45 protein-coding genes and 1 tRNA gene are annotated in these 46013 nt (G+C 48.5%); 29 read left to right on the top strand and 17 right to left on the bottom strand.

Going from position 1 to position 46013, the window contains the following annotated elements:
* Positions 1-215: 215 nt before the first annotated feature.
* Together EYC62_09655 and EYC62_09650 are read left to right on the top strand one after the other, a co-directional pair.
* Positions 216-665, top strand: a complete 450-nt coding sequence (locus EYC62_09655; protein ID TAH32278.1) for a DUF305 domain-containing protein — start codon at positions 216-218, stop codon at positions 663-665.
* A gap of 360 nt (positions 666-1025) precedes the next feature.
* Positions 1026-1625 carry a hypothetical protein gene (locus EYC62_09650; GenBank protein ID TAH32277.1) on the top strand — a complete coding sequence of 200 codons (600 nt, stop codon included), beginning with the start codon at positions 1026-1028 and terminating at the stop codon, positions 1623-1625.
* A 98-nt stretch (positions 1626-1723) separates the two neighbouring features.
* Here the strand turns inward: EYC62_09650 and EYC62_09645 are convergent.
* Positions 1724-1799, bottom strand: a tRNA-Ala gene (locus tag EYC62_09645).
* A 162-nt stretch (positions 1800-1961) separates the two neighbouring features.
* Positions 1962-2570, bottom strand: a complete 609-nt coding sequence (locus EYC62_09640) for a TIGR02300 family protein (GenBank protein ID TAH32276.1) — start codon at positions 2568-2570, stop codon at positions 1962-1964.
* Positions 2571-2713: 143 nt separating this feature from the next.
* Between EYC62_09640 and EYC62_09635 the strand changes: the two genes are divergently transcribed.
* The 3 genes from EYC62_09635 to EYC62_09625 all read left to right on the top strand — a co-directional run bounded on the left by EYC62_09635 (position 2714) and on the right by EYC62_09625 (position 6299).
* Positions 2714-3370, top strand: a complete 657-nt coding sequence (locus tag EYC62_09635) for a (d)CMP kinase (GenBank protein TAH32275.1) — start codon at positions 2714-2716, stop codon at positions 3368-3370.
* 127 nt (positions 3371-3497) lie between these two features.
* On the top strand, positions 3498-5297 hold the full coding sequence (locus EYC62_09630) for a 30S ribosomal protein S1 (protein TAH32274.1): 1800 nt from the start codon (positions 3498-3500) through the stop codon (positions 5295-5297).
* Positions 5298-5372: 75 nt separating this feature from the next.
* Positions 5373-6299, top strand: a complete 927-nt coding sequence (locus EYC62_09625) for an SGNH/GDSL hydrolase family protein (protein TAH32273.1) — start codon at positions 5373-5375, stop codon at positions 6297-6299.
* On the opposite strand, the gene EYC62_09620 is transcribed toward EYC62_09625, so the two are convergent.
* Positions 6300-6767, bottom strand: coding sequence for an N-acetyltransferase (locus EYC62_09620; protein ID TAH32272.1), 468 nt, complete (start codon positions 6765-6767; stop codon positions 6300-6302).
* A gap of 268 nt (positions 6768-7035) precedes the next feature.
* Here EYC62_09620 and EYC62_09615 point away from each other — a divergent pair, with 268 nt between their 5' ends.
* From EYC62_09615 to EYC62_09590, 6 genes are all read left to right on the top strand, one after another.
* Positions 7036-7332, top strand: coding sequence for an integration host factor subunit beta (locus EYC62_09615; GenBank protein ID TAH32271.1), 297 nt, complete (start codon positions 7036-7038; stop codon positions 7330-7332).
* A 22-nt stretch (positions 7333-7354) separates the two neighbouring features.
* Complete coding sequence (locus EYC62_09610) at positions 7355-7639, top strand: LapA family protein (GenBank protein TAH32270.1); 285 nt, start codon at positions 7355-7357, stop codon at positions 7637-7639.
* A 33-nt stretch (positions 7640-7672) separates the two neighbouring features.
* Positions 7673-8395, top strand: a complete 723-nt coding sequence (locus EYC62_09605; GenBank protein TAH32279.1) for an orotidine-5'-phosphate decarboxylase — start codon at positions 7673-7675, stop codon at positions 8393-8395.
* Positions 8396-8419: 24 nt separating this feature from the next.
* Positions 8420-9301 carry an acetyl-CoA carboxylase carboxyltransferase subunit beta gene (locus tag EYC62_09600; protein TAH32269.1) on the top strand — a complete coding sequence of 294 codons (882 nt, stop codon included), beginning with the start codon at positions 8420-8422 and terminating at the stop codon, positions 9299-9301.
* 4 nt (positions 9302-9305) lie between these two features.
* Positions 9306-10619: a bifunctional folylpolyglutamate synthase/dihydrofolate synthase gene (locus EYC62_09595; GenBank protein TAH32268.1), complete on the top strand. Its 1314-nt coding sequence runs from the start codon at positions 9306-9308 to the stop codon at positions 10617-10619.
* Between the two features lie 97 nt (positions 10620-10716).
* Complete coding sequence (locus EYC62_09590; GenBank protein TAH32267.1) at positions 10717-11115, top strand: hypothetical protein; 399 nt, start codon at positions 10717-10719, stop codon at positions 11113-11115.
* Positions 11116-11127: 12 nt separating this feature from the next.
* Here EYC62_09590 and trxA read toward each other — a convergent pair whose 3' ends face one another.
* From trxA to tsaE, 6 genes are read right to left on the bottom strand one after another with little or no spacing between them, the layout of a single operon-like run.
* Complete coding sequence (gene trxA / locus EYC62_09585) at positions 11128-11463, bottom strand: thioredoxin (protein TAH32266.1); 336 nt, start codon at positions 11461-11463, stop codon at positions 11128-11130.
* A 48-nt stretch (positions 11464-11511) separates the two neighbouring features.
* Complete coding sequence (addA, locus tag EYC62_09580) at positions 11512-15048, bottom strand: double-strand break repair helicase AddA (GenBank protein TAH32265.1); 3537 nt, start codon at positions 15046-15048, stop codon at positions 11512-11514.
* The gene (locus EYC62_09575; protein TAH32264.1) at positions 15021-17900 is read right to left on the bottom strand and encodes a hypothetical protein; all 2880 of its coding nucleotides are present in this window, start codon (positions 17898-17900) and stop codon (positions 15021-15023) included. The genes addA and EYC62_09575 overlap by 28 nt, the downstream gene beginning before the upstream one ends.
* Positions 17897-18616 (bottom strand): nucleotidyltransferase family protein, encoded by a 720-nt coding sequence (locus tag EYC62_09570; protein ID TAH32263.1) that lies wholly within the window; start codon positions 18614-18616, stop codon positions 17897-17899. The genes EYC62_09575 and EYC62_09570 overlap by 4 nt, the downstream gene beginning before the upstream one ends.
* 40 nt (positions 18617-18656) lie before the next feature.
* Entirely contained in the window at positions 18657-19667 is a 1011-nt protein-coding gene (locus tag EYC62_09565) for a hypothetical protein (protein TAH32262.1), read from the bottom strand.
* Positions 19664-20125 carry a tRNA (adenosine(37)-N6)-threonylcarbamoyltransferase complex ATPase subunit type 1 TsaE gene (gene tsaE, locus EYC62_09560; protein ID TAH32261.1) on the bottom strand — a complete coding sequence of 154 codons (462 nt, stop codon included), beginning with the start codon at positions 20123-20125 and terminating at the stop codon, positions 19664-19666. Before tsaE ends, EYC62_09565 begins: the two co-directional genes overlap by 4 nt.
* Positions 20126-20162: 37 nt before the next feature.
* Here tsaE and EYC62_09555 point away from each other — a divergent pair, with 37 nt between their 5' ends.
* Positions 20163-21179, top strand: a complete 1017-nt coding sequence (locus EYC62_09555; protein TAH32260.1) for an NAD(P)/FAD-dependent oxidoreductase — start codon at positions 20163-20165, stop codon at positions 21177-21179.
* Here EYC62_09555 and EYC62_09550 read toward each other — a convergent pair.
* The 7 genes from EYC62_09550 to EYC62_09520 form a co-directional block, all read right to left on the bottom strand.
* On the bottom strand, positions 21176-21709 hold the full coding sequence (locus tag EYC62_09550; protein TAH32259.1) for a hypothetical protein: 534 nt from the start codon (positions 21707-21709) through the stop codon (positions 21176-21178). The two genes, EYC62_09555 and EYC62_09550, sit on opposite strands and share 4 nt — an antisense overlap.
* Positions 21710-21786: 77 nt before the next feature.
* A complete protein-coding gene (locus EYC62_09545; GenBank protein ID TAH32258.1) occupies positions 21787-24195 on the bottom strand; it encodes a PAS domain-containing sensor histidine kinase in 2409 nt (802 codons plus the stop codon).
* Between the two features lie 3 nt (positions 24196-24198).
* Positions 24199-25512 carry an adenosylhomocysteinase gene (locus tag EYC62_09540; protein ID TAH32257.1) on the bottom strand — a complete coding sequence of 438 codons (1314 nt, stop codon included), beginning with the start codon at positions 25510-25512 and terminating at the stop codon, positions 24199-24201.
* A gap of 91 nt (positions 25513-25603) precedes the next feature.
* On the bottom strand, positions 25604-25903 hold the full coding sequence (locus EYC62_09535; protein ID TAH32256.1) for an HPr family phosphocarrier protein: 300 nt from the start codon (positions 25901-25903) through the stop codon (positions 25604-25606).
* 3 nt (positions 25904-25906) lie between these two features.
* Positions 25907-26311, bottom strand: coding sequence for a PTS sugar transporter subunit IIA (locus tag EYC62_09530; protein ID TAH32255.1), 405 nt, complete (start codon positions 26309-26311; stop codon positions 25907-25909).
* 69 nt (positions 26312-26380) lie between these two features.
* Complete coding sequence (locus tag EYC62_09525; GenBank protein TAH32254.1) at positions 26381-28093, bottom strand: HAMP domain-containing protein; 1713 nt, start codon at positions 28091-28093, stop codon at positions 26381-26383.
* A gap of 2 nt (positions 28094-28095) precedes the next feature.
* Positions 28096-28815 (bottom strand): response regulator transcription factor, encoded by a 720-nt coding sequence (locus EYC62_09520; protein ID TAH32253.1) that lies wholly within the window; start codon positions 28813-28815, stop codon positions 28096-28098.
* 245 nt (positions 28816-29060) lie between these two features.
* Here EYC62_09520 and EYC62_09515 point away from each other — a divergent pair, with 245 nt between their 5' ends.
* The gene (locus EYC62_09515) at positions 29061-29627 is read left to right on the top strand and encodes a hypothetical protein (GenBank protein TAH32252.1); all 567 of its coding nucleotides are present in this window, start codon (positions 29061-29063) and stop codon (positions 29625-29627) included.
* A 73-nt stretch (positions 29628-29700) separates the two neighbouring features.
* On the opposite strand, the gene EYC62_09510 is transcribed toward EYC62_09515, so the two are convergent.
* Positions 29701-30045: a hypothetical protein gene (locus tag EYC62_09510; GenBank protein ID TAH32251.1), complete on the bottom strand. Its 345-nt coding sequence runs from the start codon at positions 30043-30045 to the stop codon at positions 29701-29703.
* A gap of 77 nt (positions 30046-30122) precedes the next feature.
* Here EYC62_09510 and EYC62_09505 point away from each other — a divergent pair, with 77 nt between their 5' ends.
* The 16 genes from EYC62_09505 (at position 30123) to EYC62_09430 (ending at position 45773) form a co-directional block, all read left to right on the top strand.
* On the top strand, positions 30123-30584 hold the full coding sequence (locus tag EYC62_09505) for a prepilin-type N-terminal cleavage/methylation domain-containing protein (GenBank protein TAH32250.1): 462 nt from the start codon (positions 30123-30125) through the stop codon (positions 30582-30584).
* Between the two features lie 9 nt (positions 30585-30593).
* Positions 30594-31043: a type II secretion system protein GspG gene (gene gspG / locus EYC62_09500; protein ID TAH32249.1), complete on the top strand. Its 450-nt coding sequence runs from the start codon at positions 30594-30596 to the stop codon at positions 31041-31043.
* Positions 31044-31051: 8 nt separating this feature from the next.
* A complete protein-coding gene (locus EYC62_09495; protein ID TAH32248.1) occupies positions 31052-32665 on the top strand; it encodes a type II/IV secretion system protein in 1614 nt (537 codons plus the stop codon).
* A complete protein-coding gene (locus EYC62_09490; GenBank protein TAH32247.1) occupies positions 32665-33846 on the top strand; it encodes a type II secretion system F family protein in 1182 nt (393 codons plus the stop codon). The genes EYC62_09495 and EYC62_09490 overlap by 1 nt, the downstream gene beginning before the upstream one ends.
* A gap of 148 nt (positions 33847-33994) precedes the next feature.
* Complete coding sequence (locus EYC62_09485) at positions 33995-34696, top strand: hypothetical protein (protein ID TAH32246.1); 702 nt, start codon at positions 33995-33997, stop codon at positions 34694-34696.
* An 8-nt stretch (positions 34697-34704) separates the two neighbouring features.
* The gene (locus EYC62_09480) at positions 34705-35181 is read left to right on the top strand and encodes a prepilin-type N-terminal cleavage/methylation domain-containing protein (GenBank protein ID TAH32245.1); all 477 of its coding nucleotides are present in this window, start codon (positions 34705-34707) and stop codon (positions 35179-35181) included.
* A complete protein-coding gene (locus tag EYC62_09475; GenBank protein ID TAH32244.1) occupies positions 35028-35798 on the top strand; it encodes a prepilin-type N-terminal cleavage/methylation domain-containing protein in 771 nt (256 codons plus the stop codon). Before EYC62_09480 ends, EYC62_09475 begins: the two co-directional genes overlap by 154 nt.
* Positions 35666-36844, top strand: coding sequence for a hypothetical protein (locus EYC62_09470; GenBank protein ID TAH32243.1), 1179 nt, complete (start codon positions 35666-35668; stop codon positions 36842-36844). Before EYC62_09475 ends, EYC62_09470 begins: the two co-directional genes overlap by 133 nt.
* A 126-nt stretch (positions 36845-36970) precedes the next feature.
* Entirely contained in the window at positions 36971-37582 is a 612-nt protein-coding gene (locus EYC62_09465; protein ID TAH32242.1) for a response regulator transcription factor, read from the top strand.
* Between the two features lie 17 nt (positions 37583-37599).
* Entirely contained in the window at positions 37600-39879 is a 2280-nt protein-coding gene (locus EYC62_09460; protein ID TAH32241.1) for a hypothetical protein, read from the top strand.
* Between the two features lie 97 nt (positions 39880-39976).
* A complete protein-coding gene (locus EYC62_09455; protein ID TAH32240.1) occupies positions 39977-40612 on the top strand; it encodes a hypothetical protein in 636 nt (211 codons plus the stop codon).
* Positions 40609-41091 (top strand): hypothetical protein, encoded by a 483-nt coding sequence (locus tag EYC62_09450; GenBank protein ID TAH32239.1) that lies wholly within the window; start codon positions 40609-40611, stop codon positions 41089-41091. The genes EYC62_09455 and EYC62_09450 overlap by 4 nt, the downstream gene beginning before the upstream one ends.
* A gap of 7 nt (positions 41092-41098) precedes the next feature.
* Positions 41099-43660: a hypothetical protein gene (locus EYC62_09445; protein ID TAH32238.1), complete on the top strand. Its 2562-nt coding sequence runs from the start codon at positions 41099-41101 to the stop codon at positions 43658-43660.
* 9 nt (positions 43661-43669) lie between these two features.
* On the top strand, positions 43670-44656 hold the full coding sequence (locus EYC62_09440) for a hypothetical protein (GenBank protein ID TAH32237.1): 987 nt from the start codon (positions 43670-43672) through the stop codon (positions 44654-44656).
* Positions 44657-44697: 41 nt separating this feature from the next.
* The gene (locus tag EYC62_09435) at positions 44698-45276 is read left to right on the top strand and encodes a hypothetical protein (GenBank protein ID TAH32236.1); all 579 of its coding nucleotides are present in this window, start codon (positions 44698-44700) and stop codon (positions 45274-45276) included.
* A gap of 47 nt (positions 45277-45323) precedes the next feature.
* Complete coding sequence (locus EYC62_09430) at positions 45324-45773, top strand: hypothetical protein (protein TAH32235.1); 450 nt, start codon at positions 45324-45326, stop codon at positions 45771-45773.
* Positions 45774-46013 lie beyond the last annotated feature (240 nt).

Genomic DNA, 46013 nt, shown 5'->3' with positions numbered 1-46013 from the left:
TTCGGCGCGGCAGCCTTCGCTTATGTTGGATTTTTACGGCGAAGGCTGGTGGACCGGACAGATAATATTTTTAAGCACGATTGTTAACCTTTATGTTTAGAATGTGCTGAATTTAAAGGATTATATGTAAAAGGCAATATTGCTTTTTAAGCTTGGTTTTTATATGGTTATTGCGCCTATTGATGTTGCCACCACATTTAACCGGAGAGATTTTCATGAAAACAAAATATACGATTCTGATATTGGCTGTTGCGGCATTTTTATCCGCGCCCGTTATGGCCGCCGAAGTTGCCGCAAAAGCGGAAAAAGCTCCGTTGCCAACGGCCCCGGCGGAGAAAATGCAGAAAACCGGCGATTCTCATTCCGGCCACGCTGTAAACTCAGCATCCCAATCCGCATCGACCCAGGCATTTGAAAAAGCCGCCGCTGAAATGCATTCCGAAATGATGATTGCATACACCGGCGACGCCGACGTCGATTTTGTGCGCGGCATGATCCCGCATCACCAAGGCGCGATCGATATGGCCAAAGTGGTTTTGCAATATGGCAAAGACGCCGAGATCAAAAAACTGGCGCAAGGTATTATCGCAGCCCAGGAAACAGAAATCGCGCAAATGAAAGCTTGGCTGAAATCGCACGATAAGAATCCGTCGAAGGCGAATTAATTCGGTCTTGTCATCCCTCACCCAAAGGTTCGGGATGACAGTTTAGAAATGAAAATCCCCCGAAAGGGGGATTTTTATTTGGCAAAACTCGTACTGTGGGTTCGTGGACGCCTATTTTTTGTCCTATATAGTGAACTGCAACCTAGCCGGATTCCGTTACAATATGTTCGGCAACAAAGGCGGCAACCATGAGTCACAAAAAGAAGCAGAAATATTTTTACAGCGAAAGAATTATTATCCTAATTACCGACGGCAAAGGCCGGGTATTTCTTGAATTGCCGGGTGATACGGTGCAGGATTCAAAAAGGGCTGGCAAATTGCTAAATATTTTAAACAGTTTGTAAATTTATTGGGTGATTGATGAGACCAAGTATTATTGAGAAATTAGACGTTGAGATTAAAAAAGGGATCATAAGTGAGATCCAAGTCGTTTATTTGATGGCACAGGTCAGAAAAATCTTAGAAATCGATGATAGCGATAAATATAAGCATTTAAAATTTTATTGCGATTGGGCCTTACACTCAAGGCTTACGAACTCAATTGCTCAGAAAATTCTTAAGCAATTTGATGAGGCTAATGTGATTTTAAAAAACCATATAGAAATAGGCTCATTGCCTACAGATCTAAGAAATCAGATTGAAAAAATATCTAGTATGAATCTTCTTAAAGAAGAGTTAAGTAGTTTTTTGGAACAAAATGGATTGCCTGGAATTAATGAATCTTTGGATGATTGGACTAGGTTTCTTAAATTATACGCACATATAATTGAAGATTGCCCGTTAGAGATGCAAGCTAGTAATACTAATGCGGGTATTCAGAAGGTAACGGTAAAAGTCCAGTTAGGTGATCGTGTGAGAGATCATCAATACTATAAAATATCTTGGGTGATTTTGAATAAAGATAAAAAAATAGGGGAAATATTCGTTATAAATTCTTTTTATGACGGCTATAAAACCTAATGGCTTGCCGAGCCGAAGCTTTTAACCGCAACAGCCCGTCTTCGCCTGCGGCTACGACGTGGCAGCCTTCACTTATGTTTATTTTTTACGGCGAAGGCTGGTGGACCCGATCGGGATCGAACCGACGACCTCTACAATGCCATTGTAGCGCTCTCCCAGCTGAGCTACGGGCCCCTTGTCCAATGGACAGAGAGTGGGATTTATACAAACTCCCCATGCAAAACACAATATATGTTTTTATGACGCCGCGCTGTTGTCGGAAACCTTTGAAATGACGGATTAAATGAACAATATTACGGATTAACCGTCCATCGTTCCCTGTCCACCGTCCACCGCTTAATCTTCCTCGATCACCGCGCTGATTTCGGCTTCTTCTTCGCCCAAATCGTCGGTGTCTTCGATGACTTCATCGCTGGCTTCCTCATCGATGTCGTCTTCGGCATCCTCGATATCCGGCAAATCGTCTATTTCAATATCTTCGTCATCGTCGCTGGCGGCGGCCAGTTTTTTCTTTTTCAGTTTTTCAGCTTCGGCCGCTGCTGCCTCTGCGGCGGCGGCACCGCGTCCCCGGCGGCTTTTGGTAATGGCTTCCGGATCGATTTCGGTTTCACATTTCGGGCAAATGATCGGATCTTTTTTCATATCGTAAAAACGCGCCGAACAGGACGGGCAAATGCGCTTTACGCCCCATTCCGGCTTGCTTCCCGCCGCCAGGCTTAAAATGCTGCTGGCCGGTTTTTTGATCGGCGCCGGCGCTTTGCCGCCCAGCGTTTTTTGGGGCAATTTTCCAACTGGCGCCTTGGCCACTTCTTTTACCGCTTTGGCCGGTTTCGCCGGCGCGGCTTTTGCCGGCTTTGCGGCTGGCTTTACCGGTTTTTTTACCGCTTTGGCTGGTTTATCGGTTTTTTTACTGGTCGATTTTGTTTTGGATTTGCTTTTCGCCATAGGTGCCTTTGATGGTGTAATAGGGATGAAGACCCCAATTCAGGAATGCGCGCCATTTGCCAAATTTGGGATAGAAAGTCAAGCAGACTATATTTATCCCGAAGCCTTGACATTTAATGGCGCGGTCAATAACAACAACCTCCATGACCATTATTATTGCAAGCGACGGCGACAGCGCATCCGGCAAGGGCACTTTGGCCCGTAAATTGGCGGAAAAACTGGGCTTTGCGTATCTCGATACGGGGCTGTTATATCGCCAAACAGCTTATATCACATTGAAAAATAATAAAAATATTGCAGTCGAGGACGATTGTGCCTGGGCGGCGCGCCAGGTGCGTATCGAAGATTTGCAAGCCGAATTGTTACGCAACGAAGAAGTCTCCCAAGCTGCGTCCAAGGTTGCGATTTACCCGTCCGTTCGCCAAATTCTTCTGCCTTTACAAAGGGATTTTGCGCAAAACCCGTCTGCTGGCCAGGCCGGGGTAGTACTGGATGGCCGCGATATTGGCACAGTAGTGTGCCCCAAAGCCCAGGTAAAACTTTATGTCACAGCCGATCCGGCCGTGCGCGCCGAACGAAGGCTAAAAGAGTTGCAAAATCAAGGGATAGAGGCTATACAGACCCAGGTTTTTGATGATTTAAAACAACGCGATGACCGCGACAGCAGCCGCAAAACGGCTCCGTTGAAAATGGCACCGGATGCGTATCACCTGGATACTACCAGTCTTACCGCCGATGATGTTTTGATCAAGGCGTTGGATTATATCAAACAAAAAACCCAAGGATTGCCAGTAAGTTAACCGTCGATTTATTCCGGTATGACCGAAATCAGGCAATCCAAAAAGTAGGGGCAGGACAAAGCATCTCCTTTTGCCGGGAGAGTTTGCCATGCCTCCGCTATTTTGTTGAAAGTTGAGGACTAATATAATGGCAAGGACTAGTGCAGTGGCAAAAAAAGAAACCACACCATCTACATCTACTACCGGCGGCGAAGATTTCGCCTCTCTGTTAAAAGATTTTTATGATACCCGCGTTGCAAGCGAAGGTAAGGTCGTAAAAGGCCTGATCGTTTCCATCGATGGCGATTACGCCACCGTGGACGTCGGATTGAAATCCGAAGGCCGCATCCCGCTTCGCGAATTCGCTTTGTCCGGCCAGGCGCCGGAAATCAAAGCGGGCGATTCGATCGATGTGTACATCGAACGTTATGAAGACCGCGACGGCATGGCCGTGTTATCGCGCGAACGCGCGAAACGCGAGGAATCCTGGACAGTTTTGGAAAAATCTCACCAAAGCCAGGAACGCGTTACCGGCGTTATTTTCGGCAAAGTCAAAGGCGGTTTCACCGTCGATTTGAACGGCGCCGTTGCTTTCTTGCCGGCTTCGCAAGTTGACATCCGCCCAGTGCGCGATGTTGGCCCGTTGATGAACACCCCGCAACCGTTCCAGATTTTGAAAATGGACCGCAAGCGCGGCAACATCGTTGTTTCCCGCCGCGCGATTTTAGAAGAATCGAGAGCGGAAGCGCGCAACGAACTCGTCAGCAATATTTCCGAAGGCCAGATTTTGACCGGCACCGTGAAAAACATCACCGATTACGGTGCGTTCATCGATTTGGGCGGCATCGACGGTTTGTTGCACGTCACCGACATTTCCTGGAAACGCGTCAACCATCCATCCGAAGTTTTATCGGTCGGCCAGCAAGTTAAAGTGCAGGTCATCCGCTTCAACCAGGAAAATGGCCGCATTTCCTTGGGCATGAAACAATTGGAACAAGATCCATGGGCAGCGGTTCAGGCGAAATATCCGCCGCAAACCAGATTGAAAGGCCGCGTGACCAACATCGCCGATTATGGCGCGTTTGTTGAAATCGAACCGGGCGTCGAAGGTTTGGTGCACGTGTCCGAAATGAGCTGGACCAAGAAAAACGTTCACCCAAGCAAAATCCTATCGACCAGCCAAGAAGTCGAAGTCATGGTTTTGGATATGGATTTGGCCAAACGCCGCATTTCGCTCGGCTTGAAACAATGCATGGCGAATCCATGGGATCAAATTAAAGAACAATTCCCATCCGGCGCCGAATTCGAAGGCGAAATTAAAAACGTCGCCGATTTCGGTTTGTTCATTGGCCTCATCGGCGATGTTGACGGTTTGGTGCACGCCAACGATATCGATTGGAACGCTTCTGGCGAAGAAGCCCTGAAAAATTACAAAAAGGGCGACAAAGTCAAAGTAAAAGTTCTAGATATCGATCCGGAAAAAGAACGTGTAGCGCTTGGTATCAAGCAATTGACCGGCGATCCGTTCGAAGGCGCTTTGTCGAAAATCAAGAAAGGCGATGTCGTTACCTGCACCATCACTTCGGTGGTTGATGCCGGTCTTGAAGTCACCGTCGTCGAAGGCGTTACCGGTTTCATCCGCAAGGGCGATTTATCCCGCGACCGCAGCGAACAACGCAGCGACCGTTTTGCGGTTGGCGAAAAAATCGACGCCAAAATCACGGGCATGGACAAAGCGACCCGCAAAGTCACTCTGTCGGTCAAAGCCCGTGAAATTGACGAGGAAAAACAAGCGATGGAAGAATATGGTTCGACCGATTCCGGCGCGCGTTTGGGCGACATCTTGGGCGCAGCTTTAGGACGCAAATCCGAAGCCGCCTCGGAAGAAAAACCGAAAGCCGCAAAGAAGAAAAAAGAAAAAGCTGAATCTTCGGATACAGCCGAGTAATTTTTTGATGTAAAATATAAAAGCGGTGAATTGGTTCAAACTGATTCACCGCTTTTTTTATAAGGGGGTATAAGCATGGCAAAACGCAGGCCACTTAAATCGTTATTTTTGGGCGATTCTTTTACCGTCGGCACCGGTCTTGGTAAGGGATTGGAACGTCAGGCATTTCCATTTCAATTGATGGAAAGATTAAGGGAAGTCGAATTGCGTTTGCGCAAACCAAAATTATATGCGGTGGATGGACATACGACGACTCATTTGCTTGGGGCGCTGGATACGGCGGAACCACAATCCAATCCGGAAGACCCGAATCATCGCAAGGGCGATTATGATTTGGTGGTGCTATCGATTGGTGTTAATGATTTTTTTCGCGGCATGTCGGTGGAACATTATAAACATCATTTCCGCGAATTATTGCGCCGCGCGATCCGTTTTGCCAAGGATGACCGTTCGCGGGTTGTGGTGCTGTCTATTCCGGCGTGGGATGCGTCGCCGTCCGTGCATGGCAAAGGCGGATTAAAATTCCGCCAGGGTAAATATGCTCTCGTCCGGCAACGCATGAGATCGATTGGCGTTGCTATCCGTAATCTGCGGATTTCTAGTCGGACAGTCACTGTTTCAAAAAATGCGCACACTGTACAGCGTCAAATTAAAGCGGCCAGGGCCTATAACCGTCAGACCGGTATCGCCGCTGGGATTGATTCATTCAACCGCGCTGCCAGGGGTGTGATACGGGAAATAAATAAAGAACCATCGAAAAGAAATCGCGAGGGTGTTCAGTATGTCGATCTTACTAAAATGACGCGGCAAGAAGCGACAGTGAATGGTGCGCCAGATCCAAATTTATTTGCCAAAGACGGCATTCATTATTCGGGATTGATGTATGAAGGATGGGCCGACGCTGTTTCTGGTGTGGCACAGAAAGCGTTAAGAAAAATATCGGCCAATAGTGCTGGACGAAAAATAGTGGCAGAATATGTTCGGCGCGGACGGGCACTATAATCAGGCGGCAGATTCTAACGCCGCTTCGTTCTGCGACGGGCGTTTTAAGTAATAGCGATGTATTTCATCTTCTTCGATGTTAAATCCCAGCGCGTAATATAATTTTTTGGCGGGATTTACTTTTAATACATGCAGGACCACCGGCAGATTTCTGATATCGGCTTCATCAATTACTTTTTGGATAATGCCCGATCCGATGCCTTTATTTTGATATTCCGGCAGAATATGAATATTGTCGATCGAAATTTTATTCTCGTTGATTAATACGGATACGCGGCCAATATCCTTGCCATCCAATTGAATAATTTTTGTGGTCGCAAGGTTGAATCTGTTTTTATAAAAATAGGCTTCAATGTCCGACGTCTCGGTCCAGGTTAGTTCCACATAAGATTGCATAACCAACCGTGTCAGGCGGTCGACAAACGACGCATCTTCCAGCACGGCGGGACGTAATGAAATCAAACTCATATTGTTATGGCCATTGATTCGTTTCGATTGGCGGCGAATATAATAGAGTATAAAGTCCTTGACAATTCTTACCTTGGATAACTTTATTGTTTATTATCAATAGCTTAGATAATTATTAAAGTAAATTCCTTAATATTCAATTACTTGACGGGGTTGGCGTATTCTGGCACTCTGGGGTTGATGATCTAAGTCATTGAATCTATTAGTCTCAAATCGGCTGGGTTCAAGATAAAGATTGTCTAATGATTTGACAGAGAGGTTTTATTCCATGACACGTTCGGAATTGATCCAACATTTATCCGGTACCCATCCGCATCTTTTGCAGCATGATATCGAACGTATTATCGATTGCATGTTTGAATCGATCACTATCGCGCTTGAAAAAGGTCACCGCGTTGAATTGCGCGGCTTTGGCACTTTTGGCACCAAAGCCCGTCGCGCACGCACGGGACGCAATCCACGCACTGGCGAAACCGTGCATGTTGCGGAGAAAAAAGTTCCTTTCTTCCGCACTGGCAAGGAATTGCGGGCGCGTCTCAATAAAAAGGATGGCGGATCCAACTAATCCGCTATCATCTTGAGTTTGTATGAATTTCATCGGATCCATATTCCGTTTTTTCATTCTGCCATTGCTGGTTCTGTGGCTGATTGCGTTCACCATTTACAACCCTGCGCTGGTGGCGATCAATTTATGGCCATTGCCATACGAAATCGCCGCGCCGCAAAGTGTGCTGGTGATTTTATTGCTGGCGGTCGGATTCATCGCCGGATGTTTACGGAATTGTGCCAAGCTATTGAATTTACGCGCGGAAAACGCGTCACAAAAAAGACAATTGGATAAATTAGAAAAAGAAATTATACCAAAGGTATAAATAGAAAAAGGTAGGATTGATTTGCCCCAACAAATAACCGCTAAAAACCGAGTAATATGCGCCATCGATACGGATGACATCGACTTTGCCAGTAAATTGGCCAAGGATTTAAAAGATCATGTCGGCGGATTTAAATTGGGTCTCGAGTTTTTTACATCGCATGGTCCGCAGGGCATTGCCAAAATTCAAGGCATCGGCATGCCAATTATGCTGGATCTGAAATTCCACGATATTCCGAATACGGTTTCTGGCGCGGTCAGGGCAGCCACCAAGCTGAATGTGGCTATGATGACGATTCATACGGGCGGCAGCAGCGATATGATGCGCCAGGCGGCCGATGCAGCGATGGAAACCGCCGCAAAAATGAAAATTGAACCGCCAAAATTGCTGGGCGTTACGGTATTGACCAGCTTGGATGACGAAGACCTGACCGAGCTTGGATATAAGCAAAAAGCCACGGACCGTGTCCGCCGTTTGGCGGAAATGGCGCAATTATGCGGCTTGAACGGCGTTGTCGCTTCCGCCCGCGAATTGAACTTATTGCAAGACCAGCGCAGCAAGGATTTCCTGTTGGTAACCCCAGGTATTCGTCCCAGCTGGTCGGCCGATGCGCATGATCAGAAACGCACGCTGGAACCGGCCGATGCGATCAAAGCCGGATCCGATTATCTGGTTGTTGGCCGCCCGATCACTCGCGCAAAAGACCCTGTCGATGCCGCTAAACGCATTGTGCAGGAAATCGGCGCGGTATTGTAATTATCAAAATTTGGAAAATTCCCCTTGAATTGGCTTACCAACCTTGTCCGCCCAAAAATCCGCGCTTTAGTCGGCGCGAAAGAAGTGCCGGATAATCTTTGGTTGAAGTGCAATGGCTGCGGCCAGATGCTTTTTCAAAAAGACGTCGAGGCAAATACCCAAGTTTGTCCGCTATGCGGCTATCATTTCCGGATCGCTATCAAGCGCCGTTTGCAAATGCTGTATGATGGCGGTCAGTATCAAATTACGCCGGTACCGCCAGTTCCGGTCGATCCCCTAAAATTTAAAGATAAAAAACGTTATTCCGACCGTTTGCGCGACGCGCATGCCAAAGGCCACACGCATGATGCGATTTTGGTGACCGAGGGCAAAATAGATGGAATGGATGTGGTTATTGCCGCGTTCGATTTCAGTTTTATGGGCGGATCGATGGGCACGGCGGTTGGCGAAGGTCTGGTATTGGCATCCGATCGCGCGCTGATGTTACGCGCGCCGCTAATCGCAATTCCGGCATCGGGCGGCGCCCGAATGCAAGAAGGTATTTTATCGTTGATGCAAATGCCGCGCAGCATCATCGCCGCGCGCCGTATTAAAGAAGCAGGTTTGCCTTATATCGTAATTTTGACCGATCCAACCACGGGCGGCGTGTCGGCTTCGTTCGCCATGGTCGGCGATATTACCATGGCGGAACCCGGCGCGGTGATCGGTTTTGCCGGTGCGCGCGTGATCGAAGAAACCATCCGCCAAAAATTGCCGGAAGGATTCCAAAAGGCCGAATATTTGATGGAACACGGCATGGTGGATATGGTTGTTGCGCGCAAAGACATGAAATCGGAATTGTCGAAATTGATCGGCTTGTTGCTGTACAATAAAAAACCGGCGGCAACGGCCTTGCCAAGATATTAATTCCATGACGATCGGACTCGATATATCGGACCCCATTCAATCACGGCTGGGCCAATTGGCGGCGCGATTGCAGACCATTTTCCCAAAGCAAATCGATCTCGATTTATCGCGCATGACGCAATTGCTGGCGGCACTGGGCGATCCGCATTTGAAGTTGCCGCCGGTCATTCATGTCGCTGGTACCAATGGCAAGGGATCTTGCGTCGCCTATCTACGGGCGATTTTGGAATCGGCCGGATACCGCGTGCATGCTTATACGTCGCCGCATTTGGTGCGGTTTAATGAACGGATTCGTCTGGCCGGAGAATTGATCGAAGACGATTATCTGATTAAATTAATCGAATCGGTACAACGCGCCAATAATGACAAGCCAATTACATTTTTTGAACTGACAACAGCAGCCGCATTTCTGGCCTTCGCGCAAACGCCGGCCGATATTGTCCTTCTGGAAACCGGCATGGGCGGCAGGTTCGATGCCACTAATGTCATTCCCAATCCAATCATGACCATTATCACGCCTATATCGATGGATCACATGGAATTTCTGGGCGATACGATTGAAAAGATAGCCTATGAAAAGGCGGCGATTCAGAAACACAATGCCGTTTCTATTGTTGGTCCGCAAGATCCGCGCGCGGCCAAAGTGATTTTGGATTATGGGCTGTCGGTTCATTCCAAACCATTCCCGCACGGGGTTTTTTGGAATGTCCGGCCGATGGAAAATGGGTTCTGGTATGAAGGCGTCGAAGATTACGATTTGCCAACACCGATTTTACCCGGCGCTCATCAAATTTACAATGCAGCGACCGCCATTGCCGCCATCGAACAATTGCACGGATTTCATATTACGCTGGATGATATTAAAGATGGGTTGCTTGGCGCCGACTGGCCGGCGCGAATGCAACGCTTGCAATCAGGGCCCGCATTCGCGCATTTGAAATCGGGCGATGAATTATGGCTGGATGGCGGACATAATCCCGCCGCCGGAGATATCGTCGCCGATTACATCGATCGTAAAAATGATAAGCCCTGGATTGTAATTATGGGCATGTTAAAAAATAAAGACGCCGCCGGATTTTTGTCGCCGCTGAAAAATAAAATAAAAACGCTTTATACGATTCCGATTGATGGCGAAGAAAAATCCGCCACCCCGCAAGATCTTTGCGTCACAGCCAAAATCTTATCGATCCCCGCTCACCCTTGCGAGAATTTAATAACGGCGGTTCAACAGATTGAACAACATCACCCCGAACCGGTTCGAATTTTGATCGCAGGCTCGTTGTATCTGGCGGGGCGTATTTTGAGCGCTCACCAATAATATAATTATATTATAATAATGTAATTTTATTAAAATAAATATTGCTGTTATATAATATTTATGGTAATATTTGTAAAAATAAAATTACGAGGGTACTATGCCTTATCATCAAAGTATGTTGGGCACCAAGTTGTTATGTGGGCTTGCCTTTATGACGGCCAGCCAAACATTTTTGCCCAAAATATCGTCATATACCACGGAACCCGCGCGCGCGTCCCCGGCGGTGCGAAATGTAGTGTATGTCCTTCAAAATTCTGATACGGACAAAGACTGTGCGTTTGCTGTCGAAAGTTCTAAAACGCAATCTCCAATGTTTGACAGTCTAGAGCCAATTGGCGCAACGGTATTGGTAAAATTCGCCATTGCCCCGCAGGGATGGGCAATAAATTCGCCAGTAAAATACGATTCCGCCGAATCCGGTTGGCCGGTCGCTCGAAGTTTGACCATGCTCGCAGGCCTGGCCGGATTGGCCGCTGCCAGGCGAATGCGTCAATAAAAGCGTAGAATATTAGGCGATTTTGCTTTCAATCCAGGCGGACAATTTGCCTTTTGGCTGCGCGCCTAATTGGCTGTCAACCAATTTGCCGTCTTTGAACAGCATCAAGGTTGGAATGCTGCGCACGCCGTATTTGCCTGGGGTCATCGGGCTTTCGTCGATATTGACTTTGGCGATTGTAACGCGGCCGTTAAAATCGTTGGCGAGTTCTTCCAAAACTGGCGCGATCATTTTGCATGGGCCGCACCAATCCGCCCAAAAATCGACCAATACCGGGCCAGATGATTTTAAAACTTTGTCATCAAAATTTTGATCGCTGATTTCAATCGTACCCATGTATTCACCTATCGTTAAAAGTTGCCGGTTGCCTAAATATAGGACGTTCCAGAAATATATCTAGGGTTTATACCGCGCCAGAATCTCCGCTGGCAAGGGCATAAGTTTGGCGATATTGGTCCATAATAAGGCCGCTTCGATACGGTATTGTGGATAGATTTTTTCCAATAATGCCACATAGGCCGCCATTTGCCGCAAATAGGCTTCTGGCGTCTGGGCGGCATCGGCAGGCGGTGGGCGGTTGGTTTTAAAATCCAGAATCTTAATGTGATTCTTGCCGATTACCATGCGGTCAATCTGTCCGACGATCGCTTGGTTGCCGATAATGCCGCTGATCGGGATTTCGGCGCGGGAATCCAAGCCTAAATATTCTGCGAATTCTGGATTTTGCAGCAAGGTTTGAACTTCGGCGATGATTTCTGCAATTTCTTCCGGCGTTATTTGTCCGAAATAGGATTTCATAAAATTCTGCATTGCAGGCAATCGTCTTGTAGGTTCTATATTAGGCAGACTTTGCAACAGACGGTGAATGACGGATCCCCGCAAAATACTCTGGCTGCGCTCATTTTTCTGGCGCAATGGGGATATCATTGCCGGCTCCGCCGCCGGTTTCGATGGGCTTAATGGTTTGGGCGGTGTTGGATCGTTCGGCGCGGATTGATGCAACCAATCGGGAATAATAATTGGTTTTGCTTTCTCTGGCGTATCTTTCAATTGAAACTTTAATTTTGGCAAATTGCCAATGCGCCATCCGCCGCCTTGCCAATCCGTATATCCTTGGGCGGCGAAGTCAAAATCGACGCTTTGTGCGCTGTCATTTTGCGTCATATCGTACGCCGCTTGCGCGATATAGGAATACCAGCTATCGGGTTCCGCTGCGCCATAGCCGCCGATATATAAGCGGTCTTCGGCGCGGGTCAGGGCGACATATAACAACCGGCGGTATTCTTCGACAGTGGCTTGTTCGGCGCGGACGCGCAATTGTTCACTGTATCCTTGCAGCCAGTCGCGTTTGACGGGCCATAATAAAATATGCTCTTGCTCGTCAAACAATAATTCCGCGACCGTCGATTGCGGTTTCGGCAGCCGCGCGGTATCGGGCAGAAATACGATAGGGGCCTGTAATCCTTTGGCGGCATGAACGGTCATAATGCGCACTTCGCCGCGTTCACCGGCTTCCAGATCCCGTTTGACTTCGATTGTATCGCTGTTCATGAACGATACAAATTCCTGCAAGCTCATGGTTTGAGTTGCGGTATTGGCGCAAAGATTCAAGAATTCATCGATAGGATCGATCGATTGCGCGCCAAGCCGTTCAACCATTTTTTTACGGCCGCCAAGACGATTCAGAATATCGCTGAACAATTCAAACGGCGATAAAAACGAATACCGTCCCAATAAATCCGTCAAATAATCCCTTGCCGGTATTAATGCCGGATTATTGGTTTCGCGCAATTGTTGCCACAGGCTTTTTGGTCCGCGTTTGGCGCATAATTCGAACAATAGCGATTCAGTTTTATCTGGCGGTAGATCCAATAATGGCGATTTTAAAACAACCGCCAAATTCAAATCATCGTCCGGCAATAACAAAAATTTTGCCAGTGCCAGCAAATCCATGATCGCGATATGTTCGGACAGGATTAAACGGTCGACGCCGGCAACCGGAATATTTTTATTTTTCAGGGCGCGCGTCAGTAAATCGACAAATTCATTCCGCCGCCGCACCAGGATCATAATATCGCCTGGCTGAATTTTGCGCATGTCGCGTCTGGTATATGGATTGGACGGCAAAACTTCGCCATGGACAAGCCATTCTTCAATTTGATGGGCAATAGCGCCAGCCAGTTTTTCCTGCGCCGAAAATGATTCTTGGCGGCTGTCAGGGATGTGCCAGGGTTGGATTTTCCGTTTCTCGCTATCGGTCGCCAGCGGCCAGATCTCGACAAGCCCTGGCGCATCCTGGCGCATCGCGATATGTTCAATCAATGCCTGATTTTGCAGCAATTTCTTTTGTTCCTCGGCGGCGGTAAAAAAACTCACTCCGCGTTTTGCCTCGGTCAACGTGAACACCGAATCGACGATGCGTAAAACATCGGTGGTAGAACGATAAGAATAATGCAGCGGGATAATTTGCAATGTTTGGCGGGTTTCGAACGCGGCCTTGGTATAATGGCCCTGCATGATGGAAAATCCGCGCGGATCGGCGTGCTGGAAACTATAAATCGATTGTTTTGGATCGCCGACGGCGAATACCGATGTTGGGCGTTGCTTGGAGCCGGTTCCGGCAAAAAATTCCTCGGTTAAAAGACGGATAATTTGCCATTGATCGGGGCTGGTATCCTGCGCCTCGTCGATCAGCAAATGATCGATGCCGCCATCCAGTTTGAATAAAATCCACGGGGCGATACCCGGTTTCTGCAATAATGATAACGTATATTGAATCAAATCGTCATAATCCAAGGCGCCAACATGGTGCTTGGCGTTAGTATAATCGGCGGATACTTCAATCGCCAGGGTCAACGCCGCCTGATTATAAGCCAGTAAATCAAGGGTTTTCAGGGTGTTCTGCGCGGCGATGATGCGTTGCGCTTCTTGATGCAGGGCGCCCGGCGCCTGCGGATATTTTTCCGCAGTTTTAGGATTGATCAATTTGGCGCGGATTCCGCCCTCGCCGGTTAAAAATATTTCCGCGTAATTGGACCAGTTTTTAACGCGCTGATCGATCGATGCATCCAGCCAGTTTTGAATTTCCAGGCTGCGGCGCGATTCCGCCTCTGTCCCTGACGCCAATGCCGCGCAGGCGCCACGCAAATTGGAACTGGAAAAATATTCATCATCGCACAATTGCGCCATGAATTCGTCTTTGGATAATGGCCCATCCATGCCGGATAATTCCGCCATTTTTGCCAGCATAGATTCCACCGATTTATGCCGCGCCAATCCCTGCGCCATCCAACCGCGCTTGGAAATTATTTTAGACAATAATAATTCCAACTGGCTTTCTTGCGACAGTATTTCCGACAATAAATGGATCGCGTTTAATAAGGGGGCTTGCTTGTTTTTCCGGCGCAATACATGATGAATGGATTGGCGCAATAATCGCGCAGCTTCGCGTTCCTCGCATACTTGGAATCGCGGCAACAGGCCTGCTTCCAACGGAAAGCGCTGCAAAATAGATTGGCAAAACGCATGAATGGTTTGGATTTTCAATCCATCCGGCGTATCCAGGCATTGCGCGAATAACAGCCGCGCCAGCGCGATCATTTTGTCATCGACATCGTCGCCGATGATGGATTCCAGATCGGCCAACAACGCCGCATCATCCAGCGCTACCCATTTCCCCAGTCGCGCGCGAATGCGGGCGGACATTTCCGCCGCCGCCGCCTTGGTATAAGTGAGGCATAAAATTCGTTCCGGCCGCACGCCGTGCAATAACAATCCCAAAACGCGCTGGGTTAAGATATTGGTTTTGCCAGTGCCGGCGGACGCGTTGACCCAAATAGAATAATCGGGAGACGCCGCCGTAAATTGCGGACGCGGCGTTGGAATTTTCTGCGCGGCGGATTGAATCATGACGCCTCGCCCGAATCGCCCCATTCGGCGATTCTGGATAAATGGTGATAGTCTTTGTTGCGCGCATATTTCACGCCATGCGGCGTCGATGCATAGGATTGGTTGGAATTCTGATAATGTTCGATCAAACGTTGCAATCCGGCCAATGCGTCTTCGGACAGTTTTTCCAGATTCTTGCTGTAGACGCGAATATTTTGCGCGCTTAATTCCCAGAATTCTATACTGCCAATTTTCCCGCGTACATTTGCAAATCCATTGCCGTTACATATCGCAGCCTCTAGCGGTAATTGGGGGTTAAGGCCCGATTCGATTTCGGGGCCGGTTGGCGCCTTGCCGCTTTTATAATCAATAATGGATACGCTGCCGTCTTTGTGCATATCAATCCGGTCGGCGGTGGCCGATAATTGGTAATCATATCCGTTAATCGCAAATTGGATTTGGCCCTTGGTTTCGGTAATGCTTTGTGCAACCGCTGCGTGGCGCTGTTGTTCGATATCGACAAACCAATCCAAAATATTGCACAAACGCGGCCACCACATTTCGGCAACATAAGGATCATGCAGCCAGGGCCGCAATTTTTCTTCCGCCAGTTTGCGGATGATATCGTGTCCATTGCTGGTTGGAGATGATTGAACGAATTCTTCCAAAATATTATGCAATAAATTGCCGCGTGACAAATGTTCGAATTTACGTTCCAGTTCATCCAACTTGTGTAATCGCAGAATATACTTGGCATAAAATGCGTATGGATCGCGCATCCATAATTCAATCGATGTCGCGGAAAATTGCCGCGGCCTTGAATCCACCGGCGGATTGGCGCGAGGCGCGGCGATGGATATGGTTTCTTCCGCGTGATCCAGGGATTGCGCCAAATGTTTATAATATGGCGCCGCGGTTTTAACCGAATCCAGCCTGTTTTTTGCATGCAACAAGGTTTCCAGCCGCACCCAGAAACGAGAGGCCAATAAAGGAGATCCTTGGTCGCGGTTGCTGCGGGTTATAAAAATCTCGCTTTGTTGGCAGGCGAGTTGCGTTAAATCGTGCGCGGTCTGGCCAATGCGTCGTTCGCGCGAAGGCAGGCCGAATTGATCGCGCATCGGGCGGCTCATCCACGGGTCGCCATCGGGCGCTGGCGGCCATACGGTTTCATTCAATCCCGCCAGTATGATCCGGTCGGCATGTTGCAATCGCGCTTCCAACAATCCCCAAATTTTCAGGCGCGGATGGGAATCATACGGTTTACGCACCGTCACCGATTCAAAGCAATAATTCAGGAAATCCGGCACATCCGGCCAGGATAATGGCGGCAAATCGGGCAGGGCCATTATGTCGGCCATTAATTTCGCCGCCGCATCGCCCGATTCATCGGACCATAGAACGTCAGCGCCCGATAGTTTATCGTTCGCCGATAATGATTCCGCCGCCTGTAAAAATTCGTCGAAAGAAAATCGCGATTGAATCTTCGCCACGACCGATAAGAATTTTTCTAAAAACGTTTTCTGCGCAGGTTCTGTCAGGAATCTTGCATATTGTTCCAGGCCCAGCGCCGGCGAATATATGAAATCGTCATTTTGCCGCAATGCTATTTCGATGGCATAAACCGCGAATCTGGCTTGTGATGGTGCGGCGCCCAATGCGGTAAATGGGTGTTTCAACAAAGCGAATAATGGATCGGGGTGGAAATTACTTTCGATCGTCCGGGCCAACAACAATAAAAATTGCCCATGCAATGTACGATTCAGCGTAAAACCGGCGCCATCATCCACGGCAATATTCCACCGGCGCAATTGCGACATCACGCGCCGGGTTAAATTGCGGTCTGGCGTGATAAGGGCAGCGGTTTTTCCCGGAGTTTCCAAGGCTTCCCGCATTAAGGCGGCAATCACTCGGGATTCTTCGTCCGTATGAGCACAGTCAATCAATTGCAAATTTTGCGTGGCGGCGGAATCAATTTTCACGCCGCGCCATTCGCCAACGCCTTTGGCGGGGCGCAGCGTGTCGGACCATAATTGATCGGCGCCATGATTCTTTAACGCCGGCGCATAAGGCCAGGTCTTAATATCGCCGCGTTTAACGTCCAGCCGCCCCATCAGTTCGCGCATAAAAAATTGCGGGTGGGTTGTATCCAATGCTTTCCAGAAATCATCGTCCAAACTCTGATCCAATCCTGGCATAATTACCGCGCCCATTTTCATTTGTGCAACCGCTTGCATCAATTGGGCGGTGGCGCGCATACTGCCGGTCGATCCAGCGATAATGATAGGGTTTTTGGGCGGGTTGTTGCGCCAATATTCAGCCTGTAAATTTAATAACGCAACCCGCCGCGCCGATTCGTCCACCACGCCGCGTTGTTGCAGTATGGGCAGCCATTCAACGCTGAAGATCGACAGGAATTCGGTCACTTCCTGCCAATGCATGGCAAAATTCTCCGGCACCAGGTTTTTAATCTGGCTGAAATCCAATTGTTCGATATGAATTTGATCGATCCAGGATGCCAGGTCGCCAGCCATCGACCAGCTTTGCAGGAAACTTAAATCGATAAATTTTTTGGATTTATACCAATTGCCGATCAGATTTGATAACAAAGCCTGACGCTGTAAGGCGGGAATGGCGGATGGCAATGATTCCATACCCGCGCCCTGTAAAATCAATTCTTCTTCGTCAATATCGCCAATTGGCGATATGCGCGGCAACAATAATGCTTTACCGTCCGTTAACTGCAAGAACTCTTGCTGTAAATTGCGGCAGGCGCGGCGGTTTGGAAGCAATACCGTAAAATCATGCAACGGAATTTCATTGTCCGCAGATTGCCGCATAATCCCCGCCGCCAGCGATTTTAAAAACGGATAGTGCGCGGGAAGATTGTACAGATTCATGGGGCAATTTGGTTTTTATCCGCGAAATAAACATTGGTTTTTTGCAGATCTTGCGGTGTCGAGATGTGAAACCATTCGATGCCTTCGGCGATATGGCCGTACAAACGGTGCTGGCCTTCCGCTTGGTCGTATAAAATATTTAAACTGAACCGCCCGGTTGGAGATTTATCAAATAAACGCGGATGTAAAATCTGTACGCCCATGAAATGATATGGCAACGGCTTGGATTGGCCGTGACGCTGCAATCGTCCATCGGGCGACAAGTCGAAATCGCCTTGTAAATCCGGATATTGGCCTTTGTTCGGGATCAGCGCCAATAACGCATCCATTTTCCCGCTATCCCATTTTTTTGCCAACTGGTTCAATAACGGATTTGCTCCGTCCAACCACAAAGAATCCGCATTGATGACATAAAATTCTTTATCATCGAATTGGGTGATAACATTTTTAACCCCGCCGCCGGTTTCCAGAATTTCGGTTTCATGGCTGATGGTCACCGGGCGGCGTTGCAGATGTTGTTCGATTACCTGCGGCAAATAATGGGTGTTGACGATTATTTTTCTGGCTCCCGCGCTGACCGCATGGCCCATGGCATAATCCAACAATGGCTTGCCATCCACCATCGCCATCGCCTTTGGAACAGTATCGGTGATGGGGCGCAACCGCGTGCCGAATCCGGCCGCGAGAATCATCGCTTGGGTAATGGTTTGGGACATAGAAAACCTGTTTTTGTGCAGGTTTATTGTAGCAGGGCGGCTAAGCCGCCTTCAAGTCCGGAATCGCCAGCCGTTTTTCGGCCGGAACATGGGTATCGAACCATTGCTTGATCGGGGCCAGCGCGGGATGGCGCAAATTATCCTCAAAATATTTTAGATTGCGCGGGATATGGCATAAATACTGGCCCTTGCCGTCGCGTATTTTAAGCCGGGCAAATAATCCCAGAATTCGTGCGGCGTTATGCGCGGCAAAGGCGGCGTAAGATGCCATAAAATCGTCGCGATTAATTTTTGGAAAGGCGTGTAAATACTGATCCAGGCCGGTTTTAACAATATTGTCCGGCACGTCTTCGCGCGCGTCTTGCAATAGCATCACTAAATCCGCGCTGACGGGGCCATAACAAGCGTCCTGAAAATCCAAAATGCCGCAACGCCCATAAGACGCTTTGCCCGGCAATAACATCAAATTGTGGAATTGATAATCCAAATGAATCGCGTGATGCGGAACGGCGCGCATGATTTTGAATGTGTCCGTCCATAGTTCAAAAAATTTCTCGCGGATGGTGCGCGACAATGTTTGCGGCTGTATCAATGGGATATACCATTCGATAATCCAGCTGACCAAATAAATCAGGCGGCCATCGTCCAATGGCGGCAATTTGCGCGCTTGGATATCGGCCTGGCTGTGCATATGCGTCAATGCCGCAATCGCATCGCGGTATAATCCGCCGCCATTTTCACCGCTGCGGATCGCGTTGGCAAAACTGATCTCGCCATAATCTTCGATCAATAAAAGTCCGTGCGCATCGTCGCGCGCATAGATTTTGGGAATGGACAATCCATAAGATGAAAAAATTGCCGCTTTGCGGGCGAATTCTCCGACTTCTTCGAATGGCGGCGCGGCATCCATCAATACGGCGCTTTGCGTTTGTTTTTGCAGACGGTAATATTTGCGCGCACTGGCATCTTCGCGCATCGGAACACGCTTGGCATCGGCCCATCCGGCATCATGCAGAAATTTATGAATTTGTTGATCGCGGGTTATTGTCATTGAATATTCTTCAGGCGCGCGGCCCAATCTTGATTGAAGCTGGCGGTTAAATTACGCTGCTCGGTATTATCTGTAAAGTCCAGCTTTAACCACAGGGCATTGTCCGGCAACATGCCGCCAGCTTTTTCCGCCCATTCGACAATGCGGATATTCGCGTCCATATCGTCCAACAGGCCGATTTCATATAAAGCGCGCGGGTCGTTCAACCGGTACAAATCGGCATGATAAACCGCGCCTTTTGGGGTTTCGTAAGATTGAACCAGGGTAAAAGTAGGGCTGGGAATGTCTTCGGTAATACCCAGTGCACGCAACAAAGCCCTGGTAAAGGTCGATTTTCCGGCGCCCAAATCGCCCGAAAGCCCAATAGTATCGCCAGCGCGTAAAATAGCGCCCAGCCTTGCCGCCAAGCTTTCTAATTCCGCTAGTGATAAATTCGAAAAAGACGTTATATTGTCCATTATTATCAAGTCATAGCATAGGATCTAAGGGATAAAAATGCATAAAACGGATGTGGCGATTATTGGCGCCGGGCCAGTTGGCTTATTTGCGGTCTTTGAATGCGGCATGGTGCGTTTGAAATGCCATGTGATCGATGCCCTGGATATGACCGGTGGGCAATGCACCGCGCTTTATCCGGAAAAGCCGATTTACGATATTCCAGGCTTTCCACAGGTGATGGCGGCGGATTTGATCAAGAATCTGGAACAACAAGTTGCACCGTTCGCGCCAACATTTCATTTGGGCCAGCAAGTACAGAAATTGACCCGTGTGGGAGATGGCTGGCAAATCGAAACATCCAAAGGCACCAAAATTGAATGTAAGACGATTATTATCGCCGCCGGTTGCGGGGCGTTTGGCCCCAATCGCCCACCGCTGGAGGGGATCGAGAAGTATGAAGGCAAATCGGTGCATTATATGGTCCGCGCCCGCGAAGATTTCCGTGGGCGTCGTATTGTGATTGCCGGTGGTGGCGATTCGGCGCTGGATTGGGCGATATCGTTGCATGATATAGCCGCAAAGATTTATATGGTTCACCGGCGGGATAAATTCCGTGGCGCACCGGAATCGGTAGCGCGGTTGAAACAACTGACCGATGCCGGGAAAATCGAATTGGTTGTGCCATATCAATTATCCGCGCTCGAAGGCGCGAACGGCCAGATTTCAAATGTGATTCTGGAAACTTTGGATGGACAAAAACGCAAGTTAGAGGCCGATTGTTTACTGCCGTTTTTCGGCTTGTCGATGGAATTGGGACCGATTGCGAACTGGGGTTTGAATCTGGATCACAATTATATTGCGGTCGACCCGGCCACGGCAGCCACCAATCAGCCGGGCATTTTCGCCATCGGCGATATCGCCAAATATGCGGGTAAATTGAAATTGATTTTAACCGGTTTCGCCGAAGGTGCGATCGCCGCGCACGCCGCGTATAAAATCATCAATCCGAATCAGGAATTGCATTTCGAATATTCGACCACCAAGGGCGTGCCGGGGGCGGATAAAGCGGCTTAGTAAACCCGTTCTGCCGAACTTTTTAATTTGGCTGCCAGCCTGGCGCGCCATTCGGCCAATTCCCGTTCGCTCTTTTCGTGGCTGGTCAAGCATGGTTTATTCGGTGGCGTTTTAAGATGCGTCAGAACCGACAGATTGCCAAAACCAAAAACTTGGAAAGAGCATCTTATGCCTTTTGGTTCGGAAACCAAGCCCAAGGTCAAGCCCCGCAATTCCAGCATGGAAGACCCAAAACGGGATGCACCGATGCCGTCATTCAAAACACTTACGACGGCCTGCATGGATGCAAGAAATTCTTGGCGGTTGCCGTGTTGCGCCGCGAGTTTGGCTGCGCGCAACGCCTTACGGCCAGCGCGCTCGCGCCGGTTGATAAATCTTTTCAAATAAACGGCTTCCATGTCCGCATTGCCGTGCAAAGGCATGGTTTGCACCGCCATGACATAGGCGCGCGGGGACAATTGCACGCCGCTGCGCCGACGGTGCCGTTCAATTCTGTCTGCAATTAATGTTTTCCGGTCAATCATATTCATACCTTTTGGCTTAGGGTAAGATTACCTCGGACCATTGTCAATCCGGAATAAATAAGCTGTTGTATTGTAAGCGATTGTTATTTCTTGGCTTTGGTTTCGGTTGCCTTGACCGGCAATTTGCAAATCACCGTGGTGCCTTTGCCGGCGGCGGAATCCAATTCCACTTTGCCGCCATGCAGTTCGACCAGTGATTTAACCAGCGACAATCCAAGTCCCGCGCCGGATTTTTTCCCCGATCCGCGTTCGAATTTTTCAAATACGCGCGCCTGATCTTCGGCGGGAATGCCGGCGCCGTTATCGGCAACCGTAATCCATATTTCCTTACCTTTGCGCTCGCCTTTCAATTCGACTTTGCCGCCGGACGGGGTGAAATTCATCGCGTTGGTCAGCAAATTGAACAATACCTGGCGCAAACGCCGTTCGTCGGCGGTGATTTTGCCCACATCGATCGGGCAATCGAAATCAATGGTAAGGCCCTGCGCCGCCGCGCGATCGCGCACATAGTTGATAACCGACGCCAACATCGGCTGGACATCGAAATTGCTGTATTGCAAAGTCATGTACCCGGCTTCGATGGTGGCCAGATCCAGAATGTCGTTGATCAGGGTCAAAAGCTTTTGCGAAGCGTCCAGAATGCCCTTGGTATATTCTTTTTGTTTGTCGTTCAGCTTGCCGAAATAATTGTTGTTCAGAATTTCGCCGAATCCGATGATCGAAGTCAATGGCGCGCGCAAACCGTACGATACGTTGGCGACGAATTCGGATTTCAATTGATCGGCGGCTTCCAGCGCTTCGGTGCGTTCCCGCAAGGCTTTTTCGACGCGGACACTGTCGGTTACATCGACATAGGAAAACAGCGATCCGCCGTCGGGCAGGGGAACGATGGAATAATCCAGCGTCGATCCATCGCTGCGGCCCATCTGCCCCGCTTCGCGGGCGCGCGTGGAATGCGATTGGATCAATTTTTGCCGGTATTCGGTCCAACGTTTCTCGCCTTCGAAAAATCCTTTGGTCCAATCGGTAATATCGGTCAAATGCGGCTCGGCTTGCAGCTTTTTCTCGTCCAGTTTCCACAACTTGGCGAATTCCGGATTGTACAATTTCAATCGTCCGTCTTCGCCGAACACCGCGATGGATTCATAAAGGTTGTCGATGGTTTCGCGCTGAACCTGGGACAGCATGTGATGCGAAGCTTCCAGTTTAAAGCGGTCGGACACGTCCTCGAATACGAATACAAGACCGCCCAAAGGATGCGGGGTTGTCAGCATGCGCCAGGTGCGGCCATCCGGCAAATGCATCAATTCGTCCTTGGAATCTAGCAATGTCGAAAATAATTCCATCCAGCTTTTCTTGAATTCCGGGAAATTGGCGACTTCGGGCAATAAGCGACGGTCGCGCATCGCTTCCATCAATTCGCCTAAATCCGGCTTGGTATTCAGCCAGGTGGCTTCCAATTTCATCAGTTCGGCAAAAGCGGTATTGTAAAATCGCAAACGGCGGTCGGTGCCGAAAATAGCAATCGATGAATCGAGCGATTCCAGCAAATCGCCCTGCGCTTTTTCCTGGCGGTCCAATTCGCGGCGTGTTTCATCCAAGTTGGAATAATCCAACGCGCATCCGGCGATGCTGGCAACCGTGCTGCCGGCGATAATTGGAATTTCGTGCAATTCGACCAAGCGCCGATTGCCGCCCATCACAATATGATGCCGTTCGGCCATGGGGCGGTTATTGTTAACCGCTTTTTGCGCAAGGCCGCGGCCATCCGATCCCAAGGCGCCAGCGCCGATTTCAAATTTTTTGGCGCTTGCGGCGGCGGCCTGTGTCGGATCGCCTTCGACCGCATTTTTGTAGGCTTTGTTGCAGAACGCAATCGCCAGATCCTGTGTGCGCAGCCAAATCGGTACGGGAATCGCATCCAGAACATCGCGCAACCGGCGCGCGTCGACACCCAGTGTTTTGACTTCCTGACTCAACCGGCCGATTTCGTTCAATTCTTCGGTCCGGTCGCGGATGCGCAGCACATCGCCCAAATACAATCCTTTGTCGCTTAGCAATCTTGTGCCTTGAATGCCGAAAGTTCTTTTTAATCGCGCGCTGCTTAAATTCAGCCGGAAAGATTCGCCATTCGACCGAAGTCCACGGCAGAAAGAATCCAGTTCGCCGCGCGCGGAACCTTCGAATAAATTTAGAACGTCAATCAATCCGACTTTGCGGATTTGCGATGGGATATTTAACAATTCGTGCAGTTGGGCGGAAGCGACTTCTTCGGTGCTGTCGGCCGGCCATAACAACACCGCCTCGGTGTTTTGGTTGATCGAAGCTTCTAACAGACGGGCGGATTTTTCCAAATATGCCGCCCGTGCCCGCGCGGATTTTAATTTTGGCTTCAGCGTCATGCGGTAGGCGGCCCAAAAAACCAGCCCAGACGCGCTGGCGCCCAATGCGCCGCCGATGAGCAAGTGAAATGGATCTACCGCAAGGGGCATGGATTAATAACGATATGCGTCTGTTTTGAAAGGACCTTCTTGTTTTACACCAAGATACTCGGCTTGGGCAGGGGTCAATTGCGTTAATTGTACACCAAGTTTGTCCAAGTGCAATCTTGCCACTTTTTCATCGAGGTGTTTCGGCAATTTATAGACCTTGTTCTGATATTGCTTATGATTGTTCCATAATTCGATTTGCGCCAGAACCTGGTTGCTAAAGGATGTGGACATAACAAAGCTTGGATGGCCGGTGCCGCAACCCAAATTGACCAAACGGCCTTTGGCCAAGATGATCAGGCGTTTGCCATCCGGGAATACCACTTCGTCGACTTGCGGTTTTACTTCTTCCCATTTCAAATTTTGCAAGGCGCCAACTTGGATTTCGTTGTCGAAATGGCCAATATTGCAAACAATGGCGCGGTCTTTCATTTTACGCATGTGATCGAGGGTGATGACATCGACGTTGCCGGTGGCGGTAACGAAAATATCGCCGATAGACGCGGCCTGATCCATGGTCATAACCTGATATCCTTCCATCGCGGCTTGCAACGCGCAAATCGGATCGATCTCGGTAACAATGACCCGGGCGCCTTGGCTGCGCATGGATGCCGCCGAACCTTTACCCACGTCGCCAAAACCGGCGACAACGCCGATTTTGCCGGCCATCATCACATCGGTGGCGCGTTTGATGCCGTCGACCAAAGATTCACGGCAACCGTATAGATTGTCGAATTTGGATTTGGTCACCGAATCATTGACATTGATTGCCGGGACCACCAGTTTGCCTTTTTTCTCCATCTCGTACAAACGATGCACGCCGGTGGTGGTTTCTTCGGATACGCCACGAACGTCTTTCATCATCTGCGGATATTTTTCATGCATGATTTTGGTCAAATCGCCGCCATCGTCCAGAATCATATTCGGTGTCCAGCCGTTGGGGCCTTGAATAGTCTGCTCGATACACCATTCATATTCTTCTTCGGTTTCGCCTTTCCAAGCGAATACTGGCGTGCCGGTTGCGGCAATCGCGGCCGCAGCCTGGTCCTGGGTCGAGAAAATATTGCAAGACGACCAACGAATAGTCGCGCCCAGATGCTGCAATGTTTCAATCAAAACGGCGGTTTGGATGGTCATATGCAAACAGCCGACAATCCGCGCGCCTTTTAATGGCTGCGATTTTCCATATTCCGAACGCAGCGCCATCAAGCCTGGCATTTCGGATTCCGCGATTTTAATTTCCTTGCGTCCCCATTCGGCCAATTTGATATCGGCGACTTTGTAATCTTGGGAAACGGCTTTTGGGGCTGTGGGGGACATGGTGGGAATCCTTTCATCAGATAAGTAATTATGGCCAATATATAGCAAAATCCCATTATCAGGGCCAGTATCTTAGACGGGCTGTATATAATTATTCTTCGTCGAATTTACGCGTCACCAGGGCGGCCAACGCATCGACCGCGTTGACGGCATCCGCGCCGTGGGCTTCGATTTCAATCTCGCTGCCTGGCGTTGCCGCCAACATCAATAAATCCAGCATGGATTTGCCGGATGCGGACTGATCGCCATGCCGCACCGTGATATCGCATTGAAATTGTTCCGATAACTTGACGACTTTGGCGGCGGCGCGGGCATGCAAGCCACGGGCATTGGTAACAAGTACTTTTTTCTTTATGCCTAAGGCACCGGTTTGAATTGTAACGGCGGCCATGGATTATGCATCTGCCGCAAGGATCTGCGAGGCTACGTGAATATACCGTCTGCCGGCTTCCTGGGTTTCTAAAACAGCGTCTTTAATCGCCATGGTTTTACGTGCGCTGGCAAGTTTAATCAGCATTGGCAGATTGAATCCGGCGATTACTTCGATGCCGGTTTTATCAAGCAACGAAATCGCAAGGTTCGACGGCGTGCCGCCGAACATATCGGTCATGACAATAACGCCTTGGCCGGTATCGGTTTGTTTTATTTTATCCATAATTTCGGTACGGCGCGATTCCATGTTATCATTAGGCGCCATGCCGACAGCCAAAATCCGCTCTTGCGGACCGACGATTTGCTCGAGCACATTGATAAATTCTTGGGCAAGGTTGCCATGGGCAACAAGGACAACACCGATCATAAAAAAACTCATTGGTAAAATAAGAGACTGTCTATATAGCAAATCTAAATCAGTTCGCCTAGGGCGGAACTAAGGGCGGGTGGCTGGCAAGGACAGGCAGAATTTGGCCCCAATAACCTTGTTTTTTTCATTATATATATTGGTGGCAGTCAGATTTCCGCCCATGGCCATTACAATTTGGCGGCTGATGCTCAAGCCAAGGCCGGAATGCTGGCCGAATTTTTCGCCATCCGGGCGGTCGGTGTAAAATCGTTCAAAAATTTTATCCAGCTTGTTCGGCGGGATGCCAGGGCCTTGATCTGTGACGCAAATTTCAATGTGGTTGCGGTCGCTATGAATATGAACGCCGACCGTGCCATCTTTGGGACTAAAGGAAATCGCGTTATCCAGCAAATTGCGCATGACTTGAATAATGCGGCTTTCAATGCCGAGCACGTAGAATTGCAAAGTCGGATCGACAAATAAATCAATGGTGATATTTTCCGGACGATATTGCTGGCTGTACACCTGGACCAACGGCGCCAGCAATTTGATCACATCAATTGGCTTGGTAGGGGATTTGGATATGTCGGAGTCAACGCGCGAAGCTTCGGAAATATCGGTGATCAAACGGTCCAAGCGTTGCACATCATCGAAAATAATTTGTAGTAACTGTTTTTGTTTTTGCGGATCTTGCAATCGTACTACGGTTTCAACCGCGCTGCGTAAACTGTTCAGCGGATTTTTAATTTCGTGCGCCACATCGGCGGCAAACCGCTCGATCGCATCCAAACGGTTCCACAATGCTTCGGTTAATTCACGCATCGCCATTGATAAGTCGCCAATTTCGTCATTGCGGCCGGACAAGTCTGGAATAATGATATTGCGGTTTTTGGAAATCCGCATGCGGTTGGCAGCGTCCGCCAGACGCAGCATCGGCCGCGATAAAGTGCGTGCTAAATAGGCGGAAAGCAATAATGTCACCGCCAGCGCCATCGTAAACACCTTGAGAATAGAAGACCAAACATCTTCCATAATCTTTTCGATATCTTCGCTGGTTTTCGATACAACCAATGCGCCCAACACATGACGATAATGTTGTACGGGCACTGCGACGGTGATAATTAAATCGGAATCGCCTTCGGATTCCAAACGGCGCACCATGCTGCCGGAATCGCCATCCAATGCTGCGACCGCTTCGGGATAATCGCGCGCGCTTTGATCGCTGTTTTCTTGGTATTCCGGCAATTTATGCCAGGATCTGGATGTATGCATGCCGACATCGTCCAAGAAGTTTCCAATAGATTTGCTAAGCGAAAAAGTTTTTTTCTCGCTGTTTTTGTCCAAATCCTGGATCTGCACCATGCTGTTTATCTTGCCTTTGCGGCCGCCCAGAACGCGGCTGTCGATCGCCAACTTTCCGCTAGTATCATATAAACGCACACGGGTGCGGGTTGGCGGCACAATGCGGCGAATGACATCGCGCGCCGGTTGGATCAGCAATCCATCTTGCCCATCCGGCATCGATTCGACGGCAAGTTCGCCCAGCGTATCGGCGAAAATACTGGCATGAATCTTTAAAGTTTGAATTTCCGCCTGCAGCAGGCTTTCGCGGTATTGATCCATATACAACAATCCCGCCAGCAATACGATTAATGGAATGCTGTTAACCGCCAACACCCGGCGGGTAAGCGGAGAAATTATTTTTTTTGCATTCGATGAATTTTTTTTACGCCAAAACGCGCGGCCGCGCCACCACAGCGACGGTATTGGCTTGGAAGATTTAGAAATGGGTACGGACACGATTAGGACTTGGTATTTTCGTCCTTATAGCGATAGCCCACGCCGTACAAAGTTTCAATATAATTGAAGTCATTATCGATTTCGCGGAACTTGCGCCGCATCCGTTTGATGTGGCTGTCGATAGTACGGTCATCGACGTAAATATTTTCGCCATAAGCCGCATCGATCAGTTTGTCGCGGTTTTTCACGATGCCGGGGCGCGATGCCAATGCTTGCAGCAATAAGAATTCGGTCACGGTCAAATCCACTTCCTGACCTTTCCATGTGCAGGAATGGCGTTCCGAGTCAAGCGATAGACTGCCGCGCGTCAATTGCGATTCTTTGCTTGCCGGTTGTTTTAGCGCTTGTTCCTTGCTTAAATTCTGCCGGCGCAATAAGGCGCGAATGCGTTCTAGCAATACGCGTTGTGGCACAGGTTTGCGGATATAATCATCCGCGCCGGAACGCAATCCGATCACTTCGTCGATCTCTTCGTCTTTGGAAGTCAGGAAAATAATCGGCATACCGGTTTGCTTGCGCAATTTGTTCAGTAGTTCGAAGCCGTCCATGCGCGGCATTTTAATGTCCAGGATGGCGATATCCGCCGGTTTGCCGGAAAGGCCTTTCAGGGCTTCTTCGCCATCTGAATACGTCGATACGTCGAACCCTTCGACCTGTAAAGCCATCGATAAAGAGGTCAAAAAATTACGATCATCGTCCACTAGTGCTACTTTTGCTGCCATTGCCTAACTCCAAAATTGGTAATAACCCATTATAACTACTTAATTTCAGCAATATTGTGGCGGTGTTTTGCCATTAGTAAAAGCACCATGCCACATTTCCGCCGCAATTGGCAAACTATTCCACAGGCCAAGGCGTTTTCCAAAATTTCGGCAGAAAACTGTAGAAAAGCCTTTTTTTTGCCTGAAAAATCGGCTTTAAATAAGCTCATTAATTAACTCGCTTTTTAATTCTTTAGGAGAAAAATATGAAAAAGCTATTGATCATTGCCGCGTTGGCAGCTTTTGTTGCTGGCCCGGTTTTGGCAAATGAATCCGCTACCTCGTCACACGGCTCGATGAAATCGGAAACTACCAAATCTGCCCCAGCATCTGCAAGCAGCAATACTGAAACTACCACCGGCATGACCAACACAACTGCAACTGGTACTACCCCATCTGCAACCACTGGCACAACGATGCAAGCTATGCAAGCAACTTTGCCAGCCGGCGTGAAAAAAGCAACCGGCCCAAAAGGTGAATATTTCACCACCGCTTCCGGTATGACCATATATACCTACAGCAAAGACAGCTCGGGCAAATCGAATTGCTCTGGCGAATGCGCGAAAATGTGGCCAGCTTTGGCAGCAAGCAGCAGCGATAAACCAGTTGGTCCATTCACCGTGATCAACGGCAACCAATGGGCTTTCAACGGCAGCCCGCTGTACACCTACAGCATGGACAAAAAACCAGGCGATCTGAACGGCGCTTCGATCCCAGGTTGGTCGGTAGCTTCGGCTTTGCCAGCAGCTCCGGCTCCAAAACCAGCTCACTAATTTTTAGAAGCTGATTTTAAAATGCGAAAGGGCGGGAAATTTCCCGCCCTTTTTGTTTGTGCCGATAATTTTTTTATCGCTTTACCGTCGATTGCGGCGTGATCGCCATATAACAATTTGTCTGGATGGTTTCAAATTGCCATTCCCGAACATATTCCACGCAACGATACAATGCTTTGGGTGTACCGGTATTTTCGAGATACGTTACATTGACCATCATGCCGTCGTCGATTTTTCCGACATCGCTGCCGACAAAATGAATTTCCGGACGCGCGATTAAACTCGCCAGCGATTCCGATGGGATAGCTTCCCATTGTTTGACAAAATTAAACGGGATCGCCTGGGCATAAACCAGCTTATCGGAAAACGCCAATAATAGGATTACACAAAAACCGGCAAGATAAAGATAAATTCGCATAACAGCCTCGGATGAGGAAAAGGGATAAATTGTACTCTGGATATTAGTCTATTTTTTCACTAAAAAGTAAAGATAAGATGAATAACCATATGCCTTTTTGTCGCCATAATTCCGGTTTTACGCTGCTGGAAATGCTATTAGTGCTTGGTATTATTGCACTATTGACCGCAATGATCGTGCCCAGTCTGTCTTTGCCGGCTAAACCGCCGGTACCGGCCATGGTCGCTTTTTTGCAGCAGCAACAGAACGCCGCTTTAAACGAAGGTAAAACAAGATTCATTTATTGGCAGGCGCCGAATATCGTTGCCGAACCCGGCGGGCAAACTTTAACCCTGGATAAAGATATAATACTCGAAATCAATCGGCCTGCGCCAACCGGTTATTTGGGCAAACAATTATTGGCCATTTTTTACAGTGATGGAACCGGAATTGCGTCGGAATTCCGGGTGGTGCAGAAAAAAACTGGCTATCCCACCGCGATCTTGTATAAAATACAGATTAATCCGTTTCATTCCGAAATAGCCTATGCTTTCCCGTAAGAGGATTTTATGACCGAACATACTTTATATAAGCGCCGTCCAGGATCAAAATCGGAATCCGGTTTTTCCTTGGTGGAATTATTGGTGGTTATGGCGATTATCGCTTTGTTGGTGGCGTTGATTGCACCGCGCTTGTTCGGCCAAGTATCCTCTTCGCAGATTAAAGCGACCAAGGCGCAGATTGAACTATTGTCCCGCGCTCTCGATTCTTTCCGTTTGGACACGGGACGTTATCCATCGCAAAGCGAAGGACTGCGCGCTTTGATTGAAAAGCCTCAAGGCGTATCGGTCTGGGGCGGCCCATATTTAAGCAAACGGCAAGTGCCGAAAGATCCATGGGGGGCGGATTACATCTATGCTAAGCCGCCATCGCACGGCATCGACTACGATTTATATTCGCTTGGCAGCGATAGTAAGCCGGGCGGCGATGGGGATGCAGCCGATATCGGCAACTGGTAAGGAACTTCATGCGTCAATTGCGCGAACATCTTGAAAAAAATGATTCGGTCTCGCCGGAAATTATCAGCGAGGCTACTAAATTATCGCAGAAAACCGGCCGCGGTCTTGGCGCAACCTTGCTTGACATGGGCGTGTTCAGCGATGAGCAGTTATATTCGATTTACGCAACCCTGTCCGGTTTGCAGGTTTGGAATGGCCGTGGCGAAGTCAGCGATGTATCCAATTTAAGCCAGGATTTCTTGCTATTCAATCGCGTCCTGCCGGTGCATTCGGAAGATAAATTGACGGTGGTCATTGCCCATCCCGAGGATGACGGGCTGGTGGATATGTTGCAACGCTTGTTGCCGCAGGCGGAAATTGCCATCGCGCCAGAACGCGAAATTCAATTTCGTTTGGAAAATCATTTTCATATCGATGGCGAATCCAGCACCTCCGATTCTTACATTTCCGATATCGAGCATTTAAAAGATTTGGCGTTGGAAGCGCCAATCATCCGTTATGTCAACGACATGATTTTATCCGGTATCAAGGTTGGCGCGTCGGATATTCATATGGAACCGATGCGGAATAAAATTGAATTGCGCTATCGTGTCGATGGCGTGTTGCATGCGCGGCCCGCGCCAACGGTCGAAGAATATCCCGCGATCGTCAGCCGCATTAAAATTCTGTCGCAATTGGATATTGCCGAACGCCGCCTGCCGCAAGATGGCCGTTTTTCGGTTAAAACCGGCGGCAAGGACGTGGATGTCCGTGTTTCCACGATCCCGACCAATTTCGGCGAAGACGTGGCGTTGCGTTTGCTGGATCAGAAAAAACAATTATTGTCGCTGGGCGCGTTGGGTGTCAGTCCGCGCATGGTTACGCAATTCCGCGAAGTTCTAAATAAAAGCCATGGCTTGATTTTGGTAACCGGCCCGACCGGTTCTGGAAAAACCACCACGCTTTATTCCGGTCTGCGCGATATTGTCGATGGCCATAAAAAAATTATCACCGTCGAAGATCCGGTGGAATACGATATCCCAGGAATTTCGCAAATTCCGGTGAATGCGGAAATTGGCGTTACATTTGCCAACACTCTGCGTTCGATTTTGCGGCATGATCCCGATGTAATTTTGGTGGGCGAGATTCGCGACCGTGAAACCGCGGAAATTGCGGTGCAGGCCGCCCTGACGGGCCACTTGGTTTTATCCACCGTTCACACCAACAGCGCGGTTGGCGCCATCGGCCGTTTGTTGAATATGGGCGTTGCCGATTATTTGCTTGCAAGCTCTTTGATTGCGGTCACTGGCCAGCGTTTGGTGCGTAAACTGTGCCCACATTGCAGAAGTCCAGGCGTGGTTAGCGAAGTTCATGTAAAAAAATATGGATTTGCGCCAGGCGCCAGAATTTATAATGCCAAAGGTTGCCCCGAATGCGGACAAATCGGCTATAAGGGGCGGTTGCCGATTTCAGAGTTTCTGGGCATCAATGCATCTGTGCGCAGTTCCATTTTATCGGAACCGACACCGGAAAATATTTCGAATGCGGCCGGCAGCGACTACATAACCATGTTGCAAGATGGATTCAGCCGTGTCTTAGCCGGTGAAAGCACTATCGAAGAAATCTTGCGCGTGGTGGGCTGATGCCGGTTTATCAATATACCGCTTATGCCCGCGACGGTCAGCAACAGCAAGGCCAGGAATATGCGCAGAATTCGGCAGAATTAGAGCGCCGTTTAAAACAACGCAAATTAATTCTGGTTGAAAGCAAGGAAGCTAAATTGCCGCGTTTAAAACGCAGCTTGCTGGCGCGTCTGATCGGTCAACTAAGTCCGCTTTTGAATAGTGGCATTGTTATTGATCGCGCCTTGCAAATCATAGGCGAAGACAGCGCCGATAAAACATTGTCGAATTTTGCCGGCCAATTGCGCGAAAGCGTAAAGCGAGGTCAGCAATTATCGCAAGCCCTGGAATCCATGGGCGCAATCGATCCCCTGGCTATTACCGTTATCCGCGCTGGCGAGGCCAGCGGCCAGTTGGCTGAAGTCATGCAAACGCTGGAAATTCATTATGACCGGTCGCGTAAAATGCGCGCGGATATTCAGGGCGCATTGTTATATCCGATAGTATTGGTGGTATTAAGTTTGGTATCGATCATTATCCTTGGAATCTATGTTATTCCGACATTTAAGGATTTGTTTCAGGATAAAGTTAATATGCTGTCCTGGAATGCGCGATTCATTTTTGCTTTCAGCGATTTGTTGATGGCTTATGGATGGTATATTCTCGGCACAATTATTCTGACTGTCGTCGGACTGCAATATTATATCAGGCAGTCGCAATTTTTTCGTTCTTGGTGGTCTCAAATTATTCTGCGTTTGCCATTTGCAGGAAGTTTCCTATCTAAAATTTATACCGCCCAAGTCATGTCTTTGTTGGCGGTGCAATTACGGAATGGCGTGCCACTGGTGTCGGCGCTGGAACTTATAACAAAATCCACATCGAATATAGTGATTCAGCAACGCATGATGGATATTCAAAACGAAGTGCGGCGCGGACGGAATCTCAGTCTGGCGATGAATAATTTTCCGGGAATTCCAACATTGGCGGTAAGGTTCCTGGCCATTGGCGAAGAAACCGGCAAGCTGGACAGCATGGCGGAAAAAGCCGGACAGCAAATCGGCGATGAGGTGACATTAAAAGCAAAAACCATGGCTAATTTGTTAGGGCCGCTTATTATTTTGGTGATGGGATTGGTAATCGCCTTTATTGTGATATCCATGCTGGTAGCGGTTTATTCCTTAACCGATCTGGCTCCGCAATAAATTGTCCATAATTGGGCCGTATTTCAGGTATTAATTGTGAATTGTAAGAAAAAACTGCAAATATTCAAAGGTTAAGACTTGATAATATACTCATTATTGGGTATAGGCGGATTATTCGTTAATTAATCAATCGTTCGAGGTTGGGTGTATGTTTTTATCAAAGATGCCGACGATTCCATCCCTTATAACAAAAGCTTTGCTGATAGTGTCGATGTTGACGGTAGGCGGTATGGTTGCTTCCCCCGCTTTTGCTCAAGAAGTGCCGTCTAATTTGCAAGTTGTTGGAACGATTACTGGCGCTGGCGGCGTGTCCCCAGCCGTGAACGACATTATTTTAATTGTTCAGCCAACCAGCCTCAATCGCACCGAAGGCCAAGGATCGGTTATTGCGTCTGACGGCACATATTTTGTCGATATGGCCAAAACTCAAAGTTTCAATGGCACCACGCTGACCGCGTTGCTGAAAAAAGGCAATGCCACTTATCAATTAACCAGCAACGGTTCGCCGGTTTCCTTTCCGTATAGCGGAACTTTTCCATTCCCATCCCGTTTTTCTTTGAATCCAACCATCGGTACGCTTATTTCCGGCGGCAGCGGCGGGAATGGCGGCGGTGATGGTGGCGATGGGACCGTTAATGAAACTTACGATGTCAATGGCGATGGCGTATTTAACCAGGCCGATATCAATGCGATCAAAGCGGAATTAGGCTCGGCCCGTCCGAATGCGGATGCGGATGTTAATGGCGACGGTTTGGTTAATACCCGCGACGTGATCAATGCAATCAAGGCATTGAATAGTTCGTCCCGTTTACGCAGTTCCACTTCGTCGTCTTCTTCGACCACCCAATAATTTGGTAAATGTTTCCAATTTTATCCCGCTTGCGATTTTGCTTTCTGTGCAAACAAAATCGCAGGGGATTTACCCTGCTTGAGGTATTGATTGCTTTTACCGTTCTGACTTTGGGGGCGACGGTGATGTTGCAGCAGCTATATACCATAATGAAATATTCCGAACGTTCGTTGGCCAAACAAGCGCTAGTGGCGCAAAGTTTGAACGAAGCCAATATGCTCTCGGCTATTAAATGGAAAGAAGTAAGCGCGCGTCTTACGGAAAAAGAATTGCTGGTCAGCCGTACCGACGAAGAAGGCAAAGAGAAAAAAATAAAGGTAAATAATTATAAATACGAAGACGTGGATGTGCCGATGACGGTGGCGTTTTCGCCTTTCCAGGTGTTCGATTTCGGCGGCGATGGCGATTTTGCGGTGCGTTTGTTGCAGCCGGGATTGTTGCCGAATCCGGATTCGCCGGTTGCGGTGAAAGGCAGAACCAATTGAATCAGCGCGGATTCACTTTGCTCGAAATTTTACTTAGCGTCGCTTTGGCCAGCGCATTGATTATTATGGCCTCGAATATCTATGATACGGTTCGTAAGGTTGGGCAACGCGCGCTAAGCACCAATAAAGAATGGGGCACCCAATATTTTTTACGCTTGCAGTTCGAAGCGATCGACGCCGGGCTGAATAATTATTTCTCCGCAGTCGATGCCAGGAACGACCGCCTGTCTTTCATCAGCCGCAATAGCGCGCAATTTGGGCATAATGGCCAGCCGGTATTGGTTACCTATCGCTATAATTCCGGTTTGAAAATTATCCAATATCACGAAGTTACCATTCCGCCGTGGTGGGATGACAGCCAGCAGCAATATACCGCGCAAATAGATTCCTGGCGGCAGTATGGCGGGAAGTTTTCTATGGAGTTGACGGCGTTTAGCGGAATTGATAGTGCGGAATTTGAGTATTGGGAAGACGGTAAAAAAAGATGGTCCAATCAATGGAACGACAAAAAGATGATGCCTCCTTTAGCCCGGTTGACTTATCATCAGGCCGGACAGAAAAAAGAAATTGTTTTCGCTCCGGGGGTTTTATCTTGGTCTACTGCCTCTGGATCTTGACCGCTTGCGCGGTCATGATGGCATATTTTTTCAAGCAGGCGCCTTCGGCGCCGGCGCAGCTGGAACGCACCCTGGCGCATCCGATTAATTGGAAGAAAATCAGCAGCGTATTCAATTTCGTCTTGTTTGAAATGAAGGGCGAACCGATGGCGGTGGATGCGCGATGGGAAATGGAACGTAAAATTGTGCTGGTCGATCAAACCAGGATTTCTCTTGGCGGATCCGGAGCGCCGATTGAAAATTTGCGGGAAATGTTATCGCAAATGGGGTTTCAACTGAATATCCCCGATTTAAGCCAGGTCAACAAAGCGCTGAATGCATTGCAGGAAGAAAAGGTCCGCATCGAACGCGGCACTATAAGCAATTTTGGATTGCCAAAACGCTATTCGTTGGATAACTCGCCGCAAACTATCGCGTTTGATGGAGAAAATTACATATTGGAAATATATCCAGGCAATGCCAAGCCAAATTTAAATTACATCGATCAGGAAGATTTAGAGCGGTATTTAATATGGCTCGGGATCGAAGATCGCGCTGCGGAAAAATTGTCGCAGTTCTTGGTCGATTTTCATGACGAAGACCGCAATGCGTTGGCTGGCAACACTGAAGGCCCTTTCCAATCGGATAATCGTTATATCACCAAATTCCCAAATCGTTTAATCGACCGGTTCGATCAATTATCCTATATTCCGGGCATAGATGCGGCGATGATCAATTTTCTGCGGCGCAATTTCACAATATATGGAACCGATGCGCGCATTAATTATAAATACAACACGCCGGCAGGCATCGCCGCCTATACGGAACTTCAGCCTGCGGAAGTGGCCGCCGCCCTGCAATATGAGAAACAAAAAAACGATCCATTGTATAATCAGACTTTGGTTGGGTTGATCGGAACGGATTCGGCTAAAAAATGGAATGAAAAGGTCACCGACAGCGCTTCGCAAGACCAACCGGTGCATGTTGTGCTTAAGGGTAAAAAAATCGAATTGCACGCCGATTATTTGCCGGAAAGAAAGAAAATATTGGATGTGTACATGCAGTAAAGACCATATTTTTATTGTATATCAATAAGATATTTATAAACCAAAAAGGCAACGATATAAGAAAAACTGATTGCATCTGTAATACGGGACGCTACACTAGGAAAATAAGGAATAAACAGGGGTAAAATGCAAATATTAATCGTTGATGATCATCCATTGGTAGCCGCCGGATTGGAAGCCGCATTGAAAGGCCAGTATCCGGGTTGTTCCATTGAAATTGCTGGCAATCTGGCCCAGTCCAAACAAAAAGTGGCCAGTAAAATTTATGATCTGGCCATTATCGATATTAACTTGCCGGACGGACGCGGCGGCCAATTATTTTCCGACCCCGCGCTTGCTGGACATTATCCAAAATATTCTTTGTTGTTATCGGGCAGCCAGGATCGCGACGATATTCTGCACGCGCTTAGTATGGGGGCGACGGCCTACATTGCCAAAACTGTCGATTTTTCCGAATTAATTGTGGCGATTGGAAAATTGCTGCAATCCAATCCCGCCACGGCGCCATTATGGTATGAATCCGTTGCACAGGAATTCGTTCCGGCGCGGAATATGTTTCCCCGCGGGACGGCATTGTCATCGCGTGAACATGAAATTTACGAATTAATCCGCCAGGGTCTCAGTGACAAAGAAATCGCTTTTCGCTTGGACCGGTCGGTGCACACTATTCGGGTGCAGATTCGCTCGATTCGCCGCAAGCGCGGTGAAAACCGCCGTGCAGCAGTTAACGCGGCCTAATATAAAAAGGGTAGGGTATGAACAGTTCCATTGGCTGGTACGTCGAAGAATTTATAACGCCAGCAACCGGCATAATGCCAGTATGGTCTCAATTCGATTACGCGTTATACGCATCGCCGTTATATTTTGTCGGCGTTTATTTTATCGCCACCGGATTAATCATGGCCTTGCATCAATTGCGCGGCCAAATAACCATGGCGCCGATGCTGGCATTGGGAGGTTTGTTGACTTTCCTCGTTTGGCAATTGGTGCAAATCGGCTGGTGGGTGGATTGGCAAGATTATAAAATCAACGCCGCTTTGCTGGGCATTATTCCGGCATTGTTGGCTGGCGCCACGTTAACTTACGCGATGGATGGCGTGCGCATGGCCCGCGCGTTTTTGGGCGTGATGGTGTGCGGCGCCGTTTTTGGCATGGGCTATTCGTTTTTTCTTGAAACATTGGGCCATGTTACGCCAACGCCAAGTTTATTTTTTACCCCGATCAATACCCAGATCGCTCTGGCCGGAAGCTTGATTATTTCTGGCGTTGTATGCACCATCGGCGCCGAGTTGGCGCGGCGCGTCAGCCGGTTGCTGACTTTGCCATTTGGATTTGCCGCCGGTATTACGGTGTTTCTGCCGTTATTCTCCTTTCTAACCTATGGATATGATCAAGGCCTGATCAACATAGGCTTGGAATGGCCAGAATTTTGTTTGTTGGCCGCTCCCGCCTTTGTCACTTTGCTGGCGTATGATGTGATGGCGTATATGCAAAATGCGTTGATGCCCAAACGGTCTATTTGGGGGGTCTTAAATTTCCGCGCCGAATCCGGTCAACAATCCGAATCGATTACCGGCGCGCGCGAACAAATCGCGGAATTGCGCCAACTGAATCAGGCCTTGCGCCAAGAAGAATATTTGCGCCATCATCAAATGCAACGCAGCCCGATCGCTTTGGTGGAATTGGACAAGGGTTGGAGGTTAAGACAATTCAATCCCGCGGCGCAGGAATTGTTGATCGATCACGCCACCGGCCAATTTTTGGCCGAAGGTTGCCCTATTACGGATTATTTGCCGGAATTAAAAACCATTTTGCAGGATCCGGCATTGATTCAAAATAGATACTTGAAACACCAGCTTAATATAAAGGATCAGCAACAGGAAAAAATAATCGAACTGACCATTTTGCCGTTGATGGTTGATAAGGTTGTTTACGGTTACAGTTTGCAGGCGGAAGATGTCAGCGCGCGGGAACAAGAAGAACGCCGCAAGATTTTATCCGAACGCGTGCATGGCATTCACAAAACCAGCCAAGTTATTCATCACGATTTTTCCAATCTCATGCTGGCAATTCAAAGTCACTTGAATGTGATCCGGCAAAAACTTTCCGGCGCAAAGGATATTGAAGCCAATCAAGCGATCGATGCGGTTTATCAGGCTTCGCAACGCGGCAAGGAAATGCTGGGCCAGTTGGGGGCGGGGCAGGTTTTTCATAAACCTACATTAAAGCCGGTTTTATTATTCGATTTGATCGAAGAGGCAACCAAGATCATTGGTCCTCAAGCGCGATCGCAACAAATCGCGATTGCATCGGCGATTGGCAAGGATATTCGTGTTGAGGTCGATGCTACCCAGATCTTGCGGGTGTTTATCAACCTGCTGTCAAATTCCATTCGAGCCATGCCAAAAGGCGGGAACATATCCATTCAAAGCAACTTAGAACAACAGGGCGTTTTAGTCTCATTCCACGATAGCGGCGTGGGCATGAATGAAGAGCAGTTGCAAAAAGCCTTCGATCCTGGTTTTTCAACCAAAGGGCAAGGGCAGGGCGGTCTTGGTCTTGCTATCAGCTATTTGATCACCGAAGCGCATGGCGGAAAATTAAGTTTGATTTCAAAGCCAGGCCACGGAACCACCGCAAAAATCTGGTTGCCCTTATTGCAACAAGTGGACGGCGAACCATGGAGCGAAGCTTTAAACGATAACGAAACTCTACCTGCCGAAGGTATATTGTTATTATTGCCACAAAACAGTACCAGGCAATATTTGGTCGAGAAATTTGAATCGATGGGATATGAAGTCGCAGAATTAGAGACTTATCAAGAACTTGAAGCTATTTTACAGGAAGATGCTTCCGCATGGACTATATTGATCCGATCTAAAGATGATACATTGCCGCCACATCTGTGGCATCAGTGCCGATATTTATGCGATGTCGTGATCGATCTTGGGGCAAAATCTCCAGCCCGAATTCGGCCTTCTTCAAAATCCAAGCTGTCCGCTGGGGACTTGGAAAAGATAATTCAGGCAGCCTGAATAACAGTCCACAAACCCATTCCTAATGCCATGATTTTCATGGAAAAATAGCCTGTTTGCCGCTAAGAATAAACGATTATACAATTCAAGGATAATAATGGCAAAACCCAATAAAAGATTATTCTTTTTGCTGCTGGCGGCTTTTGTGCTGGGCGGCGTTTATTGGTACGACCATACCCATGGTATTTCTTCCTTGTTCCAGGGCGGCGGGGTTGCCGAAGATATCGCCTCGGCCGTGGGCACAACGACGGATTTTGGCGGCGCGGTCCCGGCCACGATAGAAACATTGCCATCCTTGTACCGTACGCGCGCGGATTTGCGGAACTTCAAGGCCAAACAGGCGGAAATTGATAAAGCCTATTTTAATTTAGCTTCGACCTATGCCGATAAGATCAGCGGCCTGACGGGATTGATTACCGATAAAAATACCGACGATAAAACTTTTATAGAAAATGCCTTGCGCGCCAGGCTCGATGATTTGGGCACGTTGGAAGATTTAAAAATCAATGTTGCGGAAAGTGAAGCCTTGTCGCCAAAGGGCGGTCGCAAGGCGTTGGCAGATATTTCCTTTACCACAGGCTCATCTCAAGATGCGGCCAAATTGATGTTGGATTTGGGGGATGGAAAAAATGGCATGATATGGCGCAGCATGTCTGTCGCCACTGATCGTATGCGCCGCCAGGTAAGCATCAGCGGCCGTCTGGCTATATTTTTGGCGGAGGCTGCGGAATGAAATTGCAGTGGCTGACCATCAATAAATGGCTGTTGCGGTCTTGCGCTGTGATGATTGGCGCGTTTTTACCGATATTCGCGGCGCCATATTTGCAAATTTTCTTTTATCAGCCCCAGGAAATTGTGGTGCAAAGCGATTTCGCCGCCAATTCCGATTTTGATATCATGGCGGACATTTCCCGCAATATGTTCGATCCCAGCGGACAGACATGGCAGGCATCGATGCGTAAACCAAAGGTAAAAGGCGCCGGCGGTCCGCAGGTTGTGGGCGAGGTTAACGGCCTTATCAATATTCCCGGAGTAAAGGGAGTTATGGCTGGCAACAAATTCGTTCCTGTTGGCGGATCGGTCGATGGGGGCAGTTTGGAATCGGTCGATATGGGGCAAATTAAAATCAATACGCCACAGGGAACGAAAGAAATTGATATCAATCAGAATCGCAATCAACTACGACAATCGATAAATATTCAAATCAGGTAAATCTTACATGCGCTCTTTCTCTAATACCGTAAAAATAATTCTTGTGACCGTAAGCTGCGTGGCGTTATTGACCGCTTGCTCGTCATGGAAAGAAACCTGGAAAAATCTGAAGAAAAACGATTTCGATTATTTTATCGCCAACCCAATGCCTACGAAAGAAGATATGGCGCGCAAAGACACGCCGGATACGCGCAGCAGCCAGGCGGTACAGCATAGCCAGTCGGTTCTCGATAAAATGGCCAGTTACGATCAGCCATTGACCGGCCCGATGCCGCGGGGCGAAGGCGGGGTCATAGCGGAATTTGGCGTTTCGTCCGGTAAAAATTCCGGCCCCGACAGTAAACGGGTTTCCACCGAAACTGAAGAAGAAGCGCCGTCGCCCAAGCCAAAATCAACCAAGGCAAAATCCGCAACGCCGCCGGTAAATCCAGACGCTCCGCCGATGGTCGATGAAAACGGCAATATTACCCAAGCGCCGCCAGTTGTGGACGAGGTGGCGGATCCATTTACTCCGCGTCAGGTTGAAATTAATTTTACCAATACTTCTCTGCGCGCGGTAATCGAATTTGTGTTTGGAGAATATGTAAAAAAACCATATGTGATTTCTTCGGAATTCGTGGACAAAGAAGTGAATTGGGTGGCGCAAGGTGAATTCACTGCCGCCGAAGTTAAAAGAATGTTTGAAACATTTTTGGACATTCAAGGCGTGGTGGTATCGCGTCTTGATGGTATCTACACCATCACCAATAAAAATAGCGGCACCAAAACTATTGGTGGCGGTGAAATAGGAACATCTACCGGCGTTTGGCGTTTAAAAAGCATCGATGCTTCCGAAGCGATGCAGATCGTGCGCCCATTTGTGGCCAATTCCGAAGGCGTGATGCTGTTGGATAAGCACAATACTTTGATCGTGAATGGAAGTGGTCCGGAAATTCGTTATATCGATGCATTTTTACGCACTGTCGATACGCCGACATTCAAAGACAAGCGTATCATTGTGTATTCGCCAAAATATATCAGCGCCGAAGCCATGGTGACTTTATTGCAAACCTTGCCGCAGCAATTGGGCATGAATTCCACCGAAGGTAAAAAGCAGATTGAAGCGGCGATCATTACCGGCGCCAAACGCGTTACGATCGTCGCGGATGGACAGGATACGCGCGATATCGTTCTGCAATATCTAAATCAAGTCGATCAACCAGGCAAAAAACAAAAACAAATTTTCTATTATGGCTTGCGCAATCAGGTGGTTGACGATGTGCGCACGACATTGACGACATTGATCCCGGGATTATTGCCGGACGCATCGGACATTACAGTCGTATCTAACGTTCCAACCAATTCTTTGGTGATTACCTGTACCGCGGATCAATATTTTGAAATTAAAAAAGTGATTGATCGTTTAGATTATCGTGTGCCAAGTCTATTGATCGATGCGACTATTGTCGAAGTACAGTTAAATGACAATTTGGCTTATGGCGTTGAATGGTTCTTGGGAGGCCGCGCCGGCAATGTGCGCGGCGATATTACCACCGATCTTTCCAATGGCCGCATAGCAACGCCAGCCGCGCGCATCGGCGTCGTATCGTTGGCCAACAACACATTTGCCACCTTGGATTTATTGTCGAGCGAAACCAGCCTGCGTGTTTTGTCCCGGCCGCGCGTCATTGTTAAAAACAAAGCCACCGCGACCATCAAAAGTACCGACCAGGTTCGTATCGTCAAATCGGTTCTGACTACATCGGTACAACAAGGCGGCGACAATATTCCAAAGCGCGAATTCGAAGACAAGGAAGTCGGCGTCAGCTTGCAAGTTACACCGCGCATTGCCGAAGATGGAACGGTCAATATGGCGGTGAAAATCCAAGATTCGCGCCAAGGTGCGGACGATGATTCTTCGGGGGAACGTCCGCGATTCAATATTCGCGAAGTTAATACCGAACTTGTTACCAAAAACGGCGAAACGTTGCTGATCGGCGGCTTGATTCGCAACAGCACAAGCAGGCTTAAAACTAAGGTCCCGTTCTTTGGCGACATTCCGTTTTTTGGCCAAGCATTTGCCAATACCGATGACCAGGATCAACGCACCGAATTGATTATATTCATGACTCCATATTTAATCGTCGATGAAATTTCGGCGAAATTGGTCAGCGAATCCTTGTCCGGTCTTGCCAGCATCAATCCGGATGTTATGCGCGCCTCTCAGGCCCCCGATCCCGATCTGCGCAGTCCAGTCACCAGTGATCCGGTAGCCAAACAAAAAATGACTGGCAAGCCGCCTGAACAAGAAAACAAAGCTCCGGCCGATATGTTCGTTGAAAAACCCGTGGAGACGGAAAATAAACCAATGTCATCCGATACGACGCCGATGGTGCCGCCACCGCCGCCGCCACCGACTTTCTTGCGCGGAACAGACGCCGATGAAGAAGATGGCGGAACCGCAGGCGCGACTTATGTGCCGGAAAGACCTACGCCGCCGCCAACGCTGGCGCCAGACGATCCGCCATCGCCGACACCGGATGGCAATAAAACCACTATTAAACCGGCTAATAAGCCGTTACTGCAGTAAAGAGGAATTATGGCCGCGTCATCAGTGACTCGAACATTGCCGAAAAGTTTTTCTTTTTTGCCGAAGCGGATTATTGCCTTGGACGAACAGGGAAAGGCAAAACATTTTCGCTGGCAAGCTGACCGGTATGGTCAAATTCGTATCGAATCCCAGTCTGAAATGACTCCTTTTGCCAGGGCGCAAAAATGTGTGGTCTTTCTCGATCCCAGGTTGATGTTTCGCCGCCGTTGTCCGATGCCAATTGCCAGCAAAGCGGATTTAAATCGTATTGCCCGCGATTTTTTTCCATTCAGTTCGGAACAAAATGTGCATTTTGCCTATACTAAAGATGGTGGCGATTCGGCGGAAAATGTAATTTTCGCGCTACCTGAAAACGACTGGTTGATTTTACAAAAAAATATTTCCGCGCCGGCCCTGGCGGTATTGCCGGCATCCGCGGATGTGGATTCCATCAAGGCAGGCCTTTTGCAAAGATTCGATATTGGCGCCGCAAATGATTTAATCGCCAAGCCCACGCGTATTCTGCCGCCTGTGCTGCAAGCGTTTGCAAAATTGGTATTGCTTTTTGTAACGATATTGGCGGTCGGTTATACGCTTTGGTCATTTCAATATGACTGGCAACAGCAAAAGTTGATGCGGGATATCGCCACTTTGCAGACCGAAGTGCAAAATACCAAACAGCGTTACGAAGCAATGCAGACGATGCGTTCCACATTGGAAGATTTTGACAAATTTCAAGCGCAAGAAAATAGCCGGTTTTTCCCAATTCTAAGCCGTTTGATTCAAACCTTGCCGCCCGGCATATCAATCGATCGTGTTGAATATAAAGAAGGCAGATTGAATATCAGCGGCCTTGGACGCGATCCTAAAGAATGGCTGTCCGCATTTGGCGTGGATCCATCAACCATCGAAATTACCCCGTTGCCCCAATTTAACCGGTATTTGGCTTCTGTCCCGCTATCATCCACAACCCCTAAACAATCGTTGCAGCCATAATCTTGTCCTTATAAGATGATCCATAACAAACAGGTTCGATCATGAAACAAGCACCATTCTTATTCTCCTTAATAATTATTTTGTCTTTGGCCTCGTGCGGAAACACGCCGCCATTGCCTCCCGTTGAAATGACATGGCTGTCTTTGCAGGCCGCGCGCACCACCCAAGAAGGTATGGTGGAACCGGCCAAATACAACGCCAACCGCGTTTATGCGGCTAAAGTACGCATTGGAAACGAGTTTTACAGCATCACCACGCACGCGCCGCTAATTTTGGCCACCACCGGTTATGGCGATGAAAAATCGGTATCGGCTATGCGTTTTTCGTTGAATCAAGATGAATTATTGCTATTTACCCGCAATCCTAAAAACGGCGAAGGGTACCGGGCCATCATTCCATTGGAAGAAGCTAATTTTTGGCCGCAGTTCAGCTTTCCTTTTTTGAAAGGCAATATGATCGAAGAATTGCCGGTTCAGGTCGTTAACGTCATTCGCAAGCCGGACCCCGCCGATAATGTTCGCGGCTTGCGCGAATATTTACAACGCTCGATGCCGCCAGAAGAACCATTTTATACCGAATTGCCCGATTCTGGTCCCAGAGCCTTATCGGACGATAAGTAGTGCCGGTAGATCCGTAATTCCGCAGTATTAGAAATAAGAGGTAAATAATGAAAAGAATATATCAAGTTTCAGTTCTGGCAATGTTGGCGGTTATAAGCGCATGTGCCGCCCCAAACCTTACCTCGGAAAGATTAGACTCCGGTGCTGCTTATGACATGCAACAAACCTTGATGGGCGCCCAGAATTTGGATATGTCCCATGTTTACACGGTGCGTATGTTGGTTAACGGCACGAGGGTGGATGTGACTTCGTTATCGCCGGAAGTTATTGGTCTTGAAGGCCAGGAAAAAAATAGATACGCCACCGTACTGGTATTCAGTCAAAATCGCGACAGCGTTATATTTTTTACCCGCGATCCAGAAACTGGCGAGGGATATAGACGTTCCATCGGTTTAAACGAATTGCGTCAAAGGCCAGTATTTGAATTTCCATTAGTGGTTGGAACTACCGTTACGACGGCTAAATTCGAAGTCATTGACGTAACGGTTTTACCGTAATGTGTAAAACTAGGTTATTCTAACCTATTGTTTCGCATTGTTTTTTATAAAGTCTGACCATAAGTAATACAGAAAATTATTTAATATCAGTGTTTTATACGATGTTTCCTGATCGCAATAATAAAATTGCCACAGTTTGATATTTTGTTTTTCAAGCCAAAAACACCTTTGGTTTTACCTTAATAAAAATATTATTAATCAATAGCTTAATAAAAGTTTTCCCCTGTCTTCGGGCATACT

This window comes from Alphaproteobacteria bacterium, from assembly GCA_004295055.1.
Classification (GTDB): domain Bacteria; phylum Pseudomonadota; class Alphaproteobacteria; order SHNJ01; family SHNJ01; genus SHNJ01.
The sequence above is the reverse complement of the archived record's forward strand: the minus strand, read 5'-3'. Positions and strand labels throughout refer to the sequence as shown.

Coding starts and splice junctions, on each gene's coding strand:
- EYC62_09655 (TAH32278.1), top strand. CDS start 216: ATGAAAACAAAATATACGATTCTGATATTGGCTGTTGCGGCATTTTTA.
- EYC62_09640 (TAH32276.1), bottom strand. CDS start 2,570: ATGGCGAAAAGCAAATCCAAAACAAAATCGACCAGTAAAAAAACCGAT.
- EYC62_09480 (TAH32245.1), top strand. CDS start 34,705: ATGTTTCCAATTTTATCCCGCTTGCGATTTTGCTTTCTGTGCAAACAA.
- EYC62_09485 (TAH32246.1), top strand. CDS start 33,995: ATGTTTTTATCAAAGATGCCGACGATTCCATCCCTTATAACAAAAGCT.
- EYC62_09620 (TAH32272.1), bottom strand. CDS start 6,767: ATGAGTTTGATTTCATTACGTCCCGCCGTGCTGGAAGATGCGTCGTTT.
- EYC62_09610 (TAH32270.1), top strand. CDS start 7,355: ATGAATTTCATCGGATCCATATTCCGTTTTTTCATTCTGCCATTGCTG.
- EYC62_09530 (TAH32255.1), bottom strand. CDS start 26,311: ATGATCGGTGTTGTCCTTGTTGCCCATGGCAACCTTGCCCAAGAATTT.
- EYC62_09455 (TAH32240.1), top strand. CDS start 39,977: ATGGCAAAACCCAATAAAAGATTATTCTTTTTGCTGCTGGCGGCTTTT.
- tsaE (TAH32261.1), bottom strand. CDS start 20,125: ATGGACAATATAACGTCTTTTTCGAATTTATCACTAGCGGAATTAGAA.
- EYC62_09630 (TAH32274.1), top strand. CDS start 3,498: ATGGCAAGGACTAGTGCAGTGGCAAAAAAAGAAACCACACCATCTACA.
- EYC62_09650 (TAH32277.1), top strand. CDS start 1,026: ATGAGACCAAGTATTATTGAGAAATTAGACGTTGAGATTAAAAAAGGG.
- EYC62_09490 (TAH32247.1), top strand. CDS start 32,665: ATGCCGGTTTATCAATATACCGCTTATGCCCGCGACGGTCAGCAACAG.
- EYC62_09545 (TAH32258.1), bottom strand. CDS start 24,195: ATGCCCCTTGCGGTAGATCCATTTCACTTGCTCATCGGCGGCGCATTG.
- EYC62_09570 (TAH32263.1), bottom strand. CDS start 18,616: ATGTCCCAAACCATTACCCAAGCGATGATTCTCGCGGCCGGATTCGGC.
- EYC62_09535 (TAH32256.1), bottom strand. CDS start 25,903: ATGGCCGCCGTTACAATTCAAACCGGTGCCTTAGGCATAAAGAAAAAA.
- EYC62_09565 (TAH32262.1), bottom strand. CDS start 19,667: ATGACAATAACCCGCGATCAACAAATTCATAAATTTCTGCATGATGCC.
- EYC62_09465 (TAH32242.1), top strand. CDS start 36,971: ATGCAAATATTAATCGTTGATGATCATCCATTGGTAGCCGCCGGATTG.
- EYC62_09445 (TAH32238.1), top strand. CDS start 41,099: ATGCGCTCTTTCTCTAATACCGTAAAAATAATTCTTGTGACCGTAAGC.
- EYC62_09515 (TAH32252.1), top strand. CDS start 29,061: ATGAAAAAGCTATTGATCATTGCCGCGTTGGCAGCTTTTGTTGCTGGC.
- EYC62_09440 (TAH32237.1), top strand. CDS start 43,670: ATGGCCGCGTCATCAGTGACTCGAACATTGCCGAAAAGTTTTTCTTTT.
- EYC62_09435 (TAH32236.1), top strand. CDS start 44,698: ATGAAACAAGCACCATTCTTATTCTCCTTAATAATTATTTTGTCTTTG.
- EYC62_09470 (TAH32243.1), top strand. CDS start 35,666: ATGGTCCAATCAATGGAACGACAAAAAGATGATGCCTCCTTTAGCCCG.
- EYC62_09520 (TAH32253.1), bottom strand. CDS start 28,815: ATGGCAGCAAAAGTAGCACTAGTGGACGATGATCGTAATTTTTTGACC.
- EYC62_09505 (TAH32250.1), top strand. CDS start 30,123: ATGAATAACCATATGCCTTTTTGTCGCCATAATTCCGGTTTTACGCTG.
- EYC62_09550 (TAH32259.1), bottom strand. CDS start 21,709: ATGAATATGATTGACCGGAAAACATTAATTGCAGACAGAATTGAACGG.
- EYC62_09540 (TAH32257.1), bottom strand. CDS start 25,512: ATGTCCCCCACAGCCCCAAAAGCCGTTTCCCAAGATTACAAAGTCGCC.
- EYC62_09460 (TAH32241.1), top strand. CDS start 37,600: ATGAACAGTTCCATTGGCTGGTACGTCGAAGAATTTATAACGCCAGCA.
- EYC62_09555 (TAH32260.1), top strand. CDS start 20,163: ATGCATAAAACGGATGTGGCGATTATTGGCGCCGGGCCAGTTGGCTTA.
- EYC62_09625 (TAH32273.1), top strand. CDS start 5,373: ATGGCAAAACGCAGGCCACTTAAATCGTTATTTTTGGGCGATTCTTTT.
- EYC62_09510 (TAH32251.1), bottom strand. CDS start 30,045: ATGCGAATTTATCTTTATCTTGCCGGTTTTTGTGTAATCCTATTATTG.
- EYC62_09495 (TAH32248.1), top strand. CDS start 31,052: ATGCGTCAATTGCGCGAACATCTTGAAAAAAATGATTCGGTCTCGCCG.
- EYC62_09615 (TAH32271.1), top strand. CDS start 7,036: ATGACACGTTCGGAATTGATCCAACATTTATCCGGTACCCATCCGCAT.
- addA (TAH32265.1), bottom strand. CDS start 15,048: ATGGGGCGATTCGGGCGAGGCGTCATGATTCAATCCGCCGCGCAGAAA.
- EYC62_09635 (TAH32275.1), top strand. CDS start 2,714: ATGACCATTATTATTGCAAGCGACGGCGACAGCGCATCCGGCAAGGGC.
- EYC62_09590 (TAH32267.1), top strand. CDS start 10,717: ATGCCTTATCATCAAAGTATGTTGGGCACCAAGTTGTTATGTGGGCTT.
- EYC62_09595 (TAH32268.1), top strand. CDS start 9,306: ATGACGATCGGACTCGATATATCGGACCCCATTCAATCACGGCTGGGC.
- gspG (TAH32249.1), top strand. CDS start 30,594: ATGACCGAACATACTTTATATAAGCGCCGTCCAGGATCAAAATCGGAA.
- EYC62_09450 (TAH32239.1), top strand. CDS start 40,609: ATGAAATTGCAGTGGCTGACCATCAATAAATGGCTGTTGCGGTCTTGC.
- EYC62_09430 (TAH32235.1), top strand. CDS start 45,324: ATGAAAAGAATATATCAAGTTTCAGTTCTGGCAATGTTGGCGGTTATA.
- EYC62_09575 (TAH32264.1), bottom strand. CDS start 17,900: ATGAATCTGTACAATCTTCCCGCGCACTATCCGTTTTTAAAATCGCTG.